Source organism: Luteimonas notoginsengisoli (assembly GCF_042648885.1).
In the GTDB taxonomy this organism is placed as follows: Bacteria; Pseudomonadota; Gammaproteobacteria; order Xanthomonadales; family Xanthomonadaceae; genus Luteimonas; species Luteimonas notoginsengisoli.
Map to the genome: position 1 here is coordinate 57,672 of NZ_JBHRYF010000008.1, position 56,853 is coordinate 114,524.

Genomic DNA, 56,853 nt, shown 5'->3' on the forward strand with positions numbered 1-56,853 from the left:
GGCATGTATCGCCCGCACGCGCAGCCGGCGATGGAATGGGCGGTGCGCCGCGGCCGTGCGCGCTACGCCGCGGCGATGTTCCCCAAGCAGGACGTGCGCGGCGCGGTGAAGCACCTCAAGCGCGGCGGCCTGCTGTGGTACGCGCCGGACCAGGACCCCAGCCGCGGCGACAGCGTCTACGTCCCGTTCTTCGGCCAGCCAGCGCACAGCCTCACCTCGACCCACCAGCTCGCGCGCATGTCGGGCGCCGCGGTGGTGCTCTACCAGCACGCACGCCGCGCCGACGGCAGCTACGTCCTGAAGCTCTGGCCGGCGTTCGACGGGTTCCCGTCGAAGGACGCGGCCGCCGACACCGCGCGCGTCATGGCCGGCATCGACACCATGGCCCGCGCCGCCCCCGCGCAGTACCTGTGGATCCATCGCCGCTTCAAGCGCCGCCCGGACGGCACCTCGCCCTACGCGTAGTGCGTGTCGCGGGAAATTTCCCCCTCTCGTGCAGCGAGATCATGGCCCGGATGCTCGACTGAGCGTGCCGCCGACTGCGCACCCGTGCGCGTACGGGCCCTGACGACCTACGCCTTATGGAGGAGGCGGCTTCAGCGTCGAGCTCTTGATCAGGTGGGCAGCACCAAGAGCTCGCGGCTGAAGCCGCTCCTACAAGAGTCCTGCGGACGCAGTTGCCTAGGCCGATGTCCTTGCTTGGGTCTCGCCTTTGCTTGCCGTGATTGCCTTGCTATTGCTGTTGCTCTTGCTTCGCCGTGGCCTTTGATCCTGATCTTCGGGGCCCCTCCGTAGCGGCGGAGCCGGCGGGCAAAACCCGCAGGGCGCCGCACAGGGATGTGCGGCGTTTTCCGCGAGGGCAGGATGCCCTCTCGGAAAATTCCCGTTGGCTCCGCGAACCCGGCGCAACGCGCCGGGCGCGCAGGCGGGGTGTGCTTTCTTTGCGCCAGGTGTCTTTGCACAAGCAAAGAAAGGTGGCTCGCGCCGTCACGGCGCGAAAGCCTTGATCTTGATGTGGCCCCAAAGGTGGGCCGCCAGGAAGCTCGTTACGCTCGCCTCCTCATCCGGCGCGTCGCGCCACCTTCTCCGCAAGCGGGAAAAAGGCCGGTTGATCGATCACGCACGCTGGAGAACGGCTGGTTGATCCCTGTCAGGCACGCGAGGAATGCTCCGCGGCTTCACTCCGCCGCAGCGACTTCGGCCGGCAGCTTCTCCCGCCGCGCCAGCAGGCTCCCCGCGAACAGCGCCGCCAACAGCAGCGTCAGCCCACCCCAGAACGTCGAATAGAACGCCAGGTGGGTGTTGAACGGAAACACCGTGACCGCCAGCGCCAACATCGCCGGACGCGCCCGGTCGCGCGCATCGGCGTCCGCGTAGCGCCAGGCGCGCCACGCCAGCGCCGCGCCCGACAGCCACAGCAGCAGGCCGAGCAGGCCGGTTTCGCTCAGGATCTCGAGCACGATCTGGTGCGCGTGGAACGCCGGACCCGAGCCCCAGGCGGGGATTTCGTCGGGCTCCGGATCGCAGGCCGGGAACGCCTCGCGGAAGCTGCGCGCGCCGACGCCGTTGACCGGATGCTCGCGCGCCATGCACAGCGCCGCACCCCAGATCCGGCCGCGCCCGGACAGCGCGTCGTCCAATCCGCTCTCGTCGGCGGTCAGCGCCTGCGATGTCCGTTCGACGCGCTCGCGCACCTGCGGCACGGTCAGCGTCAGCACCAGCAGCAGCACGGCGCCGAACGCGAACACGCCCGCGAGCTTCTTCCAGCCCAGCAGGCGCCAGCCGGAGAACACCAGCACCAGCGCGTAGGTGATCCACGACGCACGGGCGCCGCCTAACAGGATCACCATCCCGACCAGCGCGACGGCGATGATCCAGCCGACGCTGCCGAAGCGGCGCCCCGCCACATACAGCGCGAACGGCGACAGGCTCGCCAGCACGATGCCGAGTTTGAGGTTGCAGGGACCGAGGATGCCGCTCAGGCGATCGACCGCCGCGATCTCCTCGGCGCTGCACATCGGCCGGTGTTCGATCGCCTGCTTCAGCGCGTCCAGCCCCCAGAACAGCGGGCTGGTGCCCGACAGCGCCTGCAACAGCGCGTCCAGCGTCCAGACACCGGCGATGATCGCCAGGCCACCGAAGGTGATGCGCCGACCGCGCCGGTCGGCGACCGCGGAGGCGACCAGCCACAGGAACGGCAGGTAGCGCAGCGCGGTGGCCGTCTTGTAGAACGCATGCCGGGTGTCGACGGCATCGAATGCGGAGAACAGCTGCGGCAGCCAGTAGGCGAAGAACAGCGCGCTGGTCAGTGCCCACGCAGGGCCGCTGAGCAGTTCGGTGCCGCCGCGGAAGCGGGTGACCAGCAGCTTGATGATCGCCGCCAGCGCGCCGAGCACCAGTACGCCTTCGGCGATGCCCGGTGCAGGCCACAGCGCGACGAAGGCCAGCACCCAGTAAGGCGCCCAGTGCCAGCCGCTGCGCGGTACGCCAGGCGCCAGGTCTGCGTCAGCGACGGCGGCGTTGGTCATGCGCGCGGGTCCTGCGTGGATGGGTCATGGGCGAGTTCGTCGTAGACCGCAAGCGTGGACTGCTGCATGGCATGCAGCGAGTAGCGCGCGATCAAGGCCGGCATCGTAGCCTGAAGCGCCGCAGGCCGCGCACCTCGGCCGTCCAGCAGCGCGCGCGCGCACTCGTGCAGCGCGTCGACGTCGAACGGTGCCACGACGCCAGCCGGCTGCAGTTCGCGCAGGAGTTCGCCGACGCCCCCATGCGCCCAGCCCAGCACCGGGCGTCCGACCGACAGCGACTCGATCACGGTGCGGCCGAAGGCTTCGGGCTTGCGCGACAGCTGCAGCACCAGGTCGCTGGCGGCATAGGCGTTGGCGATGGCCGTGGTCGGTGGCGTGATCGCCACCGCATCGGCGATGCCCAAGGCGCTGGCCCGCGCCTCGAGCTCTCCGATGTAGGCCGCCCGCCCAGGCTCGCGCGCACCGGGCATCCACAGCCGCGCGTCGAGGCCGTCGGCGCGCAGCCGCGCGAGCAGCTCCAGCGCGTCGGCATGGCCCTTCAGGCGCGTGCCGCGGCCAGGCAGGAGCAGCAACGGTCCGTCGCCGCCAAGCTGCGCATGCTGCGCGGCGACACCGGCGCGCGCGGCGAGGTTCGGCCATGGCCCCAGCGGGAATGCCTCGGGGTCGATGCCGCGCGGGATCACCCGCAGCTTCGCGGCGTCGGTGCGCGGGTAGTGCTGCAGCACGTAGTCGCGCACCGTGCCGGACACGCAGACCACGCGTTCCCCGCGGGTCATGACCGCGCTGTAGCGCGAGGGCGAATTGAGTCCGTGCACGGTGGTCATGAAACGTGGCCGCGAGCCGGCAGGCAGGCCGCGCAGCGCGCGCCAGCCGATCCACGCCGGCAGCCGCGAACGCGCGTGCACGATGTCGGCCTGCGCGCGCGCCAGCAGCTCGCGCAGCGGGCGAACCTGGCGCAGCGTGGCCAGCGACTTGCGGCCGATGTCGAGTTCGATGTGTTCGGCGCCGCTCGCCCGCAGCTGCGGCACCAGCCGTCCGCCCGCGGACACGACGATGGCGCGATGCCCGGCGCGGACCAGGGCGTCGGCGATCTCGAGGGTGGAACGTTCGACCCCGCCGGACGCCATCGCCGGCAGCAGCTGCACGACGGTCAGCGCGCGGGGCATGTCCAGGCCGGTGGCGGCCGGCTCAGTCGACCAGGACGAAGTGCGCGCCGCAGTACGGGCAGTCGGATTCGCCGCCATCGGCGGCGATCGGCAGGTAGACGCGCGGATGCGAATTCCATAGCGCCATCGACGGCAGCGGGCAGCACAGCGGCAGGTCGGCGCGATGTACTTCGTAGCGCGTCTGGGCGTTGGCTTGCGCGGGGGTGGCGATGGCTGCGGTCATGGCGGGAGGAAGCCGGGCACGGGAGGCACGCAGTTTACCAAGCCGCGGCGAGCCGGGCCGCCGGGCCCTGCAGGCGCAGCATCAACCGCCCTCGCCTGGCATCAGGGGACGGGGCACGTGGGACCGCCAAGGCCGATAGATCGACGCGAACTCCGTCGCGCCGCTCCCACTGGACTGCCTCGCAGTCAGGCACGGCCCCGATCAGACCGGCAGGTCGAACAGCAGCACGTCGGCGATCGTGTCGCCCGCGACGCCTTCCAGGCTCAGTTCGCCCGACTCGTCGACGAAGCCGATCGCGTCGCCCGCCTCCAGCGCGCGGCCATCGACCTCGACGGCGCCCTGCGCCAGGTGCAGCCAGTAGCGCCGGCCCGGCTGCAGCGAGAACGCGGCGGCCTCGCCCTCGCCCAGGCGCATGCCGTGCAGCCAGGCCTGCTGGCGGATGGCGAGGCTGCCCTCGGCGCCGTCGGGCGAGACGAGCGTGGTCCAGCGCCCGCGGCGGGCCTGCGGATCGAAGGCCTGTTGCGCATGCGCCGGCGGCGCGTTGACCCGGTCGGGCTGGATCCAGATCTGCAGGAAATGCACCGGCGCGTCCTTCGACGCGTTGAACTCGCTGTGCTCGATGCCGTGGCCGGCGCTCATCCATTGCAGTTCGCCGGCGCGCAGCACGCCTTCACCGCCGTTGTCGTCGCGATGGGCGAGCGCGCCGTCGAGCACGTAGCTCAGGATCTCCATGTTGGCGTGGCCGTGCGGCGGGAAACCCTGGCCCGGCGCCACCCGGTCCTCGTTGATCACCCGCAGCGGACCCCAGCCCATCCACGACGGGTCGTGGAAATGGCCGAACGAAAACGTGTGGCGGCTGTCGAGCCAGCCGGTGGTGACCTGGCCGCGTTCGGCGGCGGCGCGCAGGACCTGCATGTGGATGTCCCCGTTGGAAGGTGAAAACGCAGCCGCCGCGCCGTTGCGGGCGCGGCGGCACGGCTAGCCGGTGGCTTTGGGCGCGCTCTACTGCGCGGTGTCGGGCTTGGGCACCATCGCCTCGGTGGTGATGCGCAGCTTCACCTCGTCGCTGACGTTGGGCACGTACATCGCCAGGTCGAAGTCGCTGCGCTTGATCGTCGCGCTGGCGTCGAAGCCGATCGCGGGGCGCTTGGCCATCGGGTGTTCGGCGGCCTTGTTCAGGGTCACGTCCAGCACCACTGGCTTGGTGATGCCCTTGATGGTGAGGTCGCCGGTGACCTTCAGCCGGCCGTCGCCGGCGGCTTCGACCCGGGTGCTCTTGAAGGTCGCCGCGGGAAACTTCGCGGCATCGAAGAAATCCGCGCTCTTGAGGTGCTGGTCGAAGTCGGCCACGAACGAGTCCAGGCCCGAGAGCGGCAAGGTCACCTCGACACTGGAAGCGGACACCTCGTCGGCGTCGTAGACCAGCGTGCCGGCGGCCTGGCCGAAGTTGAGCGACGGGTTGGAGAAGCCGAAATGGCTCCACTGCGCGATCACGTTGGTGTGGTTCGGATCGAGCTTGTAGCTCAGCGGCGCGGCGAAGGCGGAGGCGGCGAACAGCGAGAGGGTGGCGGCAAGGACGAGGCGCTTCATGGGGAGTCTCCTGGAGCGGGCCTGCGGGCCCGGGATGAATGGTGGGGTGGCGATTACTCGATCCGCGCGGCTTCGTCGAAGCCCAGCCGCGGCGAGCGGGCGAAGATGCTGGCGGGGTCGCCTTGGCCGAGGTTGACCAGGAAGTTGGACCTGATCGCGGTGCCCTTGAAGAACGCTTCGTCCACCTTGTCGGTGTCGAAGCCGGACATCGGGCCGGTATCCAGGCCGAGCGCGCGCGCGGCCAGGATCAGGTAGGCGCCCTGCAGGCTGGAGTTGCGCAGGGCCACCCGGTACATGCGCTCCTCCGGCGAGCCCTCGAACCAGGACTTGGCGTCGGTATGCGGGAACAGGTACGGCAGCTTGTCGTGGAAGCGCATGTCGTAGCCGACGATCACCACCACGGGGGCGGCCATGGTCTTGGCGAAGTTGCCCTCCGACAGCGCCGGGCCGAGCTTTTCCTTGGCCGCCTGCGACTTCACGAACACGAACCGTGCCGGGGTCGTGTTGGCCTCGGTGGGACCGAACTTCACCAGGTCGTAGAGCTGGTGCAGGGTCTGGTCGCTGATCTCGCCGCCGAAGGCGTTGTAGGTGCGGGCAGCGCGGAACAACTGGTCGAGGGCGGCATCGGGCAGGGCGGCAGTCATGGGGGTCCTTTGGGGGCGATTCGCCGGAAACAGGCGTGGATCGTGCGTCGAAGCCAGCAGTGTAGAGTTCCGCGGCGGCGGCCACAGCCTTGCAGCCGGAACGCATTGGGCTCATCAACAGAACAACAGGTCGATTTTTGATCGATTACCTACAGTCGTGGGCTATCAGCGACGGCCGCGCCGGCAACGCCCGGCAGGCCACGGCGCTGGCTTCCGCCCTGTCCGGAGACGGGTGCGGCAGCTGCCTCCTGTCGCCGCGCGCGCCCTGGCGCTGGCTGGCGCCGCGCCGCCTGCCCGGCAGCGCCGACGCCTTCGGCGACGACTTCGCCCGCTTGCTCGCGGCGCCGCCGCGCATCGCGGTCGGCTGCGGCCGCCAGGCGGCGCTGGCCACCCGACTGGTGCGCGAGCGCGGGAGCCGGGTCGTGCAGGTGCTGGATCCGCGCATCGATCCGGCGCACTGGGACCTGGTCGTCGCGCCGTTGCACGACGGCCTGTCAGGGACCAACGTCATCGCCACCCTGGGCAGCCTGCATCCGGTCGACGACGCCTGGCTGGCGCGCGCACGCGCGCAGTTCGCCGCGTTCCAATCGCTGCCGCGACCGCGGACCGCGCTTCTGGTCGGCGGCGGGAGCGCGCACGCGCGCTTCGACCTCGCCGCGTTCGAGGCGCTGGCCTCGCGGCTCGACGCCGCGATGGCGCGCGATGGCGGCTGCGTGCTCGCCACCGCATCTCGGCGCACGCCCGCCGACATCCGCCGCGCGCTGCGCGACCGGTACCACGGGGCCGCTGGCCTGGCGTGGTGCGACGAGGCCGACGGCCCCAATCCCTACCCCGGCCTGCTGGCCTGGGCCGACCGCATCGTCTGCACCCCGGACTCGGTGAACATGGTGTCCGAGGCCTGCGCCACCCGCGCGCCGGTGTTCGTGTTCGAACCCGGACGCGTACGGGGCCGCCCGCGCGGCTTCCTCGACGCGCTGCTGGCCAGCGGTCGCATCCGCGAGATGGACGCCGCGCTCGCGCCATTCGAAGTGGAGCCGCTGCGGGAGACCGCGCGCGTTGCGGCGGAGATTCGGCGGCGGTTCGGCTGATTCGTGGCCGTTGTTGCGGGGACGGCTTTGTGGAGCGGGACGGGAGTTCTTTCGCTGCGCTCGCGATGACGGATCAGATCGCAGTCTTTTGGGCGGCGATCCCGGATCGCGCGAGCACTGAAGCTCGCGGCTGAAGCCGCTCCTGCAGGACCGGCGTCAGCTTGAGCAGGCGCGCGCCGGCGCCGTCCTCCAGCAGCCACAGCGCCCCGTCCGGCCCCTGCTCGACCTCGCGGATCCTGCGGCCCATGTCGTATCGGGCGGCTTCGCGCGCCTGCGCGCCGTCGAACTGGATCCGCACCAGCGCCTGCGAGGCGAGGCCGCCGATGAAGCCGTGGCCGCGGAAGTACGGGAACATCGAACCGGAATAGATGACGAAGCCCGACGGCGCGATCACCGGCGTCCACCACGCTTCGGGCGCATTGAATTCCGGGCGCGTGTCGTGGTCGGGGATCGGACTGCCGTCGTAGTTGTCTCCGTTCGACACGATCGGCCAGCCGTAGTTGGTGCCGCGCTCGACCAGGTTCAGTTCGTCGCCGCCGGCCGGGCCCATCTCGTGTTCCCACAGCCGGCCGGCGTTGTCGAACGCCAGCCCCAGCACGTTGCGATGGCCGAGCGTCCAGACCTGCGCGGCGACGCCACCCTGGGCGGCGAAGGGGTTGTCGGCCGGCACGCCGCCGTCGGCGTCGAGCCGGACGATCTTGCCCAGGTTCGACTGCAGGTCCTGCGCAGGCGAACCCTGCTGGCGTTCGCCGGAGCTGATCCACAGCTTGCCGCCGCGGTCGAAGGCGATCCGGTGGCTGTAGTGCGCGCTGCCGCCAACCTTGGGCACCTGGCGCCAGACCACCTGCAGGCCGGACAGGCTGCCGCCGGTGCCGGCGTCGAGGGTCAGCGTCGCCCGCGCCACCGCCGCGCCGCGGGTGTCGCCCTCGCCGGCTTCGACGTAGCTCAGGTAGACCAGGTGGTTGCCGGCGAACTGTGGATGCAACACCACGTCGCCAAAGCCGCCCTGCCCGCCGTAGTCCACCGCCGGCACGCCGACGATCTCGCCCAGCTGGCGGCTGGCCGGATCGAACAGGCGCAGGCGGCCGGCCTTCTCGGTGACCAGCAGCCGGCCGTCGGGCAGGAAGGTCATCGCCTAGGGCTCGTCGAAGCGCGCGTACTCGGTCTTGACGAAGGGTTTAGCCGGCACTCGCAGGGCCGGCAGGCGGCCGCCGGTGGGTGGAGGGATGGCGGTCGCGGTCGCTGCCGTGCCCGCAGCGTTCGCCGGGCGCGGATCGATGGCCGTGCCGGTGGCGCCCGACATGCCCGCATGGCCGGAATGGACGGCCGTCGCCGGGCCGGTGGCCAGCGCATCGAGGCCATCGGCGGTCACCGCAGCGCGCTCGCAGCCGGCGGCGAACAGGGCAAACCCTGCGACGACGGAAAGGATGCGGCGCATGGCGATCCTCATGGTGGGAGGCGTGCGTGGTTTATACGCCGGCGTGGCGGTTATCGCGTGATGCCGAGGCGGCGGAACACACAGTGCTCGCGAGGGGGCGAAGCGCCCACTCTCCGACATTCCGCGACTCAATCGTCTAACGTTTTGTTGGCGGAGATCCAGATGGCTCGGTGCGGTTCGGTCGAAGAGCTCGCGGCTGAAGCCGCTCCTACCTATTCCGGTTGGCCACTGTCGCCCCCATGGCACCCTCGATCGCGGCGCAATCCCGCTCAGCGCGCATCGTGCAGGCTGCGCATCTCGCTGGTGTGCTCGCGCGGCGCGGCGCGGCGTTCGTCGAACACCAGGCCCGCGGCGTGGATCGCCCCGCGTACGGCCGCGCGCGCGGCGCCGACGGCCTCGTTTTCCACTACCCAGCGGCGGCGTCGGTCCAGCGTGCACTCAAGGCCGGCGGCGAGCAGGACGCCGTGGGCGTCGCGCAGCCCCGCCGCGATGTCGTCGCCCAGCGCGCCGCTCGCGGCGCACGCATCGATCAGCCCGGGCGTGTCGCGCGGCAGCAGCAGCGACGGCGCCTGCGCGGCGTCGCGCAGCACCAGGTACTGCAGGAGGAATTCGAGGTCGACCAGGCCGCCTTCGCCCTGCTTGAGGTCGAAGCCCGAGCCGTCGCTGCGGTCGAGTTCGGCGCGCATGCGCCGGCGCATCGCGTCGACGTCCTGGCGCAGCGCCGCACCGCCGCGCGGACGGCCCAGCGTGTCGTCGCGGATCGCGCGCCAGGCATCGCCCAGCGAAACATCGCCGGCGACGAAACGCGCGCGCACCAGGGCCTGGTGTTCCCACGTCCACGCGCGGTGGCGCTGGTAGTCGTCGTAGCTCGACAGCGTGGAGACCAGCAGGCCCTTGCCGCCGTCCGGGCGCAGGCGCACGTCGATGTCGTACAGCCGGCCGGCGGCGGTGACCGTGCCAAGAAGGGCGACGATCTTCTGCGCCAGCCGGGCGAACCAGCGCGGCGCGTCCAGCGGCCGCGCGTTACCGGCTTGCGCCGGGTCGGGCCTGGACTGCACGTCGTCGCCGGCGTCCACGCGCGGCGCGTCGTAGAGGAACACCAGGTCCAGGTCCGAGCCGAAGCCCAGCTCCTCACCGCCGAGGCTGCCGTAGCCGACGATGCCGAAGCGTGCGCCCGGCACCTCGCCGTGGGCGCGGCGCAATTCGCGCAGCGCCAGCTGCAGCACCACGGCAAGCACGGCGTCAGCCAGCCATGCCAGCTGACGGGCGCTGTCGCGCGCGTGCTGGCGACCATCGAGCGTGGCCAGGGCGATGCGGAAGCTCAGCGCCTGCCGGGTTTCGTTGAGCGCCATCAGCGCCGCCTCGGTGTCGTCGAGCGCCAGTGCCTGCGCGCACTGCGGCGCGAACGCGTCGCGCTCGGGCAGCGCGCCGGCGACGCGCGCATCGAGCAGTTCGTCGAGCAACAGCGGCAGCGCGGCCAGGCGTTCAGCGAGGAAGGCGCTGCGCACCACCGCGCCCACCAGGCGCGACAGCGCCGCCGGTTGCTCGTCGAGCAGGGCCAGGTAGCTGGCGCGGCGCAGGATGTTGTGCAGCAGCGCCAGCAGGCGCCGCAGCACCAGCTGCGAGTCGATCGCCGCGCCGGCGGCCTGCACCAGCACCGGCACCACGCGATCCAGACGCGCGCGGGCGCCGTCGGACAGGTCACGCACGCCTGGCGTGCGCACGAAATCGCGCAGCGCGGCATCGGCCGCCGCTGGATCGGCGTAGCCGGCATCGGCCAGCGCCGAGGCGTCGCCGCCTTCGGGCAAGGCCAGCCAGTAGGCGGCCAGCTCGCCGGCATCGGGCTTGCGCCGGCGCGGCGCCAACAGCGCGTCGAACTCGCTGGCCACCTGCGCGCGCACCGCGTCGAGCTGCGCGCGCAGCGCCGGCCAGTCGGCGTGTCCAAGCCCTGCGCCGACGCGCGAACGATCGTCCGCATCATCCGGCAGCACGTGGGTCTGCGCATCGCGCAGCATCTGCAGGCGATTTTCGAGCCGCCGCAGCTGTCGGTACGCGGACACCAGCCTGTCGCGGCTGTCGACCGACAGGTGGTTCGCCTCGCACAGCGCATCGAGCGCCCGCAGCAGGCTGCGGCCGCGCAGCGTCGCGTCGCGGCCGCCGTGGATCAGCTGCAGCGCCTGGGCGAGGAATTCGATCTCGCGGATGCCGCCCGGCCCGCGCTTGATGTCGTCGGCCAGGTCCTTGCGCGCGACCTCGGCCGCGATCGCGGCCTTCATCGCGCGCAGGCCGTCGAGCGCGCCGAAGTCGAGGTAGCGCCGATAGATGAATGGCCGGAGCGCGACCAGGAAATCCTCGCCCGCCGCCAGGTCACCGGCGACCGGGCGTGCCTTCTGCCACGCATAGCGCTCCCAGTCGCGGCCCTCGCGCTGGAAGTACTGCTCCATCGCCGCGAACGACAGTGCGACGCGGCCTGCATTGCCGAACGGCCGCAGCCGCAGGTCGACCCGGTGGCAGAAGCCGTCCGCGGTCACCTCGTCGAGCAGCTTCGCCAGCTGCTGCCCGAGCCGCGCGAAGTACGCCTCGGCGGCGAGCGGGCGCGGGCCATCGCTCTCGCCATCGGCGGCGTAGGCGTAGACGAGGTCGATGTCGGAACTGAAGTTCAGCTCGCCGCCGCCGAGCTTGCCGAGACCGAACACCACCAGCCGCTGCGGGTTGCCGTCGCGATCGCGGACTACGCCGTGGCGCGCGGCGAAGTCGTCTTCCAGCGCGGCCAGCGCCGCCTGCAGGCACTGCTCGGCCAGCGCGGTGCTGCCGGCGAGGATGGCCTCGACGTCGTCGAGCCCGAGCACGTCGCGCCACACCAGCCGCGTCGAGCCGGCCGCGCGATGGCGACGCAGCAGCGCCGGCCAGTCGCCGCGGTTGTCGGCGTCGAGCCGCAGCGGCGGCAGCGGGTCGGCGCCGTCGTCGGCTGCAAGCCGCGACAGCAGGTCCGGCTGGCGCACCACGGTGTGGATGGCGAAATCACTGGCGACCGCGACCCGCGCCAGCTTCGCGCGCAATCCCGGCGTGGCCAGCAGCGCGGGGGCGAACCGCGCCAGCGCCCGCTCGACGGTTGGGCTGTCAGGGGTCGCTGGCGGGAAGGCGTCGTCGTTCACATCGAGATTGTGGCATCGGCCATAAAAAAAGCCCGGAGCGGCGAACCGCTTCGGGCTTTTGCTCCCTCCCCCACGTCGGGTGCAGACCGATCGTGAAGGATTCGTTAGTGGCAATGCACGCTGCAGTGCAAAACAGGACCGACCGGTTCAGGAATCAGGCGGCCCGTGCCCAAGGCACCCTGGCCACCGCGCGTCCCAGCCGTCGCAAGACCGCCGCCGCCGCGGCCTCGCCCGACTCGCAGCCGCCTTCCATGAAGCCCTGGTTGTCCAGTGCGCAGTGCTCGCCGGCGAAGTGCAGGCCCCCGGTCGAGGCACCGATTGCGCCGCGCACGCCGGTCCAGTCGCCCGGGCGCAGGCAGGCATAGCTGCCCAGCGCCCACGGCTGCGTCGGCCAGTGCATGCGCGCCTGGCCGGCGCCGGCGCGCGCGTCCAGCGCGCCGGGGAACAGCCGGTCGAGGTCGGCGGCGGCCGTATCGGCCTGCGCCGCCGCCGTCCCTTCGCCGAGTGCGAGCCCATGGCGACCGCCGGTGAAGTTGGTCAGCACGCCGCCGCGTCCGGCCTGCCCGCGCGTGGTCTCCCAGGTGGTCTGGAAGGCCAGGTCGCTCATCGCCGCGCCGTTGGCGCCGTGCCTGCGCCACGCGCGATCGGCAAAACCGATCATCAGCTTGGCGTTGGTCCCGTAGGCGAGCGTTTCGATGGCGCGGCGCTGCGGCGGCGGCAGCGCCGCGTCGATGCGGACGCGGCGCAGCAGGGTGAAGGGCAGCGCCAGCACCACCTGGCGTGCGCGCACCTCTCGCGTCGCGCCGTCGCGGCTGAACGCGAGCACGTGGCCATCGGCGTCGGCGCGCACCGACTCGAGCACGCTTCCGGTCTCGATCGCATCGCCGAGCCGCGCGCCCAGTGCGTCGGTGATCCGCTGGTTGCCGCCGCGTACGTGGTAGCGCTCGTCGCTGGCGCCGAACACGGCGAAGCGCTCGCCGCCCGTGCCGATGAACGTCAACAGGTTGAGCGCCGACTGCTGGTCGGTCTCCAGTCCCATCTCGGTGGTGTAGGCCACGTCGAGCAGGCTGCGCAACCAGCCCGATACGTCGTTGCGGTCGAGCCACTGCGCGATCGACAGCGCGTCGAGCGCCTGCGCGCCCTGCGGCGCGTCGTGCAGGATGTCGCCGTCGCCCAGCGTGGCCAGGTCGCGTTCGATTGCCGCGGCCACCGGAACGAACGCGGCGACGAGTTCGCGTTCGCCGATTGGCCGGCCGTCGAAGTACCACGTATCCCGGTCCGGATCGTCGCCGGCAAGGTCGTCGAGCGGCAGTCCGAACTCGTCGGCCAGCGCGCGCATCCGCAGGTGGCCGCTGTCGATCAGTTCGCCGCCCAGTTCGATGACCTGCGTTTCTCCGGTGGCGGGCGTCAGCCGCGCCTGCGCGCTGTGGATGCGTCCGCCGATCCGGCCGCTGGCTTCGTACACCCGCACGCGCACGCCCTGCTGGCGAAGCCGCCAGGCGGCGGTGAGCCCGGCGATGCCGGCGCCGACGATCGCCACTTCCGCTTCGCTGCCGGCACCAGGCAGGGCCGTCAGCGTGCGGCAGCCGGCGAGCAGCACACCGGCGCCGGCGCCCTGCAGCAGCCGCCGACGTGCGTGGTCGATGCGCATCTCGCGTCCCCGATCGATGAACTCGTCCAGCGGCGCCGGGTCGTGCAACGAGGCGCGGGCGATCCGCGCGGCGCGCTGCAGCAGGTGGAACAGCGGCGTGCGGCCCATGGCGCGCTCCGGTGGGGGTCATGCCACCCAACGCCGTGCGGCCCCCGGCAAGGCCACGCGTAGCGCTGCACTGCGGTAGCGCTTTTCGCACCTTGCTGCGGGCGAAGCGCTCCGCCGCCGCTTGCGCAGCTACGCCGGTCGCGGCCCGCGCCGCAGGTCTCGCAGGATCTCGCGCGCCGCGTTGCGGCCGGGCAGCCCGGTCACGCCGCCGCCCGGATGGGTGCCCGAGCCGCACAGGTACAGCTGCCCCAGCGCACCGCGGTAGTTGCCCTGCCCCAGCAGCGGCCGCGCGCTGAACAGCTGGTCCAGTCCCAGCGAGCCATGGAAGATGTCGCCGCCGACCAGGCCGAAGGTGCGCTCAAGGTCCAGCGGCGTCAGCGCCTTGTAGCCCAGCACGCTGGCGCGGAAGTTCGGGGCGTAGCGGTCGACGGTGTCGATCATCAGGTTCGCCACCGTGTCGCGGTGCGCGTCCCAGCCGCCGTCGACCTCCGGGTGCACGTGCTGGCAGAACAGGCTGGCGACGTGTGCGCCAGGCGGCGCCAGGCGGCTGTCGACCAACGTGTCGTCGAGCGTCGAGGAGATCACAAGCTCCACGATCGGCGCGCGCGCCCAGCCCGGATTGTGTTCCTTCGACTTCGCATCGAAGTACGCCTGCTCGAAATAGCGCAGCGAGGGCCCGATCAGGATCCCGCTCTGGTGGTGCGGCTGCAGCCGGGTGCCCGGTGCGGCGCTGAAGTCCGGCAGTTGCGACAGCGCCACGTTCATGCGGAACGTGCCCGAACCGCAGCGGTAGCGCGCGATGCGCTGCGCGGTGTCTTCGTCGAGCACGCCGGGTTCGACCAGTTTGGTGTACAGCAGTTTGGGATTGAGGTTGGAGACGATGGTCCCGGCGCGGAACTCGCGCCCGTCGGCGAGCAGGACGCCAGTGGCCTTGCCGCCGTCGACGCGCAGGCGGGCGACCTCTGCATCGGTCTCGACCTTGACCCCGCGCGCGGCGCATTCCCTGGCCATGGCCTGCGTGATCGCGCCCATGCCACCGATCGCATGGCCCCAGACGCCGGTCTTGCCGTTGACCTCACCGAACACGTGGTGCAGCAGCACGTAGGCGCTGCCCGGCGTGTACGGGCTCGCGAAATTGCCGACCACCGAATCCCAGCCCAGTACCGCCTTCAGCGGTTCCGACTCGAACCATTGGTCAAGCATCTCGCCGGCCGACTTGGTGAACAGGTCGAGCAGGTCGCGGCGTCCGCGCATGTCGAGGTGCCGCAGCTGCCGGGCCGCCGACAGCGACGCCAGCCAGTCGGCGAGCACGAAGCGGTCGCTGACGTTGGGCGGCGTGCGCGTCATCAGCTCGCGCAGCACCACCACCACGCGGTCGAGCATCGCGTAGTAGGCCGGCAGTCGCTCGGCGTCGCGCGCCGACCACTGCGCGACTTCGGCCTGGGTGCGCTCGCCACCGAGGCGGAACGCGCGACCGTCGGGCAGTGGCAGGAAATTCGCGTACGGCCGCTCGACCACGCGCAGGCCGTGCTCGGCCAGGCGCAGGTCGGCGATGACCTTCGGGTTGAGCAGGCTGACGGTGTAGCTGGCGCTGGAGTTGCGGAAGCCGGGATGGAATTCCTCGGTCACCGCGGCGCCGCCGACGATGCCGCGGCGCTCCAGCACGCGCACGCCCAAGCCCGCGGCCGCGAGATAGGCCGCGCACACCAGGCCGTTGTGGCCGCCGCCGATGATGAGGACGTCGTCGTTGTCAGGGGCCACGCGGCGCTCCAGGGGTGTCGATGCAACGGGCGAAGCCATCGACGGCGCGGTGCGCATGCCCTCGTGCGGCTGGTCGGACGACATTCACCGCGGCAGCATCCGTTCCACCAGGTCGGCCAGGTTGGCGGCCGCCTGCGGGCGCCCCATCGATGCAGCGACCGCCGCGGCCTGCGGGAGCTTGATGGTCGACGCGAACAATCCGGACAGCAGTTTCGCCAGGGCCTCGGCGGTGAGTTCCCCCTCCGGCACGCACCAGCCCACGCCCGCCTCGGCGAGTGTCTCGGCGTTGCGGCGCTGCTCGTCGCGCGAGCCGCCGTGCGGGATCGGAACGAAGATCGCCGGGCGACCCACCGTCAGCAGGTCGGCCGCGGTCGTCGCGCCGGCGCGGGCGATGACCAGGTGCGCGGCGCGCAGCCGCGCGCCCATGTCGTCGAAGAACGGGCGAACGTCGGCCGCGATGCCGGCGTCGCGCAGGCGCGCGGCGATGGCGTCGGCGTCGTCGCCCTTGTACTGCAGCGCCAGCCGCACGCGGGTGCGCAGCTCCACCGGCAGCGCCAGCAGCGCCGGCGGCACCACCTCGCCAAAAACGCGCGCGCTCTGGCTGCCACCGACCACGAGCAGGTCGATCGGCGCGTCCGCGGACAGCCCCGGGTAGGCGCCCCGCGCGGCGAGGATCTCCGCGCGCACCGGGTTGCCGGTTTCGGTGATGCGCGCCGGGTCGATGCCGTCCGCGCCCGCCACGCTCGCGAAGGACGTCGCCAGCGCATCGGCGTAGGCCAGCAGCCGGCGATTGGCCATGCTCACGCGCGTGGCCTGCTCGTGCAGCAGCAGGGGCAGTTTCAGGCTCTTCGCCGCGACCGCGGGGGCGAAACTCGGGTAGCCACCGAAGCCGGCCAGCAGCGCAACGCCACGGCGCTTCATGTCGCGTCGCGCCTGCACGGTCGCGCGGGCAATGGTGAACGCCGCGGCAAGCTTGCCGACCACGCCGCCGGCCAGGCTGCGCGCGGGCAGCACGACATGCGGGATGCCTTCGAGTGCTCTGGCGTACTGCGCGCCGCGCCGCTCGGTGTAGATCACTACGTCGTGCCCGCGCCGCTGCAGTTCGCGCGCCAGCGCCTCGGCGGGAAACAGATGCCCGCCGGTGCCGCCGGCTGCCAGGCCGATGGTCGGGCGCGCGCCGGCGCCCTGGACTTGCGTTGCCGCCATCTTCGATCCATTCGCGGGAACAGGCGGCGACTATACGGCGTTCGCGCGCACGTTCGCCCCGCGCTCAGGCCGCGGCGAAAAACATCAGGTACACCAGCCGCCCGTTCTCGGGGCGGTCGCCGAAGGCCGGCCCCGCGGTGTGCCACAGCCACGGCCGCAGCAACACCAGCCGGTTGAAGCGCATCGGCACGCGCATGGTCATTTCCCACTTCGAATCGTCGGTACCGTCGCGATCGATGACGTCGCGGAACATCTCGTGGCGCGAGGTGTAGCCCATCGCCGCCAGTTCGGCATCGTCGTACGGGGCGCGCTCGGAGTTGGTCGGGATGTGGCGGAAGAACTCCGTGCCACCCCGGCAATCCTCGGGCCGGCTCAGGTAAAGGATCCCGGACCAGTGCGACGAATCGACGTGCACCTTCGCCCGGCCGACGTCGCCGGCCAAGGTGATCCGGAACTTCGCGTGCGACTGCGTCGGCGGCATCGGCTTGAGCGGTTCGCCGACCAGCTGCGACACCGCTTCGGTCAATCCACCGATCTCCATCCGCTCCACCGAGTTGCGGCCCGGAAACGCACCCTGCTGCTCCGGGTAGGTCAGCCCGAGCGCGGCTTCGCGCAGGCCCTTCGCGTCTGCGGGCCCGAGGAAGTCGTCGACGATGATCAGCGAAGTCGGCATGAGGTGAAGCGTAGTGGTACCCGGGGGACGCACTCAAGTCCCGGTGGCGGGTGTCGCTTGCCGGGCACGCCAAAGCCCTGCAGAGCACGCCGCATCGTTCGCGAACACGAAAACCCGCGACGCATCGGAATGTCGGATGGCCATCCGGCGAATCGGGAAGTTCGTTATGGAACCGCCCAACAGCCCGCGCTAGTCTGTCCATCCCACGCATCAACGGAGGATGCCTGTGCACCGCAGCAACCGGGACGCCAGCAACAGACCACCGCGCCAACCCATGCCGTTCAAACGGCCGATGCCCCTGCTCATCGCCTTCCTCAACCATGCATCTGCCATTGCCTGCGTGCTGGCGGTATCCGCCTGCGTCGCTTCCAACCCGCCGCATCCTGCCAAGGAGGCTCAAGCCATGAACGCCGCAGCAACAACTCCTTCCTCTCCAAGGCTCGACGCAGAACAGCTGTTGACCAGGCTGCTGGACCTGATTCGAAACAGCAGGAGCATCAAGGATTTCACGCCGGAAAAACTGCATGAAGTCACCGGGGTGACCATCGAGTTCGCGAATGACGGGAGTGAACGATATGGATTCGGAGGCCAGCTGACGCAGGACTGGAGTTACGGTTTCGGCGTGGACAAGTCGTTGTTTCAAGGGCCGCGTTTTGAACTCCGCTTCAATGAAACCGTCCCCGGTTCCAGTCCTCCAATGACCGACATCTGCCAAATCGACTTTGAAAAGTTCGCATCCGAACTGGAATCGATGGGTTTTACCCGGGAGCCCTACTACGATTCTGCGCCGCCCGCCCCTCCCGGCGAGGAACGGCTACCGCATGGCTCGCTGCTTTACTGGACGTTCTATCGCCCAGAACTTGGAGTCCAGGTCTATCCCCGGGGCGAAGCGAACGAGCCGCATGAAAAGACCAGCCATGGCTGCGTGCAGATGGTACTGATCACTTGACTGCAAGGAGCGCAGGATGCCAACCATCACCCCACGGGCCCAGGCGGTCATCTCCGCCTTCGGCAGCCGACCCGGTGTCACTCAGGACCACGTCAACAACCTCCAGGCCGTCATAACCGCATCGCCAGCACTGATCGACCAGATCAACAATGCAGTGGCGCAAGGACATCTCAAGCAGATCTTGCCGCTGACCAACCCCCACGCAGGCGGCGAGTATCACGGCCAGCACAAGGAAATGCACTTGCCGTTGGCCGGACTGGCGACGCCTCCCGCCGGGAAAGCGTTTGATGCAGGTGAAGTGACGTTCGTGCTTGGCCACGAACTGCAGCATGGCTTCAATCGTGCCGCCACGACGCAGGCTTACCTGGACTTCATGAAGGATGCCACGCAGGCGGCCAGAACGGATCACGATTACACCGACGAGATCGACAGGCTGCTCGCCGCCAATCGCCGTGACGAAGCCGGAGCGGAGATCGCCGGCTGGAACGCAGTTGTCAGTCTCGTCAAGACCACGAAACCGAATCCGACGTTGGGTGACATTTACAGCGCCCAATCGGGGAGGATGAGGGACTTCATCGATCAAGCCGGAACCTATCCGCACTACACCTATACCCTGAAACCCAACCTGACCCTGAACCCCGACCTCACGCTGAGCTTCACACCCGCCAATCTCGAAGCGATGGGAAAGAACTTCTTCGACAAAGCGCCGGTCGACAGCAGGCTCGGGCACCGCGGCAATTCCGACTACGCCAACCACTACGGCGCGTGGCCCGTCCAGCAAGCGGCGCAGCTTGAGCGCCAACACAATCCGAAGCCCCAGGTGAGGGTCGATCTGTCGCAGCTGCGGTTGTCCGAGAAGCTGCTTGAGGAGAATGGCATTAATCTCGGAACCAATCAGCAGCCGATACCGTACCTGGACACGGGCACCAATCCGCCGAAGGCCGGACTGTTCCAGCATACGGCTGTCTCGCACGTACACACCTCACCCGTGTCAACGCTGGCATGGGAAGCCGGGAGCGCGCGATCAGGTGCGACCGGAGTGAATCCTGGCGCGCCCAGCCCGACCGATCCCGACCACCCGAACCACGCCATGCTGCAGCAGATCCGCGAGGGCGTGCGCAGGATCGACGATGGCATCGGCAAGCCTTACGACGACGCGAGCGAGCGCATGAGTCGATGCCTTCTCGCGCAATGCAGGGAAGCCGGCCTGCGTCGCGTTGACCACGTGGTCATGGGCGTGGACGGCGCCAACGTGTTCGCGGTCGAGGGGCAATTGAGCGATCCCGCGCACCTGCGCACGCGTGTCGCCACGGGCCAGGCAATCGGCACGCCCGTGGAGCAGTCGGACGAACGGCTGCTTGCTGCCAGCCATGCCTCCACCCGAAAACAGGAATCCGCGCAGCAACGCGAACTGGCGAAAGTGCCCGGCGACCCTGGCCGGAGCAGTCCGGTCATGCAGATGTAGGGGCCTGCCGTCGCCGAAGACGCACGGTGCAAAGAAAAAGCCCCGCAGTGATGCGGGGCTTTCCTGGTACTTCGCGGAAGGCGTGGATCAGAAGCCCATGCCGCCCATGTCGCCCATGCCGCCGCCCGGCGGCATCGCCGGCTCTTCCTTCTTCGGCAGCTCGGCCACCATTGCTTCGGTGGTGATCATCAAGCCGGCGATCGAGGCCGCGTTCTGCAGCGCCGAACGGGTGACCTTGGTCGGGTCCAGGATGCCGAACTCGATCATGTCGCCGTATTCGCCGGTCGCGGCGTTGTAGCCGTAGTTGCCCTTGCCGTCCTTGACCTTGTTGAGCACGACGCTGGGCTCTTCGCCGCAGTTGGCGACGATCTCGCGCAGCGGCGCTTCCATCGCGCGCAGGGCGATGACGATGCCGTGGTTCTGGTCTTCGTTGGCACCCTTGAGCTCACCGATGGCCTGCAGCGCGCGCACCAGGGCCACGCCGCCGCCGGGGACCACGCCTTCTTCCACCGCCGCACGCGTGGCGTGCAGGGCGTCTTCGACGCGGGCCTTCTTTTCCTTCATCTCGATCTCGGTCGAGGCACCGACCTTGATCACCGCCACGCCGCCGGCCAGCTTGGCCACGCGCTCCTGCAGCTTCTCGCGGTCGTAGTCCGAAGAGGTCTCTTCGATCTGCGCCTTGATCTGCTTGATGCGGCCTTCGATGCCACCGGTCTCGCCGGCGCCGTCGATGATGGTGGTGTTTTCCTTCGAGACCTGGATCTTCTTGGCGCGGCCGAGGTCCTTGATCGTCGCCTTCTCGAGCGACAGGCCCACTTCCTCGCTGATCACGGTGCCGCCGGTGAGGATCGCCATGTCTTCCAGCATCGCCTTGCGACGGTCGCCGAAGCCCGGGGCCTTCACGGCGCAGACCTTGACGATGCCACGGATGGTGTTGACCACCAGGGTCGCCAGCGCCTCGCCCTCGACTTCCTCGGCGACGATCAGCAGCGGCTTGCCGGCCTTGGCCACGCCTTCGAGCACGGGCAGCAGGTCACGGACGTTGGAGATCTTCTTGTCGTGCAGCAGGATGAAGGGGTCATCCAGCTCGGCCGACATCGACTGCTGGTTGTTGATGAAGTACGGCGACAGGTAGCCGCGGTCGAACTGCATGCCCTCGACGACGTCGAGTTCGTTGTCCAGGCCCGAGCCCTCTTCAACGGTGATCACGCCTTCCTTGCCGACCTTCTTCATCGCGTCGGCGATGATGGTGCCGATGGATTCGTCGGAGTTGGCCGAGATCGTGCCGACCTGGGCGATCGCCTTGTCGTCTGCGGTGGGCTTGGACAGGTTCTTCAGCTCGGCGACGGCGGCCTTGACGGCCTGGTCGATGCCGCGCTTGAGGTCCATCGGGTTCATGCCGGCGGCGACCGCCTTGGAACCTTCGCGGATCAGCGCCTGCGCGAGCACGGTGGCGGTGGTGGTGCCGTCGCCGGCGTTGTCGGAAGTCTTGGACGCGACTTCCTTCACCATCTGCGCGCCCATGTTCTCGAACTTGTCGGCCAGCTCGATCTCCTTGGCGACGGACACGCCGTCCTTGGTGATCGTGGGGGCGCCGTAGCTCTTCTCGAGCACGACGTTGCGGCCCTTCGGGCCCAGGGTCGCCTTGACGGCGTTGGCGAGCACGTTGACGCCGCGCACCATCTTTGCGCGCGCGTCCTCACCGAAACGGATTTCTTTTGCGGACATGGATGTAACTCCGGGAATGGGGAATGGGGAATCTGGAATCGGAAGACCAGGGGCAGGGAGTCGGGGCTATGGGGCGGGATCGGGGCGTGCGTTGTGCCTTGCCGCTTCCCGATGCCCCATTCCGACTCCCGGCGGCGAACGCTTAGGCGAGCACCGCGAGAATGTCGTCTTCGCGCACGATCTTGTATTCGACGCCTTCGAGCTTGTAGGCGCTGCCCGAATACTGGCCGTAGATCACCTTGTCGCCGACCTTGACCTTGGCGGCGCGCAGCTGGCCGTTGTCCAGCGCCTTGCCTTCGCCCACGGCCACGACTTCGCCCTTGGTCGGCTTTTCCTTGGCGTTGTCGGGGATGACGATGCCGCCGGCGGTCACTTCATCGGCTTCGATCGGCTTGATGACCACGCGGTCATAGAGCGGCTTGAGATTCATTGAGTCCTCACAAGTGATTGATTGTTTTAGGGAAATACGCTGCAGTGGACGCGGATTCTAGCAGTCGCTCCAAGCGAGTGCCAAGACCGCGAACGAACAAAACCCGGGAGGCCCGGATGCCGCTGAGATGGGGCGGCGCGCCCCGCTTTCAAGGGCCGGCGACGAAATAGCCTGCGAAGGCTCCGCCGCAGGCCGTCGGCGCATAGGGTCGGCCCCGGATGGCGGCCACCGGCCGGGCGCCGGCACGATGGCCCGATTCTCCCGGAGCCCGCCATGACCCTCACCCGACCCGCCCACCTCCTGCTGGCCAGCGGCCTGCTGCTGGCCTGTGGCAGCGTCCACGCCGCGGTGTTCGTCAACGAGCTGCACTACGACAACGCGGGCAGCGACAGCGGTGAGCGGATCGAGATCGTCGCCACCGATGGCGAAAGCCTGTCGGGCTATCGCATCCATCTGTACAACGGCGGCAGCTCGCCCGGCAGTGCCAGCGTCTATGGCAGCACCGCGGTTCCGGCGGGCAGCGTCTCGAGCTGCGGCGGCAGCGTGCGGATCGCGACGGTCGCCTATCCCCGCGACGGGCTGCAGAACGGCGCCAACGACGCCGTCGCCCTGGTCGATGCGAACGGCCAGGTGGTGCAATTCCTCGGCTACGAGGGGAGCGTCACGGCCGGCAGCGGCCCCGCGGCCGGGATGACCAGCGACAGCCTGCCGCTGGCCGAGAGCAGCGGCACGCCGGCCGGCACTTCGCTGCAGCTGCGCGGCAGCGGCAGCGGCTACGACGACTTCAGCTGGGCCGCCTCGTCGGCGCACAGCTTCGGTGCCTGCAACGCCGGCCAGGCCTTCAGCGGCGGCGGCAACCCGGCGCCGATCCTGGTCTCGACCACGCCTGCGGACGGCGCCACCGGCTTCCCGGCCGCCGGCGACCTGGAAGTGGTCTTCAATGAAGTGGTGAGCGCGGCCAGCGGCGCGTTCGCGCTGGCCTGCGAGGTGTCCGGCACCGTGGCGCTGTCGCATGCGGCCTCAGCTGGCAGCTTCACCCTCGCCACGGGCACCGCGCTGCACGGCGGCGAACACTGCGTGCTGTCGATCGACGCGACCCGGATCAGCGACGACGGCGGCGCGCACCCGGGCACCGGCGTGTCGATCGGCTTCGACGTGGCCGACGGCGGCGGTGGTGGCGGAGACGACGATTACTACGCACACGTCAACGCGAGCAGCGCGCCGCAGCTGCGCTGCTCGCTGCACCAGACCATCCGCGGCCACACCGTCTATCCCTACAGCAGCAGCGGCACCAGCACCTGGACGATCCTGGAAATCGCCGACGAGGACCCCGCCAATGCCGGGCGCATCCTGGACGCCTACCGCAACCGCAGCTACGCCAAGGGCACCGACCGCGCCGGATCGGGCTCCGGACTGAAGTACAACCGTGAACACAGCTGGCCCAACTCGCTGGGCTTCAGCAGCTCGAGCGGCGACAAGGGACTGCCCAACGCGCCGTACACCGACACCCACATGCTCTATCTCACCGACGCGGCCTACAACAGCGATCGCGGCAACAAGCCCTACGCCGCGTGCCCGGCTTCGTCCAACTGCGGCGCGCGCGCCACCGAGGCCAACGATGGCAGCGGCGGCAGCAGCGGTGCCGGGGATTCCAACTGGGTGAAGGGACCCGACGGCAATGCCGGCTCGTTCGAGGTGTGGGACAGGCGCAAGGGCGACATGGCCCGCGCGGTGATGTACATGGCGATCCGCTACGAGGGCGGCGACGACATCCACAGCGGCCAGTCCGAACCCGATCTCGAGCTGACCGACGTCCGCAGCAAGATCGTCAAGACCTCGGGTTCACCGGCCTACATGGGCCTGCTCTCGACCCTGCTGGCCTGGCACCAGGCCGACCCGCCGGACGCCGCCGAACGCGAGCGAAACGAGGTGATCTACAGCTTCCAGGGCAACCGCAATCCATTCGTGGATCATCCCGAATGGGCGACGCAGGCGCTGTTCGAGTCGACGCCGCCGGCGACCTGCCAGTTGAACTGAACGCTGCGGTCAAGGCAGCACCGGCGTGGGGCCCTGCGGCAATCCGTACAATCGGGGCCCATGCCCCATGTCGTCCTCGCGTTCTGTACCTGCCCCGACGCCGCCACCGCCTCGCGCATCGCCGATGCGCTGGTCGGCGAGCGCCTGGCCGCGTGCGTCAGCGTGCTGCCGGGCGTGCAGTCGGTCTATCGCTGGCAGGGCGCGGTCGAACGCGCCGACGAGGTGCAGCTGCTGATCAAGACCGTCGCCGGGCGCATGCCGGCGCTGGCAGAACGGATCGTCGCGCTGCATCCCTTCGAACTCCCGGAAGTGGTCGCGGTCGAAGCCGCTGCCGGCCTGCCGGCCTACCTGGAATGGATCTCCGCCCAAGTCGCGCCGGACGCCGGCGGACAGGAGCCCTGAGCACGTGACCCCGCAGTCGTTCGCCTCCCGCTGGCCGCGCATTGCCGCCGCCGTCGCCCTGTGCCTTGCCTGCGCCGCCCCCGCGCTGGCCGCGATCGACGAGGACGACCTGCTGCCGGTCGACCAGGCGTTCGTGCTGAGCGCGAAGGCCACCTCGGCCAACCGTATCGCGCTGGAATGGAAGATCGCCGCCGGCTATTACCTGTACCGGCACCGGACCAAGGCCGTCGCGGCGGACGGCAGCCGGCTCGGCGCGCTGGACCTGCCGCGCGGCGAGGCCCATGACGACGAGTTCTTCGGCCGGGTCGAGACCTTCCGCAAGCGCCTGGCCGGCAGCGTGCCGGTGCACGCGGCCGACGGCGGCAAGGTGGCGTTGAAGGTGAGCTACCAGGGCTGCGCCGATGCCGGCGTGTGCTATCCGCCGCAAACGCGAACGCTGACCGTCGCGATGCCGGCTGGCGCTTCAACTGCAGGAGCGGCGCCAGCCGCGAGCTCTTCGGCCCCTTCGCAACAGGATCAAAAGCGCGCGGCTGAAGCCGCTCCTACGACGGCATCCGGCGGCGCTGGCGACTCCGGGTTCAACGCGCTGGGCCAATCGCTCGGCAAGCCGCGCGCCGCCGGGCTGGCCGGCGCAGCCGCCGGCCGCGATGCCTTGCCGCTGCCGCCCGAGCAGGCGTTCGGCTTCGACGCCATTGCCGACGGCGGCAAGGCGCTGCTGCTGCGCTTTACTCCGGCGCCGGGCTACTACCTGTATCGCGACAACACCACGCTGCGGCTGGCAGCCGACGGGGTCGCGCTGGACAAGCCGAGCTGGCCGCAGGGCAAGCTGCATCGCGACGAGCACTTCGGGCAGGTGGTGGTGTATTTCGACCAGGTCGAAGTGCCGGTGCCGTTGCGACGCGCCAACGCGCAGGCGCAGCGGGTCACGCTGACCGCGACGTTCCAGGGCTGCCAGGACGAAGGCATCTGCTATCCGCCGATGACTCGGACGGTGTCGATTGCGCTGCCGGCCGGGGTCGTGGCGGCCGCGGCGACTTCCGCAACCGCCGTCCCCGCCAGCGCCTCTGATCCGAAACCTGCCGCTGCAACGACAGGGTCCGCCGGGGACGGGTTCCCGCGCGAATCGAACGGGAACGTATCGCCCGCAGGCCCGGGCGCAGCCGCAATTCCCGCGGCAAGCGAACAAGCATCTGCAAGCGGCGCATCGTCGAGACCCGCCGACGGTTCGGACGACGTGGCCGAAGACAGCCGGCTCGCCGCCGGCCTCGCCGGCTCAGGCCGCTGGCTGACCCTGCTGTGGTTCTTCCTCGGAGGCCTGGGGCTGGCATTCACGCCGTGCGTGCTGCCGATGATCCCGATCCTGTCGGGACTGATCGCCGGCGCCGGCACGCGCATCGGCACGCGACGCGCGCTGTGGCTGTCGTTTATCTACGTGCTGGCCAATGCGCTGGTGTTCACCGCGGCCGGCGTCATCGCCGGGCTGGTCGGCGCCAACCTGCAGGCCGCGTTCCAGGTGCCGTGGGTGATCGTGCTGTTCGCGCTGCTGTTCGTGGCCCTGGCGCTGTCGTCGTTCGGGCTTTACGAGCTGCAGCTTCCGGCCGCGCTGCGGTCGAAGCTCGGCGGCTTCAGCGATCGCCAGCGCGGTGGTTCGCTGGCGGGCGTCGCCGCGATGGGCGCGCTGTCGGCGCTGATCGTCGGCCCCTGCGTGGCGCCGCCGCTGGCGGCCGCCGTGCTGTACATCAGCCAGAGCCACGATCCGGCATTCGGCGGGCTGGCGCTGTTCCTGCTGGCGACGGGCATGGGCCTGCCGCTGCTGGCGTTCGGCGCAGCGGCCGGGCGCGGGATGCCGACCAGCGGACCGTGGATGACCGGCGTGCAGCAGGTGTTCGGCTTCGTGTTCCTGGCCCTGGCGGCCTGGATGCTGTCCCGTGTGGTGCCCGGGCCGGTGACCCTGGCGCTGTTCGGGGTCATTGCGCTGGCCGCGGCGGCGTGGGCCTGGGGTGGTGCGCACAGCGACAGCGGGGGCCTGCGCTGGTTCGCGCGCTTCGCCGGGCTGCTGCTGGCGGTGGTCGGCACCGCGCAGCTGTTCGGCGCGCTTGCCGGCAGCCGCAATCCGCTGCAGCCGCTGGCCGGCTTCGGCGGACAGGCCGCGCAGGCCGAACTCGCCTTCCGGATGATCAAGTCCAGCGACGACCTCGACCGCGAACTGGCCGCCGCGCAGGCCGCGGGCACGCCGGTGATGTTCGACTTCTATGCCGACTGGTGCGTGTCGTGCAAGGAAATGGAGGCCTACACCTTCACCGATCCGTCGGTGCAGGCGGCGCTGGCCGACGTCGTGCTGCTCAAGGCCGACGTCACCGCCAACGACGCGATCGACCAGGGACTGATGCAGCGCTTCGGCATCATCGGCCCGCCGGCGACGCTGTTCTTCAACGGCTCGGCGGAAGAGCGCCGCGGACTGCGGCTGGTCGGCTTCGAGAAAGCCGCGCCCTTCGTCGAACGCGTCCGGCGCGCGACCGCGACGCCGTGATGGACGCACGGCCATGAAGTCCGGCGCGAAGATCGTGCTGGTGGCGCTGGCCGCCGGGGCGCTCGGGGTCGTCGCCAGCATCGCGATGAACGGCCCCGGCCCGCTGCTGGGCACCGAAGCCGGGCAGCGGGTGGTGCAGGAAGCCTATCGGGCCACCGCGCCGGCCCCGCCCGCGGGCGTGGCGGTGGCCCGCCGCGGGGACCGCATCCCGGCCTTCACCCTGCCCGGCATGGACGGCCAGCCGATCCCTGTTCCCGGCACCTGGGCCGGGCGGCCGCTGCTCATCAACGTGTGGGCCAGCTGGTGCGGCCCGTGCATCGAAGAGATGCCGGAACTGCAGCGATTCCACGCCCAACAGGACCGCAACGGCGTCCAGGTGGTAGGCATCGCCCTGGATGACACTGCTGCGGTCCAGGATTTCCTGCAGCGCATCTCCGTGGAGTACCCGATCCTGGTCGACGCGCCCGGGCCGGCGGATGCCGGCGTGCGCCTGGGAAACCCCAAGGGCGTGCTGCCCTACTCGGTCCTGGTGTCGGCCGACGGCGTGCTCCTGAAGCAGCGCATCGGACCCTTCGCGCACGGGGAAATCGACGGCTGGGTCAAACCCTGACCCCGCGTGCGTCCCGTGGGAGCGGCTTCAGCCGCGAGCTCCTGAACTTGCCCCACGGCCTCCTGCAAGCAAGAGCTCGCGGCTGAAGCCGCTCCCACAAGAGTTGGGGCGACGGCGGCTCTAGAGCCACAACTCAAACGCGCGCTTAAATGACGTTAAAGCGGGAAACTTCGGCGATCTGGACAGCATCGCCCGCATCGCGCAGACTGACCGCCCGTTTCGTCCCGCGCCCCCATGGCCAAGCTGCTGGTCCTGCACGGTCCCAACCTCAACCTGCTCGGTACGCGCGAGCCGGAGGTCTATGGCCGCACGACGCTGGACGAGATCGACGCCGACCTGCAGGCGCGGGCGCTGGAGAAGGGCTTCGAACTGGCCAGCTTCCAGTCCAACGCCGAGCACGCCCTGGTCGATCGCGTCCAGGCCGCGCGCGACGACGGGACCGACTTCATCCTGATCAACCCGGCCGGCTTTACCCACACCTCGGTCGCCCTGCGCGATGCGCTGGCGGCGGTGGCGATTCCGTTCATCGAGGTCCACCTGTCCAACCCCCACGCCCGCGAACCGTTCCGCCGCCAGAGCTATTTCAGCGACCTGGCCGTCGGCGTGGTCTGCGGCTTCGGCAGCCTCGGCTATGGCCTGGCGCTGATCGCCGCGACCCGGTACCTGCAAGACGCCGCCCGCGACGGCGGTCACGCGTGAACCGTCGCCGGCGGCACGCGCGCCGCTGACGCGGCCACCCCGAACACCTTCCGCCGCTGGCGGACAGCCACGACACACCACGAGAGGCCTCCATGGACCTGCGCAAGATCAAGAAACTCATCGACCTGCTCGAGGAATCCAACCTCGCCGAGATCGAGATCAAGGAAGGCGAGGAATCCGTGCGCCTGGCCCGCACCCCCTCCGGCACGCCGCAGCCGATGTACGCGCCTGCCCCGGTCTACGCCGAGGCCCCGCGCCCGCAGCAGGCCATGCCGATGCAGTCGCCGGTCGACGCCGCCACCGGGGGCCGTCCGGCCGAGGGCGGCCCCGCACTGCCCGAGGGCCATGTGGTGCGCGCGCCGATGGTCGGCACCTATTACGCCTCGCCCGCCCCCGACAAGCCGGCCTTCGTCAGCATCGGCCAGGCGGTCCAGGCCGGGGAAACGCTGGGCATTATCGAGGCGATGAAGATGTTCAATCCGATCGAGGCCGACGTCGCCGGCACCGTGCTCGCGATCCAGTGCGAGAGCGGGCAGCCGGTGGAGTTCGACCAGCCGCTGTTCGTGATCGGCTGAGGCGGCCACGATGCTGGACAAGGTCGTCATCGCCAACCGCGGCGAAATCGCGCTGCGCATCCTGCGCGCGTGCCACGCGATGGGCATCCGCACGGTCGCGGTGCATTCCACCGTCGACCGCAACCTCAAGCACGTCGCGATGGCCGACGAGTCGGTCTGCATCGGCCCGGCGCCCTCGACCGACAGCTATCTCAACATGGCGTCGATCATCGCCGCGGCCGAGGTCACCGACGCCCAGGCGATCCATCCGGGGTACGGCTTCCTCAGCGAGAACGCGGATTTCGCCGAACGCGTCGAGCAGTCGGGCTTCATCTTCATCGGGCCCAAGGCCGACACCATCCGCCTGATGGGCGACAAGGTCGAGGCGATCCGCGCGATGAAGGCCGCGGGCGTGCCCTGCGTGCCCGGCAGCGGCGGCCCGCTGGGTGACGATGCGGAAGAGAACCTTCGCATCGCCGGCGAGATCGGCTATCCGGTGATCGTCAAGGCCGCCGGCGGCGGCGGCGGCCGCGGCATGCGCGTGGTGCACACCGAAGCGGCGCTCAATACCGCGATCTCCACCACCAAGTCGGAAGCCAAGGCGGCGTTCGGCAACGACATGGTGTACATGGAGAAGTTCCTCGAGAATCCGCGCCACGTCGAGATCCAGGTGCTGGCCGACGGCCAGGGCAACGCGATCCACCTGGGCGAACGCGACTGCTCGATGCAGCGGCGCCACCAGAAGGTGGTGGAGGAAGCGCCGGCGCCCGGCATTACCGAGGAGCAGCGTGCAGAAATCGGCAAGGTCTGCACCGAGGCCTGCGTGCGCATCGGCTACCGGGGCGCCGGCACGTTCGAGTTCCTGTATGAGAACGGTCGCTTCTATTTCATCGAGATGAACACCCGGGTGCAGGTCGAGCATCCGGTGACCGAGATGGTCACCGGCATCGACCTGGTTCGCGAACAACTGATGGTCGCCGCGGGCCACAAGCTGAGGATCAGGCAGAGCGACGTGGTCCTGCGCGGCCATGCGATCGAATGCCGCATCAATGCCGAGGATCCCGAGACCTTCATGCCCTCGCCCGGCCTGATCCAGCATTTCCACGCCCCCGGCGGTCCCGGCGTGCGCGTGGATTCGCACATTTACGAAGGCTACCGCGTGCCGCCGAACTACGACTCGATGATCGGCAAGCTGATCGTCCACGGCGCCGACCGCGAACAGGCGATCTGCCGCATGCGCGTCGCGCTGTCGGAGATGGTCGTCGACGGCATCAAGACCAACATCCCGCTGCAGCAGCGCATCCTCGCCGATGGCGGCTTCGGCGCCGGTGGACAGAACATCCACTACCTCGAGAAGCGCCTGGCCGAGCGCAAGGACAAGGCGCTGTCGATCGGCTGACAGCGCGAGCCCTGTAGGAGCGGCGGAAGCCGCGAGCATCTGATTCTCGGGCCAGGATCAAGAGCTCGCGGCTTTCGCCGCTCCTACGAAAAGCACCGCAATCGGACGAGCCCACACCCATGCCCTTCCTCGAACTTACCGTCCCCTGCCGCGAATCCGAACAGCCGCGCTACGAGCACGCGCTGGAGGATGTCGGCGCGCTGGCGGTGACAATGCTCGACGCCGACGCGGATACCGACAACGAACACGCGATCCTCGAGCCCGGCGTCGGGCAGACGCCGCTGTGGGACGCGATCACGCTGACCGCGCTGTTCCCGCACGATGCTGATGCGCTGCTGCTGCTCGCGGCACTGGAGGCCTTCGACCCGGCGCTGGACTGGTCGCAGGCGGCGTTCCGCAACGTCGAGGACCAGGACTGGGAGCGCGCCTGGATGGACCAGTACGCGCCGCTGCGTTTCGGCACGCGCACCTGGATCGTGCCGTGGAACCACGACCTGCCGGCCGAAGCCGACGCCCCCGATGCCGCAGTGGTGCGGCTCGACCCGGGCCTGGCGTTCGGTTCCGGCACGCATCCGACCACGTCGCTGTGCCTGCAGTGGCTCGACGCGCTGGCTGCGCGCGGCGAGCTGCAGGGCCGCGAGGTGCTGGATTTCGGCTGTGGCAGCGGCATCCTCGCGCTCGCCGCGCTCAAGCTCGGCGCCGTGCGCGGGGTCGGCGTCGACAACGATCCGCAGGCGCTGCTGGCGACGCGCGACAACGCCGATCGCAACGGCGTCGGCGCGGCGCTTTCGGTGTTCCTGCCAGAGGACGAATCACCGGCGACCTATCCGGTGGTGGTCGCCAACATCCTGGCCTCCGCGCTCGACGCGCTGGCCGACACGCTGGCCGCGCGCGTGGCCCCGGGCGGGCGGATTGCGCTGTCAGGCATCCTCAACGGCCAGCAGGAGCCGCTGCTGCGACGCTACCGCGACTGGTTCGACGACCTGGCGGTGCAGACCGAAGGCGACTGGGTGCGCATCGACGGCGTGCGTCGCGCGAAGTAAGCGGGTGGGAACTCGGGGCTGAGCCGCTACCGCACAGGCGCGGGCCCTTGCGACTCGGGCCTGCCCCACCTACAAAAAGCGCGGGCCCATGATTGAATAGGCGGATGTTCATCAACTGCCCGTTCTGCAGGGCGCTGGTCGCCACCGATCCGGCGACCGACCTGCCGCCCGACCACTGTCCGCGCTGCGCGGCGAAGCTGCGCGGGCTCGACGCCGAGGCGTCCGGGCCCGCCACGTCGACGGCATTGCAGGCGGGCGAACCGGCGCCCGTGCCGCGACTGGATCCGGACTTCCTGCTCCAGGTTCCGTCGCCCGACATGTCGCTTCCTGAAGGCGGCAGCGGCGCGACGCCTTCAGAACTGTCTTCGCAAATCCACCAGATCGTCGCCCTGGAGGCGCCGGGCGCGGCATCGGACATCGCGCCCGCCATCGCACCCATCGCGACGATGCTCAAGCGCGGCGACGAGGCGACTTCGCCCAACGATGCAGACGAGACCGCGGGCAACGCGAGCGCCACTGCGCGGGAAGCGAAACCGACACCCCCATCGGCAGGCGCACCGGTACCGACTTTAGCCGCCTCGCCCGCCGAACCAGTCACGACGAACCTGGCCCCGGTTGCTGCACCGGTAGTGCAAGCGCTAGATCTCCCCACCGGGCACGCGGGCAGGAACGACGCGGCGGGTCCGCCCGCGGACGTTGGACTTGCGGCTGCGCAAGCGGGACCGGGAGCGCCCGCTCCCGCGCCCGCGGCGACCCTTGCCGCCGACCAGGCTGGCGCGACCGCCGTCGCCGCAACCGTTCCCGCCGCGGCCGTGCCAGGTTCGCCATCAGCCGTCCGAGCCTCGGCGCCCAGCTTCATGCATCGACAGGCGCGGCCCGGTGACACCGGGTTGCACTGGAAAACCCTGGCCGCGATCGCCGCGCTTTCGCTGCTGCTGGCGCTGCAGCTGCTGCTTGCGGACCGCGCGCAACTGGCCGCCGACGCGCGCTGGCGCCCACTGGTGGCAAACGTGTGCGGCGTGCTCGGCTGCGCGCTGCCGCCCTGGCGCGAACCGGCGGCGTTCACCGTGCTCGCACGCGAGGTGCGTCCGCATCCGTCCAACCCCGGGGCCCTGCGCGTCAGCGCGACGTTCCGCAACGACGCGCGCTGGCCGCAGCCCTGGCCACGGCTGCGGCTGACGCTGTCGGACGTGAACGGCAACGCCGTCGCTTCGCGCGACTTCAGCGCGCTCGACTACCTCGGCGCGGCGCCCGCGCAGGCCGAATTGCACAGCGGCCAGAGCGCGTCGATCGCCATGGACATCGTCGAACCCGAAACGCAAAGCGTCGCGTTCGACTTCGAACTGCACTGAACCCGGGCGAAGCGCCATGGGGGCCGGCCGGGCCCATCGCATTGGCACCCGCGACGGCCGCGCGCTAGACTCCCTGTCCCCGTCGCCCGTCGTCGGGCACGATCCGCCCGGGGACGCTTCTTGAACGCCGACCGTTCCGACAACGCCAACCGCAGCGGTGCCCGCGCGCCGCTGCGCGAGCACGTCGCGAACTCCGTGCGCCGCTACATCGGCGACCTCGACGGCTGCGGCGCCGACAACCTCTACGAGATCGCGCTGCGCGAACTCGAAATCCCGCTGTTCGTCGAAGTGCTCAACCATTGCGACGGCAACCAGAGCCGCGCCGCCGCGATGCTCGGCATCCACCGCGCCACGCTGCGCCGCAAGCTGCGCGAGTACGGATTGGCGTGATTCGCTGATTGGTGGTTGGCGATCGGTGGTCTTGCGAGCTTTTCCCGGCATCGGCCGATTGGCCGGGCAACCGTTCCGGGCTGAAGCCGCTGCCATGAGATCGGAATACGCCGGAAATCATCGGGGCATCAACGTCCAGTACAGCGCGTAGAACGCGATCCACGCGGCCCACCAGATCCTGTTCACCGTCGCAGCGCCAAAGCGCGGCGCCGCCCTTCGCGCAATGCCGCCCACAAGCAGCGCAACCGCCACGAACCGGGCACCGCGCGCGATGACGCTGCAGGCGATGAAGACCGGCAGGCCCAGCCCCGCCGACATCGCCTGCGCCGCGTACAGCTTGTAGGGCGCGCCGCTGAAGCCGCCGACCAGCAACGCCCAGCCGCCCAGGGCATGCAACTGCGCCCGCACGCGCGCGACCAGGCCCGGATCGATCGCCGGCAACCGCTCGAACAGCGCCAGCATTGCCGCCTCGTGCCCTGCGCCGAGCAGATACAGCAACACGCCGCCGGGCAGCGCGCCAGCCAGCGCGCATGCACACCCGCGCAGTGCGGCGCGCCGCGACGACAGCGCCAGCCGGCTGATCCACACGTCGGGCACGACGAAGAAAACGGTGGCCTCGGCCAGACCCCACAGCGCCGCGACGGCTTGCGCCCACCGCCCTTCCAGCGCCCGATCCGGCACCCGCTGTGGTCTCACGGCATCCTGCATGCGATGTGCGCCTCCGTCTTTCGCGCGAGCCGCGGACCAGATGCCCACGCAATCGCTTGGCGAAGAAGCCGATACCCGCTCTTCCCCGTGTCCCGTTACGCGGCCTTGCAGCCTCCCTGGCGGACGTGCGCAGCGGCGGCGCGTCCGGGCTCTCGTACAATACCGTCCCCGCCGCACCGCCTTCCGACATGCCCGCACATTCGTCCGCCGCGCCGGTGAAGATCACCCGCGCCCTGCTGTCCGTGTCCGACAAGACCGGCCTGGTCGATTTCGCCCGCGCCCTTGCGGCGCGCAATGTCGAGCTGCTCTCCACCGGAGGCACCGCCAAGGCGATCCGCGACGCCGGCCTGTCGGTGCGCGACGTCTCCGAGGCCACGGGCTTCCCGGAAATGATGGACGGCCGGGTCAAGACCCTGCATCCGGTGGTGCACGGTGGCCTGCTCGGCCGCGCCGGCATCGACGACGCGGTGATGGCGCAGCACGGCATCGCGCCGATCGACCTGCTGGTGCTCAACCTGTACCCGTTCGAGAAGGTCTCCGCCGATCCGGCCAGCACGATGGACAAGATCGTCGAGAACATCGATATCGGCGGCCCGGCGATGCTGCGTTCGGCGGCGAAGAACTTTGCCCGCGTCGCCGTCGCCACCGATCCGGCGCAGTACGCCGGCATCCTCGCCGAGCTCGACGACAGCGACGGCGCGCTGTCGGCGCAGACTCGCTTCGCGCTGTCGGTGGCCGCGTTCAACCGCGTCGCGCAGTACGACGCATGCATCAGCAACCATCTCTCGTCGATCGGCGACGACGGCAGCCGCGCCTTCTTCTCCGGCCAGAGCAACGGCAGCTTCATCAAGGTCGCCGACCTGCGCTACGGCGAGAATCCGCACCAGCGCGGCGCCTTCTATCGCGACCTGTATCCGGTGCCCGGCACGCTGGCCACGTTCGCCCAGCTGCAGGGCAAGGAGCTGAGTTACAACAACCTCGCCGACGCCGACGCGGCATGGGAATGCGTGCGCCAGTTCGACGCCCCGGCCTGCGTGATCGTCAAGCACGCCAATCCCTGCGGCGTGGCGACCGGCGCCGCCTGCGGCGATGCCTACGAACTGGCCTACGCCACCGATCCGACCTCCGCGTTCGGCGGCATCCTCGCGTTCAACACCACGCTGGATGCGGCGACGGCGAAGGCGATCCTGGACCGCCAGTTCGTCGAGGTCCTGATCGCGCCCGACTACGACGACGGCGCGCTCGCGTACGCGAGGAAGAAGGCCAACGTGCGCGTTCTGAAGATCCCGCACGGCGCCGGCCGCAACAACGTCGACGTCAAGCGCGTCGGCTCCGGCCTGCTGATGCAGGACAGCGACAACCGCGAGGTGTCCCGCGACGAACTCAGCACGGTCACGCGGCGCGCCCCCACCGCGGCCGAGCTCGACACGCTGCTGTTCGCCTGGCGCGTGGCGAAGTTCGTCAAGTCCAACGCGATCGTGTATGCCAAGGACCAGCGCACGATCGGCATCGGCGCCGGGCAGATGAGCCGGGTGATCAGCGCCAGGATCGCCGGGCTCAAGGCCGAGGAAGCCGGCCTGGTGGTGCCGGGATCGGTGATGGCATCGGACGCGTTCTTCCCGTTCCGCGACGGCATCGACGCCGCAGCCGCCGCCGGCATCCGCGCCGTGATCCAGCCTGGCGGGTCGATGCGCGACAGCGAGGTGATCGCCGCGGCGGACGAGCACGACATCGCGATGGTGTTCACCGGCGTGCGCCACTTCCGCCACTGATTGCGGCGACGCGTCGCGATCAGGCGGGCGGAACCGTGGGCCGCTCGGTCCAGATCGTGCGATCGATGCGGTCGCCGAGTTCCGGATACGCCGATGCGTCCAGCCGCGGCACCTTGCCCGCGCGCAGCTGCGCGTCGTAGTCGCGGGTGAGCTTCACCACCAGACCCGACAGCATCATGATGGCAACGAGGTTGATCAGGGCCATCAGCCCCATCGCGGCGTCCGCCGTGTCCCAGACCAGGCCGACGCGGGTCACCGCGCCCCAGCCGACCATGGCGATCGCGCCGGCCTTCATCAGCAACAGGCCCTTGCGTCCACCGCGGAGGAAAATGACCGCCGATTCGGCGTACGCGTAGTTGCCGACGATCGAGGTGAGCGCGAAGAAGAACAGCGACACCGCGATGAACGTTGGACCCCATGCGCCGAAATGCTGCGCCATCGCCGCCTGGGTGAGACGGATGCCGTCCTGCTCGCCACTGCCCAGCGCGCCCGACAGCAGGATCATCAGCGCGGTCGCGGTGCAAACCAGCAGCGTGTCGACGAACACCCCGAACGATTGCACCAGGCCCTGGCTGGCCGGATGGTGCGGCACCGGCATCGCCGCCGCGGCGATGTTGGGCGCACTGCCCATCCCGGCTTCGTTGGAAAACAGGCCACGCTTGACTCCGTTGAGCATCGCCGCGGCCAGTCCGCCGAGAATGCCGCCCGCAGCCGGTTCGAGCCCAAACGCGCTGTGCACGATCAACGACAGCATCGCCGGAACCTGCGCGGCGTTGCTGAAGACCACCCAGAGCGCGAGCGCCAGGTAGACCGCGGCCATCAGCGGCACCACCAGCACCGCGAAGCGCGCGATCGACCGCAGCCCGCCGAAAATGATCGTGCCCGCCAGTACCGCCAGCCCGATCGCGCTCCAGCGCCGGTCGATCGCGAACGCCTCCGCCATGGCCGCCGAAATCGAGTTCGCCTGCACCGCGCTGAAGACGAGACCGAATGCGACGAGCAGGAATATCGAGAACAGCACCCCCATCCAGTGCGCGCGCAGGCCGCGGGCCATGTAGAAGGCGGGGCCGCCGCGGTACTGGCCCGCGCCGTCGCGCACCTTGTACAGCTGTGCCAGGCTGCTTTCGGCATAGGCGGTCGCCATGCCGAAGAACGCCACCACCCACATCCAGAAGATCGCGCCGGCGCCGCCCGCGCCCAGCGCGATGGCAACGCCGACGAGGTTGCCGGTCCCGATGCGCGAGGCCAGGCTGGTGCACAGCGCCTCGAACGGGGAGATGCCGGCGCTGCCCTCGTGTCCGCCGGCGAACACCACGCGCAGCATCTGCGGGAAGCGCCGCAGCTGTATCAATCCCAGCCGCGCGCTGAAGTACAAGCCGACCAGCGGAAGCACGCCCACCAGCAGGTAGTTCCAGATCACGGCATTGATGCCGCCTACGGCCGCCTGCAGCATCGCCTCGATCGTCTGGATTGCCGTCATCGCGTGGCTGCTCCCGTCGCTGTGAGTCCCCGAGCCTAGCATCCGGTGTCGCGCGCCAGACGCGACCATGTCCGCCGCCCGGGCGCGCCGTTAGAATCCACGCCATCGCCCAGGTGGAAACGACTGCCTTGAAACTGCTCGTGATCGGCGCCGGAGGGCGCGAACATGCCCTGGCCTGGAAGCTCGCGCAGTCTCCGCGCGTGGCCGAGGTGATCGTCGCCCCCGGCAACGCCGGCACCGCGACCGAGGGCAAGTGCCGCAACGCCGACGTCGCGGCGACCGATCTCGACGCCCTGCTCGCGCTTGCGCGCGACGAAGGGGTCGCGCTCACCGTCGTCGGCCCCGAAGGTCCGCTGGTGGCCGGCGTGGTCGACCGCTTCCGCGCCGAGGGGCTGCGTATCTTCGGCCCCACCGCCGCGGCCGCGCAGCTCGAGGGCAGCAAGGCGTTCGCCAAGGATTTCCTGGCCCGCCACGGCATCCCCACCGCGCACTACGCGGTGCACACCAACGTGGAGGAGGCGCTCGAGTACGTCCGCGCGAAAGGCGCCCCGATCGTGATCAAGGCCGACGGCCTGGCGGCCGGCAAGGGCGTGATCGTGGCGATGACCCTGGCCGAGGCCGAGGCCGCGGTCGCCGACATGCTGGCCGGCAATGCATTCGGCGAAGCGGGCGCGCGGGTGGTGGTCGAGGAGTTCCTCGACGGCGAGGAAGCCAGCTTCATCTCGATCGTCGATGGCCGTTTCGCGCTGCCGATGGCGACCTCGCAGGACCACAAGCGCGTCGGCGACGGCGACACCGGCCCCAACACCGGCGGCATGGGCGCCTATTCGCCGGCGCCGGTGGTGACCGCCGAGGTCGAACAGCGGATCCTGCGCGAAGTCGTCGCACCGACCGTGCGCGGCATGGCCGCCGACGGTGCGCCGTTCACCGGCTTCCTGTACGCGGGCCTGATGATCGACAAGACCGGCGCGCCGAAGGTGATCGAGTTCAACGTGCGCTTCGGCGACCCGGAGACGCAGCCGGTCATGATGCGGCTGCGTTCGGATCTTCTCGACCACATCGAGGATGCGATCGACGGCCGCCTCGACCGCAGCCGCGCACTGTGGGATCCGCGTCCGTCGCTGGGGGTGGTGATGGCCGCCGCGGGCTATCCCGGCACGCCGAGCACCGGCAACATGATCAACGCCTGGGACGTCCCCGACGTCGAGGACACCAAGGTGTTCCACGCCGGCACCCGCCTCGAAGGCGACCGCGTCGTCACCGCTGGCGGCCGCGTGCTGTGCGTGTGCGCGCTGGGCGACACCGTGGCCGACGCGCAGAAGCGGGCGTACGCCGAAGTCGCCGGCATTTCCTGGCCGGGCGAGTTCCACCGCCACGACATCGGCTGGCGCGCGATCGAACGCGAACGGCAGCCTTAGGGGCGCTTCCCGGCGCCGCGGGAGCCGCGGGAGCCGCACGATAGTCCGTCTCCCGCGCACGCACTACGCGGGGGCGAAATGCGCGATCCGGGAGGGCGCATGCGCCGATGGCTCTGCTAGGCTCGCCCGGTCGTCACCGGAACTCTCGCATGTCGGGCCACAACCAGTTCGAGCTGCTCCGGCAGCGCCGCTTCCTGCCGTTCTTCGTGACCCAGTGCTTTGGCGCGTTCAACGACAACGTCTACCGGCAGGCGATCATCGGCATGCTGTTCTGGCTGGGCGTAAGCGCCGAGCAGAAGACGCTCTACGCCACGCTTGCGCCGGCGATCTTCATCCTTCCCTACTTCCTGTTCTCGGCGCTGGCCGGGCAGTTCACCGAACGTACCGAGAAGTCCACGCTGATCCGCATCACCACCGCGATGGAGATCGCGATCATGTCGCTGGCGGCGGTCGGCTTCGTGACCACCAGCATGACGGTGCTGCTGGTGGCGCTGTTCCTCACCGGGGTGCAGTCCACGCTGTTCGGGCCGGTGAAGTATTCGATCCTCCCGGCCGTGCTGCATCCGCGCGAGCTCACCGGCGGCAACGGGCTGGTCGAGATGGGGACGTCGATCTCGATCCTGCTGGGCATGATCCTCGGCGGATCGATCTTCGCGATGACCGGCGCCGGCGGGCCGTGGGTGGCGGGCGCGACGATCATCGCGCTGGCGATCGCCGGCAACGTCGCCAGTCGCGCGATCCCGGAAGCCGGCGCGGGCGCGCCGGGATTGAAGATCAACTGGAACCCGATCCCGGAATCGATCGCGGTGCTGCGGCTCGCGCGCAGGCAGCTGGCGGTGCGCAACGCGATCCTCGGCGTGTCGTGGTTCTGGTTCGTCGGCACGGTGCTGACCAGCCAGCTGCCGGCCTACGCCGAGGTTTACCTGGGCGGCTCGGCGACGCTGTACATCCTGGCGCTGGCGCTGTTCTCGATCGGCACCGGCGTGGGCTCGATGCTGTGCGAGAGGCTGTCTGCGCGCACCGTGGAAATCGGGCTGGTGCCGCTGGGCGCTTTCGGCATGACCGCGTTCCTGCTCGACCTGGCGCTGGCACGGACCGGGGTCGCGACGACGGCGGGACTGGACGTGGCCGGTTTCCTGCAGCAGCCGGGCGCCTGGCGCACGGTGGCGGACCTGGTCGGGATCGGCCTGTTCACCGGTCTGTTCGTGGTGCCGCTGTTCGCGCTGATCCAGTCGCGCACGCCGAAGTCGGAAATGTCGCGGGTGTTCGCCGCGCTGAACATCCAGAACTCGGGCTTCATCGTGCTGGCGTCGCTGTCGGCGCTGGCGGTGCAGCGCTGGCTGGATTGGTCGATCCCGCAGGTAATCCTGGCGCTGGCGATCGCCAACGCGCTGGTGGCGATCTGGATCTTCACGATCGTTCCCGAGTTCCTGATGCGCTTCCTGAGCTGGGTGCTGGTGCGCACGCTGTACCGGCTGCGCACGCGCGGCATCGACCATATTCCCGAGGAAGGCGCGGTGCTGGTGGTGTGCAACCACGTGAGCTACATGGACGCACTGATCCTGTCGGCCAGCATTCCGCGGCCGGTGCGCTTCGTGATGTATTACAGGATCTTCAACATCCCGGTGATGCGCTGGATCTTCCGCACCGGCAAGGCGATCCCGATCGCCGGCGCGCGCGAGAAGCCGGCGCTGATGGAGCAGGCCTTCGACGCGATCGACGCGGCGCTGGCGGAGGGAGAAATCGTCGGCATCTTCCCCGAAGGAAAACTGACCACCAGCGGCGAGATCGCGGCCTTCAAGTCCGGCGTCGAACGGATCCTCGCGCGTGCCGCCGCTGCCGGACGCCCGGTCCCGGTGGTGCCGATGGCCCTGCGCGGGATGTGGGCAAGCATGTGGAGCCATCGCGACGATCGCATGGGCCGCATGCGCACGCCGCGGCGATTCCGCGCACACGTCGAGGTGGTGGCGGGCGGGCCGGTGTCGGGCGAAGGCGTGACGGCTGAAATGCTCGAGGCCGAGGTGCGCGCGCTGCGCGGCAGCGAAGCCTAGGCTGTCCCGCGAGCGGCTTCAGCCGCTTGCACGAGGATTCCTCGCGGCGCGGCTCAGCTCACCCAGCCGGCAACCACGAACAGCGCCATCACCGCCGTCCACACCAGCAGGACGCGCCAGGCCAGGCTCATCGCGTCCTGCAGCTCGGGCAGTTCCGGCGCGACGGCGACCATCGCGCCACCGATCTGGACGCCGGACTCGGTTTCCTCGCTCGCTTCCTCGGCCAGTTCGATCCGGACGCAGGCGCGCGCGGCGGCCGCCAGGAACCCCGCGTCGAGCGCGAACGAAGCCCCGCCGTTCTCGCGCCACGCGGTGAACACCGCGTCGAAGTTGCCCACCAGCGCCATGGCCAGGGTCATCAGCTGCGCCACCGGCCAGTCGAGGAGCTTCAACAGGCCGCGCGCGCCGGAGAGCGTCCCGGCCGGCAGGAGATGGTTGCCGTCGCCTTCGGCGGCGATCGCGGCCAGGCGATACAGCAGCGCCCCGACCGGCCCGAGCACCAGGAACCAGAAGAGCACGCCGAACCAGCGCCGCTTGGCCGAGCGGAACACCGCACCGACCAGCGAGCTGCCGGACAGCGACACCGCTTCGCCGGCAGGCCACAGTCGCGCGGCGGCGGCATGGCGCGTGACCGGGTCGTCGGTCTGCACGATCGCATCGACATCGGCATCGAGATCGCGCGGCCCCCACGCATAGAACAGCACGACGATGCCGAACACGATCGACGGCAGGCCGAATACCGTGCCATCCAGCGCGAGCTGGAACAGCCCCACCAGCAACAGCGGCGGCACCAGTGCGAGGACGATGCCGTAGCGGCCGCGCCAGAAGCCGTCGCCGGGAAAGCGGCCGTCGATCCAGCGCAACCATTGTCCGAACCAGCCGAACTGGCGCACGGCCGCGGCCAGCGGTTGTGCCAGGTGCCCCAGTGCGAGGGCGACGACGACGGCGAGCAAGGTGGTGAACATCGCCGGAGTTTAATGCAGCCACGCGAGGGGGTGCATGGCCGCCAGGGGAGCGCTGGTGGCGGGTGGAATCGGGGTCGTGGTCGCCGTCCGCGATCACTGATCGCTGATCGGATTCGAAGACGAAGCATCAAACGATGCAGGCGAAGTGTGCCGCGCACCCGGCGCCTGCCGGGACGCCGCGGAAAATCGCGCGTGCAGGCGGTCTGGTGGTGAGTGCTTTCGCGAGACTGCGCGACTCCTATCCGCTGGGAAACGCTGATCCTGCATTCCCGTGGACGATTGATTCAGCGCCCTCTGCGCCCCGCCATGTCCGCATGCCAATGCGACACCAGCCACCGCGAGATCGAAATCGACGGCGAGAGCAACAAGCCGCCTTCCGGCGACGCGCCGCGCAACGCGGCATCGACCTCGTCGAAGGTGAACCAGCGCGCGTCCTCGAGTTCGTCGCCGACCACCGGCTCGTCGGGCTCGGCCTGGGCGATGAATCCGAGCATCAGCGACGACGGGAACGGCCATGGCTGCGAGGCGAGGTAGCGGCATTCGCGCACGCGCACGCCGCTTTCCTCGAACACTTCCCGCGCCACCGTCTGTTCCAGCGATTCGCCCGGCTCGACGAAACCGGCCAGCGTGGAATAGCGATGCGCTGGCCAGCCGGCATTGCGGCCGAGCAGCAGGCGCTCCCCGTCGGTGATGGCGACGATGACCGCCGGATCGGTGCGCGGATAGTGTTCGAGCTTGCAGCGCGGGCACCAGCCCAGCCAGCCGGCGCGACGGTCTTCCAGCGCGGTGCCGCAGACCCCGCAGTGGCGATGCCGTGCCTGCCAGTGCAGCACCGCACGCGCCTGGGCGAACGCAGTGGCTTCGACCGCAGGCCAGGTGGCGGCGGCGCGGCGCAGGTCGACCCAGTGCGCGATGTCGGCGACGACCGCGTCGGCGCGCATCGCGAACCAGGCTTCGTCGCCGCGCAGGCCGAGGAACAGCGCGGAGGCGCAGGGATCGCCGCCGGTCGCGGCGCAGGCAAGGTCGGCACCCTCCAGCCTGAGCGGGCCGCCCTCGGCATCGGCGGCGGCGCGGCCCTCCGCATCGACCACCACCACCCGCGACCGCGGCCAGCGGGCCGCCAGCCCGTCGGCGTGGTCACGCAGGTGCTCGGCGCGGTCGAGCGGAGATTCGAGGAAGGCGAACGCCGGCGAATGTGCGGCGATGGGCGATGTCATGCGCGCGGATCCTGTCATCGTGCGGAGGCGCATTCTCCCATTTCGTGCGCGAGGGCCGGGTGCGATTGATGTCAATCCGGAACCCTCGCCCGGCGCTGCGCCCTACCCCTTCCGCTGCGCGGCAGAGACCGGCTAATGCTCTGGGCGCGCTCGACCAGGCGCCGTTGCGCAACGGATTTGCCCGACGCTGAGGATGAAGGGATCCTGGCCACAAACACGATCTTGTGGGAGCGGCTTCAACCGCGAGCTTCCACGGCAGTGGGCATCGGCTGGCAGTTCGCGACGGAAATTCCCCGGCGAACACGCTGGTTGCCACGGGAAGGCATCCGGTCAGGGCTCGCGGCTGAAGCCGCTCCCACAACACGTGCCGCGATGCGCATGCGACGCGCGGGGGCCGCGATGTCGCTGCACGGAGGCGCGACCCGGCCACCATGTCCCGGCCTACACCGTGAAACTGCTCCCGCAGCCGCAGGTGGATTTGGCGTTGGGGTTGCGGATGGTGAACTGCGCGCCGTGCAGGCTTTCGACGTAGTCGACCGCCGCGCCCATCAGGTATTGCAGGCTGAGCGGGTCGACCAGCAGCACCACGCCGTCGGTATCGATGGCCAGGTCATCTTCGCCCTGCTGCTCGTCGAATTCGAAGCCGTACTGGAACCCCGAACAGCCGCCGCCCTGGATGTACACGCGCAGCTTCAGCGCCTGGTTGCCTTCTTCGGCGATAAGCTGCCGGACCTTGGCGGCAGCTGCGGGCGTGAAATCGAGCGGGCGCTGCAGCGACTGGTAACCCGGCGCGGCGTCGTGGACGGCGTTGTTTTCCATGGCCACAGGATGGGGGGCGCGGCCACGCGCTTCAAGCTCCGGGGTCGGAACGCCGCGTCGCATCGGCCCACGGGAACGACTGCTCGACCGCGCTGCCGCTCTTGGGCGCCAGCCGCACGATGACCCGCAGCGGCTGGTAGCCGGCTGGCAGCACCAGGTCGCCGCCGACTTCCTGGAAATACTTGAACGAATACGGGATTCCGGCCGCGCCGGGCTGCTGGCGCAGGTCGTCCCACGACAGCTCGTGGAGCTTGCCGTCGCGGGTGCCCTCGACCGACAGCGTCACCTGGCCGCTGCTGACCGAGCCGCGGTTGAGGTTCTGGGTCAGGGTGGTGGTGAAGTGCCAGGCCTGGCCGGACTGCGGCTGCAACTGCAGCGTGTGCACGGTCAGGCCGCGGCGCTGCCCGGTGGCGCCGACGAACCGCTCGTAGAAGGCCACGTCGGCGCGCAGGCCGGCGATCTCCTCGTCGCGCTCGGCCAGCGTGCCCTGCAGGTCGCGGTTGGCGTCGCGGCTGATCTGGTCGGAGCGCTTGAGGGTGGCGACCTGCTGTTCGAGCGCATCGACCCTGGCGCGCTGGCCGCGGGGCTGCACGACTTCGCCCACCGGGGCGAAGGTGGTCCACAGCCCCCACGCGCCGAACGCCAGCGCGGCGGCGAACACCACGCCCTGCCACAGCGGCCTGCCTGCAGGCGTCCCGCCGGAGGGCGTCGCAGGCATGGCGGTCGCGGGGGCTTCGGGCGGCTGCGGTTCCGGGGTCTGTTCGGTCTCGGCCATCGCCACGGTATAGCGACCGCTTAGCGCCGGCGTCAAGCCGCGGCCGGCTGCGCTAACCTGCGCCGGCGACCCGGCCTCCGCGCGGGTCCGTGCGAGGTGCAGCACCATGACCGAAGCCCACCTGTTCGCGATCGGCGTCCTGCTGGCCTGGCTGGCGGGGATCCGGGTCTATCTCACCGTGTTCGGCATCGGCCTGGCCGGCTTCTTCGGCTGGCTGGACCTGCCGCAGGCACTGGAAGCGACCTCCTCGCCGTGGGTGCTGGGCGTGTCGGGCGTCCTGGCGGCCGCGGAATTCTTCGCCGACAAGATCCCGGGCGTGGACAGTGGCTGGGACCTGCTGCACACGCTGCTGCGGGTGCCCGCCGGCGCCTTCCTCGCCGCGGCGACGCTGTCGCCCGACGGCGAGCTTGGTGCCGGGATGCTCGCGACCGGCGCCGGCGTGGCGCTGACCAGCCATCTGCTCAAGAGCGGAGCGCGGGCGATGATGAACACGTCCCCGGAACCGGTCAGCAACTGGACCGCGTCGTTCACCGAGGACGCGGCGGTCGTTGGCGGGCTGGCGCTGGCCTTCACGCATCCGTGGATCGCGCTGACGCTGGTGGTCGCGGTCAGCGTGTTGTTCGTCTTGCTGGTGTGGTGGGTCTGGCGAAAATTGTTCCGTCGCGCGCCGCGTCCGCAGGCCCGGTAGAGGCCGGGTAAGCGCCGCACCCTGGGGGCTGCCCTGTCCTGATCGAAGTGTGCGGTCCGTAGTAGGCTGTTAACCGACGCATGCGCATAATCGCCGCGTCCACAGGGGAGTCAGGTTGTGCCCGCGTCCACCAGAACCGCTGCCGCGAATGCATCCGGCGGCGCCCGGCAGGGTTCTGCCGTGGCGCCCCCCGGCACGTCACTGCGCGCGGAATTTCCGCCGCCGCATTACTGGCGCCGCTGGTGCGCCGACGCGCCCGAGGCCGTGCTGCCCGCGAGCGAGGAAACCCCCGTCGCGGAGGCCCCGCTGCCGCAGGTGCTGCCCCAGGGTGAAAGCGGCGACGCGCCGTACCGGGTGCTGATCGTCGAGGACGATCCCAGCCAGGCGCTGTTCGCCGAAACGGTGCTCGCCGGCACCGGCATGCAGGCGCGCGTGGTGGGGATCAGCAGCGAGGTGATGGCCGCGATGGATGCGTTCCGTCCCGACCTGGTCCTGACCGACCTGCACATGCCGGGCCTCAACGGCACCGAGATCACCACCCTGATCCGCGCGGACGCGCGCTTCGCGAACACGCCGATCGTGTTCCTGACCGGCGACCCGGACCCGGAAACCCAGTTCGAGGTGCTGCAGGTCGGCGCCGATGATTTCCTCACCAAGCCGGTGCGGCCGCGGCATCTGATCGCGGCGGTGGAAAGCCGCGTGCGTCGCGCGCGGACGCTCGAGCGCCAGCGCAGCGGCGAGGGCCGCCACCCGGTGACCGGGCTGTACACGCGCACCGCGATGCTGCAGCGGCTGGGCGCGGCGATTCCCGACCAGTCGCGCGGCGCGCTGTACTTCGTCGAGATCGAAAATACCACGGCGCTGCGCGACCGCTTCGGCTACGTGGCCCTCGAGGGCGCGCTGGCCGACACCGGGCGATATGTGGGGCAGCTGGCCGGCGAGCACCTGGTGTCACGCCTGAACGACAACACCTTCGTGGTCTATGCGGCCGACGTGGAGGGCGCTGCGCAGGATGCATTCGCACGCACGCTGCGCGATGGCGTCGGCCGCCACGAGCTCGCGATCGATGGCCAGAGGCTGCGCCTGCGCGCACTGGTCGGCTACGCCTCCCTGCAGGAAAACTTCCGCGACGCCAGCAGCGCGCTGGCGGCCGCCGAGCAGGCGCTGCGCGAGGCGCGTCGCCTGCCGGTCGGCGTCGCCGCCCATCGCCCGCCGGAAGCCGCGCTGGTGGAAGCCGATGCCGATCGCGTGGTGATGATCCACGATGCGCTGATGAACGACCGCTTCGAGCTGGCGTTCCAGCCGATCGTGGCGGTCGCCGGCGGCGAGGAAGCGCAATACCAGACGCTGCTGCGCCTGCGCGACCAGGAAGGCGGCGTGCATACCGCCGCCGAGGTGCTGCCGGCCGCGGAGGCGGTGGGCGTGTTGCACGAGATCGACCGCAAGGTGCTGGAGCTCGCGATCAAGGTGCTGGACCAGCGCGCCGGCGAGAACCGCCCGGTGCGTCTGTTCGTCAGCCAGTCGCCGCTTTCGCTGACCCGCGACGGCTACGCCGCGGCGCTGCTCGAAACCCTGTCGGGGACCCGGATCGACGGCCCGTCGCTGGTCATCGACGTGCGCCAGGACGAGGCGCTGGTGCATGCGGTCGCGCTGCAGGAATTCTGCAACGCGATGGTGCCGGCCGGCGTTCAGCTGTGCCTGAGCCAGTACAGCGCCGGCGCTGAATCCGATGCCCTGCTCGCGCGCATGCCGCTGGGCTTCATGCGTCTGGCCGCGCGCTATTCCAGCAGGCTGGGCGAAAGCGCGGTGCGCGACGAAATGCGCGCGGCGATCGAGCGCGCCCATCGGCTCGGGCTGCAGGTGATCGGCCAGCAGGTCGAGGACCCGCAGGCTGCGGCGACGCTGTGGATCAGCGGCGTCGACTACATCCAGGGCAACCTGGTGCAGCACGCGGCCGGCGGCCTCGATTTCGACTTCCAGAATTCGGTGCTGTGACCGTGGTCGTCAGCCGCTCGCGACCTTCCGCCACCATGCTGCGCTGGCTGACGCTCGGCGCGGCGGCCGGCGCCGCGCTGACTCTGGCGCTGGACGTACTGGGGCTGGACGGCCCCTGGCAGGGCTTCGCACTGGTGCTGGCGCTGCTGGCGGTGTTCGCCTCGATCGGCATGTTCATCTCCACGCGCCAGCGCGAGCGCGAGATCGAGGAGGCCGACATCCGCGCCCGCCGCGACGAGGCCGAGCTTGGCGAACTGCAGCGCGAGCTCGACCGCCACACCCAGCTCGAGCAGCAGCTGCGCCAAGCCAAGCAGGCCGCGGAATCGGCGGTGATGGCCAAGGGCGAGTTCCTCGCCACGATGAGCCACGAGATCCGCACTCCGCTCAACGGCATCGTGCCGATGCTGGACCTGCTGATGCACGCCCAGCTCGCGCCAGACCACGCCGAGATGGTGCGCACCGCCTACACCTCGTCGCAGCAGATGCTGCGGATCGTCGACGACATCCTCGACTACTCCAAGCTCGAGGCCGACAAGCTGGTGCTCGAGTCCACCGGCTTCAACCTGCGCGAACTGCTCGAGGCGGTGGTCCAGCTGATGGATCGGCCGGCGCAGAGCAAGGGCCTGCGGCTGTCGCTGAACATCGATCCGGGCGTGCGCCTGCCGGTGCGCGGCGACCCTGTGCGCCTGCGCCAGGTGCTGAGCAACCTGGTGAGCAACGCGGTGAAGTTCACCGAGCGCGGCTCGATCACGATCAACGTGCGCCGGATCGGCGAGACCACCGCCCAGCACCAGCTGCGCTTCGAGGTCCACGACACCGGAATCGGCATCGCGCCCGAAGCCCAGGGCCGGCTGTTCCAGGCTTTCAGCCAGGCCGACACGTCGACCACCCGCCTGTACGGCGGCACCGGCCTGGGGCTGGCGATTTCGCGCCGCATCGTCGAGCTGATGACCGGCCGCATCGGTGTCGAATCCGACCCCGGGCGCGGTGCCACGTTCTGGTTCGAGATCCCGCTGTTGAAAGTGCACGGCGACATGCCGTCGGCCGAGACCACCGCCACCAACGGCGGCCGCCTGCTGCTGCTCAGCGCCGACCCGCGCCTGCGCCTGCGGCTGTCGATGCTGCTGCCCAACTGGGGGCTGCGCGTCAGCTCGGTGGAAACCACCCAGGAGGCGCTCGACCGCCTGCGTACCGCCGCCAACCAGGGCAAGCCGTGGGCGTACTCGGTGGTGCTGGCCGACCTGGCCGGCATCCGCAACACCGCCGTGGCCCTGCATCGCAACATCAGCCGCAGCACGATCTACGGCAACCTGCGGCTGGTCTGCCTGTACGGCGAGGACCCGGTCGCCGACGAGCTGCAGCACAATGTCACCCTGCTCAGCCGGCAGGCGCCCGACGGCGACCTGCGCGCCGCGCTGACCAATACCCGCCCCGCCGCCACGCCCGACAACCTGCAGCGCGAAGCCGCCGCCACACCCGCAACCACCATGGTCACCAACAAAGACGCCGCCACGCTGCGCAAGGCCCGGGTTCTCCTGGTCGAGGACAACCCGGTCAACCTGATGGTGGGCCAGCGCCTGCTCGGCGTGCTCGGCATCACCTGCGACACCGCCAGCAACGGCGAGGCCGCGCTGATGCGGATGTCGGCCTCGCGCTACGACCTGGTGCTGATGGACTGCCAGATGCCGGTGATGGACGGCTATACCGCGACCCGGCGCTGGCGCGAGAGCGAAGCGCTCGCCGCCGACGGCCGCCATCTCCCGATCGTGGCGATGACCGCCAACGCGATGGCGGGCGATCGCCAGAAGTGCCTGGACGCCGGCATGGACGACTACCTGCCCAAGCCGGTCACGCGCAGCGAACTCGAACGCTGCCTGCATCACTGGTGGAATCCGCAGGTCGCGGCGCTCGACGCGCTGGAAGGCGCGGTGTCCGGTGTCGACGAACCCGCGTCGATGACGTTCGACGATGCCGGCGCCGAAGCCGCGGCGCACAGTGCCGCGCCCAGTGCCGAGGCCGAAGTGCCTGCCGCGCCGCCGGCGCCGTGGCAGGCGGCGATCCCCGCCGCAGTCGAGCCGAGCGTTTCCGCCGGCCCGCTGGCGACGCCGACGGCCGCGGCAAGCGACGCCGAGCCGGGCTTCGATCCGCCCATCGCCCCGACGGAACCCGCTCCGTCGCGGATCGCGCCGCCGCTGATCGACCAGGAGGTCCTGGACGAGCTGCGCTCGATGCTCGGGGGCGAAGTCGACCGGCTGATCGATGTGTTCCTCGAGGACACGCCGCGGCTCGTGTCCGCGCTGGAAGTCGCGGCCAGCAGCGGCCCCGACTACGTGGCCCTGCGCGACGCCGCGCACTCGCTCAAGTCATCCAGCGCCAACCTCGGCGCGATGTCGCTGTCGGCCGCCGCCAAGCGCATCGAGATGGGCGCGCGCCAGCAGTCGCTGGACCGTCCCGCGGTTGCGGTGGCGCTGGTCGCCAACGAGTTCCAGCGCGCCCGGCAACAGCTGCGCGCGAGCCAGCGTAGTGAAGCGGATTCGCTGTAGGCACCCGACACCCGCGGGAGCGGCTTCGGCCGCGAACTTCTTGGTGCGTGCCGGGAAACAAGCGCACGGCTGAAACCGCTGCGACGGGATATGCGCCAATTGGCACCGGCAGGCGGGACGGGCGCGTTGCGCGGCCGCCGCCGCACGCGGCAGGCCAAAGTCGATGGAAGAGCGGCTTCAGCCGTGAGCGGGCGTTTCCAGCGTTGGTGCCGGTTGTTGCCAACCTGCCCGCGGGCGCGCGGCGATCAGTCGTCGCCGTCGATCTTGGTCTGCAGGTAGTTTTGCTCGCCGATCCGCGCGATCAGCGCCAGCTGGGTTTCCAGCCAGTCGATGTGCTCTTCCTCGGACTTGAGGATGTCGGTGAACAGCCGGCGGCTGACGAAGTCCCCGACCTGCTCGCAGTGCGCGATCCCGGCCTTCAGCGGCGGCACGGCCTCCAGCTCGAGCGCCAGGTCGCACTCGAGGACTTCCTTCGGGTTCTCACCGATCTTGAGCTTGCCCAGCGCCTGGAAATTCGGCAGCCCGTCGAGGAAGAGGATCCGCTCGGCGAGCATGTCGGCATGCTTCATCTCGTCGATCGATTCCTCGTACTCGTGCTTGGCGAGCTCGTTCAGGCCCCAGTTCTTCAGCATCTTGGCGTGCAGGAAGTACTGGTTGATCGCGGTCAGCTCGTTGTAGAGCGCCTGGTTGAGGAACTTGATGACCTGTACATCGCCTTGCATGGCACGTCTCCGCGTCTCGTTCACCGTCCACTCTAGCGCCATCGCACCAGAGCTGACGAAACGCGAATCGTATGCATCCGGACCGGCGCGAACAATGCCGGGAGGGGGAGTCAGGCGGCGTGGCGGATGCCGGGGAAGTCCACGACGGTGTCGCGCTGGGGCTGCAGCTCGGCGCGGGCCTGTTCGAGCACGGCAGTGGCCGTGTCAACGCAACTGCCGCAGCAGGCGCCGCAGCCGGTGCGCATGGTGAGTTCGGCCATGCTGCCGCAGCCGGCCTGCGCGGCCTGGCGGATGTCGTGGTCAGTCACGCCATTGCAGATGCACACGTACATGGGCCGGGAGACGCTGCCATTGCGGAAACGACCGTCATTCTGGCCCTGAATGAGAATGATTGTCAATCATGAACGGCACACACCGTTCGGCTTTCAGGCGCCGCGTCCCGTTTGCCGGCGCAGGGCGGGCCGCAGGCGCGGCTCCTGTCGCGGCTGCGGAATGGCGCGATGCCCCGCGATCTGGCGGGCGAACGGAGCCAGATGGCGCAGCGCGCTGGCGTAGACGCCACGCTTGAAGGTGACCACGTGCTCGAGCGGATACCAGAAGTCGACCCAGCGCCAGTGGTCGAATTCGGGCTTGTCGGTCCCGTCCAGGCGCAGGTCGCCCTCGCTGCCGGTGAACTGGAGCAGGAACCAGACCTGCTTCTGGCCAATGCACACCAGCTTGTCGTTGCGGCGGATCGCGCGCTGCGGCAGGCGGTAACGCAGCCAGCCGGGCGTCGCGCCGAGCACGGCGACGTGGTCGGCACGCAAGCCGGTTTCTTCCTCCAGCTCGCGGTACATCGCCTCCAGCGGCGTCTCGTCGGTGTTCATCCCGCCCTGCGGGAACTGCCAGCCATCACGCCGCACGCGCCGCGCCCAGAAGACGCGACCGTCGGGGTGCATCAAAACGATGCCGACATTGGGCCGATAACCGTCCGGATCGATCACGATGCGGACTCCAGATTCACTGTGTCCGACTCTGCCACGGCCACGCCGGGCCGACAAGCCGCGGGGCTGTGAATTGACGCCGCGCGCGGGCCCGGCAATAATTCGCGGCTTCCCTCGTGAAGTCCGTCTCGGCCTTGGGCTGGTCCGGAAACGGGCCCATGGCCCGCAGGCAGACGATGGAAGTTGATCCTGGCTATGTAGCTCAGACGGTTAGAGCGCGAGACTCATAATCCCGAGGTCGGTGGTTCGATTCCACCCATAGCCACCAGATTCTTGCCGAAAAACAAAGTGTTGGACGTCAAAGCCCGCCATCGAAGCGGGCTTTTTTGTGGCAGAACGACTGGCATGCCTGAACCGAGGTCGCCGCTGGTGGCGACGGGGTTCCGAAGGCGTTTGCCCTTCGCCACGCCCCTGGCGATACAGATGCCTGGTCCTGACGGTCAGCTAATCGCAGGGGCCTTTGCGTGGCGCCGATCTACCAACGGCCTGCCGCCCGGCAGGCTCGCATCGATCGCGCGGATCTGCCCCGGCAGAGCGACCGCCGCAGATCCAGACGGGGGACGCATCGAATCGAGTCGCCCGTAGCGCGGTGAAGAAGCATCCGCGCGCAGCTGGGTCCTCGATCGGGCCGCATCAAGCGCTGACGCCGAAAAGCGCGCCCACGGCGGCCGTCGAGGCCATCGCCAGCGCGCCCCAGAACGATACCCGCAAGACCGACCGGGCAACGGGCGCGCCACCTGCACCCGCCGCCAGCCAACCCAGCAAGGCAAGACAGCACAGCGAACCTGCAGCGAGCCCCCAAGTCAGCGCCGAAGCAGGAAGGACCAGCACCAGAATCAATGGAAGCGCGGCGCCGGCCGCAAAGGTCCCCGCCGAGGCGAATGCCGCTTGCACCGGTCTGGCTGCCAGCGTGTCGGAAATGCCGAGCTCGTCCCTGCCGTGTGCGCCCAGCGCATCGTGCGCCATGAGCTGGGTGGCAACGCTCGACGCCAGCGGTCTGTCCAGCCCGCGCCGGATGTAGATCATCACCAGCTCTTCGTGTTCCTGTTCGGGGTTTGCCGCAAGCTCCTTGCTCTCCCGCGCCAGATCGGCTCGCTCGGTATCGGCTTGGGAGCTGACGGAGACGTATTCGCCGGCAGCCATCGACATGGCGCCGGCGACGAGTCCGGCTACGCCGGCCACCAGCATCCCCCGGGTCCCGGCACCCGCGGTCGCGACCCCCAGTACCAGGCTCGCGGTGGACACGATGCCATCGTTCGCTCCGAGGACGGCAGCGCGGAGCCACCCGGTTCTGTGGGACCGATGGCGTTCACTGTGCGTCATGTGCTTCTCCAGCAGGGAAATAACGGGCGCGTGGATACGCGCGGCTCATAGTCTTGGCGCACGAGCATTCCAGCGGCGGCACCTTAATCGCCCGGGCGACTGGACGGACGCCTACCTTTGATTCCGCCATCGGGCATGCCGTCGCGGCACGCGGTCCGGTTGGCATGGCGCCGAAGCTTGAACGCGAGAGGCCGGCCTGACGTGTTGGCAGCAACAGCGCAAAACCTACGCCGAATGGCGCAGTGTTTGACGCCGAAAGCACCAAGAACGCCTTATGCACTGCCTGTTTAGGGGTTAGGGCCACCGCGTCCGCAATTTTGACCGTCCACTTGGCTGAAACCTGGTCGCAGCGCCGGCGCAGTCCGCTTAGACTCAGTCGAGCCGCCCTCAATAGCCGAGTTTTTCAACGGAATAGGTCGGAAGCAGTCGCCGACCTCGCTGCAGGCGGCGTCATTCCGGTGGGGCTACGCCGGGCTGTCCGAGTACCTTCAGCAACGTAGATCACAGGCCACAAGGCGCAACCCAACGCCGCGAGATTTCGGGCGAACCGCAATAGTCTCGACGCCCGCTATCCTCCGAGTCTGCATCGCACCCGAGCGCTACCGGCACTGATGAAAACGCTGATTTCCGTACTTCTGTCCGTCGCCCTCGCGGGCCTGTCCATGCCCTCCCCGGCTTCCGAAGCGCCGGGGCCGCACGATCGCGCGGAGGCAGTGCGCATCATCGCCGACCTGCGCAAGGTGGTGGCCGACAACGGCCTCGAGCGGCTGGAATCGGTGCGGATCGGCGGCATCGACCAGTGGGTATCGATACGCGGCAGCGACCGTCGCAACCCCGTGCTGCTGATGCTGCACGGTGGACCGGGATGGGTGGCGATGCCGACCAGCTGGTACTTCCAGCGCGGCTGGGAGGAGTACTTCACCGTGGTCCAGTGGGATCAGCGCGGCGCCGGGAAGACCTACGTGGCCAATGATCCGGACACCCTGGCGCCGACGATGACGCGCGAGCGCATGGTCGCCGACGCCGAGGCAATGGTCGCCTGGCTGCGCAAGGAGTTCGGCAAGGACAAGATCTTCGTGCTCGGCCATTCGTGGGGCAGCTACCTCGGACTCGAGCTGGCGCAACGCCGGCCCGAGTGGCTGCACGCCTACATCGGCATCGGCCAGGTCACCGACGCGCCCGAGAGCGAGCGGCGCGGCTGGGCCTGGACATTGCAGCAGGCGCAACGCGACGCGAACACGCAGGCCGTTGCCGAACTGGAGGCGCTCGCTCCTTATGCGCAGGGCGCAGATCCGGTGCCGCTGGAGAGCCTGTTCAAGCAGCGCAAATGGCTGAACCACTACGGCGGCATGGTGTACAACCGCAGGGGCGGCGATGCCGAAGGCGCGGCGGTGACACTGTCGCCCGAGTACTCCGACCTCGACGTCGCCGGAATGTGGAAAGGCAACGACTTCTCGATGCAGCACCTGCTGGCCGACGTGCTGACGCTGGACATGTCGACGGTACGCGAACTTGACGTTCCGCTGTTCCTGTTCCTGGGGCGCCACGACCACAATGTGTCCTCTGCGCTGGCCGCCGAATGGTTCGCGACGGTGAAGGCGCCCCGGAAGCGGCTGGTCTGGTTCGAGCAGTCGGCCCATGAAGTCATGATCGAAGAGCCGGGCAAGACGCTGGTCACGCTGGTGCGCGATGTCCGCCCCATCGCCGAACGTGCGGGCGACGTCAGCCCGGATGGCATGTAGCCTCGAGACCTTGCCCAGGCCGATGCCCTTCGGGAGCCTGACATTGCCCGGCCGGACCTGCCTGGCTGCGCCAGGGCATCTACCACGAAGATCTGCTCGCATCGGGCGCCGGGCGTCGCGTTGCGCGCGGGCGTTGGGACCGAGGTCGGCCACCGCGGCGTCGAGCGCGTCCTGCCGGCGGCCGAAGATGAAGACGGTGGCGCCTTCCTCGATGAAACGCTTTGCCGCCGCGCGGCCGATGCCGGTGGCGCCGCCGGTGATCACGGCGGTCTTTCCGTTGAGTCTGCTCATGTCATTGGAACCTCGATGCAGGCGTGTGGTTGGGGGTGTTGTGGAACGGTGATTCGCACTGGGGGCGAATCAGGACCTGCCGTGATCGCCGCGCACCGCTCAGGCCTCTTTCCGGATCAGGTCCTGGAAAATCAGCGGCCCCCAGACGCGTCCGCGCGCCTGCACCAGCGTGCCGCCTTCTTCGAGTTTCCCGAGATTGACGGGCGCGAAGCCCAGTCGCCTTGCAAGCTCCGCGACCTGCGCTGTGGCAGCTTCGTTGTCGCCCGACAGGAACACGACCCGGTGGCCGCCCGCGACCTTGGGATCGGTGGTCAGCGTGGCCGCAAGCAGATGATTGAAGCCCTTGACGACCTTCGCGCCGGGGAAAGCCCTGGCGGCGAAGGCGGTGGACGGCAGGCCGTCCAGATCTTCGACCGGCGCATTCGAATTCATCGCGTCGATGATCGTTTTTCCCTCCCAGTTCGGGAGAACCTTGGCGATCTCCGGGTGCCCCTCGTACAGGACCGCCAGGATGATCACGTCCGCCTTGAGTGCCTCCTGCAGCGTCTTGGGGACGACCGTGGGGCCGATGGCCCGTGCCTGGGGCAACAGCGCTTCGGGTGATCGACGGCTGGCGACGGCGACTTCGATGTTGTGGCGGGCGAAGGCGCGGGCGAGGGCCTGGCCGATGGCGCCGAAGCCGATGATTGCGTAGTTCATGAGCGTGTCCTTTTCGGTGGGGGATGAAGGGGGCAGACCCGTGCGGGCCTGCCACCCCACCGATCTGGGCCGCTTGACGCATCAAAACAATTGGCGAAACATCGCTAGATACCATCTAGTTTTTGGATACGAATGCTCGACAACGTCACCATCAACCAGCTGCGTGCGTTCGTGGCGGTGTGCGACCAGGGGAGCTTCTCGGCCGCGGCGCGGAAGCTCAGCCGCGCGCAGTCGGCCATCAGCCACGCGGTCAAGGCGCTGGAAAGCGCGTTCGATGTCGAGCTGTTCGAGCGCAACACGCGCAAGGCGCAGCTCAGCGCGGCGGGGCGCAGCCTGTTGCCGGACGCGCGGGCGGTGATCTCGCGCCTCGAGGAAATGAAGAACCGCGCCGGCGCGATCGCCCGCGCGGGCGTGCCGCAGGTGTCGGTGGCGGTCGATGCCTACTTCCCGCGCGCCCGCCTGGTCGACTGCCTGCGCACGCTGCAGGCGGAGTTCCCCACCGCGGCGATCAGCCTGCGCATCACCACCATGCAGGGCGGCGAGGCCCTGGTGCTCGAACGGGCATGCGCCCTGGCCATCACGATCGAGAACGTACCGGAGGTGAACCCTGATGCGATCGAGCGCAGCTGGCTGTGCGAGGCCGACATGGTGACGGCATGCGCCCCGTCGCACCTGCTGGCTTCAGTACCGGGCCCTATCCCCATGGACGAGTTCGGCCTGCACATCCAGGTCGTCGTCACGGACAACCAGCCCGGCGCGGAAAAAATCCAGCAGGGCGTCGCCGGCAAGCGGCAGTGGCTAGTCAATGACCTCAGCGCCAAGCGCGACCTGCTCAAGGCCGGTCTCGGCTGGGGACACATGCCGCGTCACCTCGTCGCCGAAGACCTGGAGAACGGGCAGCTGGTTGAGCTGAAGCGTCGCGCCTGGCACATCCGTTCGTTGACCTTCGTGGTCTCGCAGCGGCGTGGCTACGACCTCTCGCCAAGCGAATCCCGCCTGGTCGAGATTCTTGGCGAACCCTAGCGTCAAACCGAATGCAGGGATGCCGCTTTGCCCGCCCAGCAAGGTGGACGTGACGGTGGCGTTCCGTAGCGAGTGCGCCCTGGGCCGCGCTTCACCAGCTTCAAGCAGCGGCGAGCAGCAGTCGCGTCGCGGAGACACTCCAATCGCGCTGCGAGCTTGCCTTCCCGGCACATCGCTGCCGGTGCACGTGGTTGATCTGGCAACGTTGCGCGAACATCATGAGCTTTGGCAGGACAGTCGGCTCGCGCGCTTCGACGGCACCCATCGCCAGCCACGCACGGACCATCACCCCCGCGGATTTGCGGGTATTTCTTTTTCCGGACCCGCCGCCCGCCGACGACGTCCCCGCAACCGGCATCCCATGGACATCTTCAAGAGCTTCACCATCGAGGCCGCGCACCGGCTGCCGAACGTGCCGCCCGGACACAAGTGCGCGCGGCTGCACGGGCATTCGTTCGTGGTCGAGCTGCACGTGTCGGGTGAGCCGGGCGCAGACAGCGGCTGGGTGATGGATTTTGGCGACATCAAGGCCGCCTTCAGGCCGCTGTACGAGCAGCTCGACCACCATTACCTCAACGAGATCGGGGGCTTGGAGAATCCGACCAGCGAGCGGCTGGCGACCTGGATCTGGGAACGACTGCAGCCAGCCCTGCCCCAGCTGAGCGAGGTGGTCGTGCGCGAGACCTGCACCTCCGGCTGTCGCTACCGCGGGCCTTAAGGCCGGTCCGGCCCGGTCTCAGCCCTCCGTACCGCCCGAGGCGGCGATTCCACGGCTGCCGCGCGGAACCCGCGTCGTTGGTCGGCCTGCCGCTGCCGCAGG

47 protein-coding genes, 1 tRNA gene and 2 pseudogenes (1 of these 50 cut by a window edge) are annotated in these 56,853 nt (G+C 69.6%); 24 read left to right on the forward strand and 26 right to left on the reverse strand.

All coding sequences use genetic code 11. The annotated features are described in order from the left end of the window. On the forward strand, nt 1–465 hold the 3' portion of the coding sequence (gene lpxL, locus ACFOM9_RS08195; protein ID WP_386708789.1) for an LpxL/LpxP family Kdo(2)-lipid IV(A) lauroyl/palmitoleoyl acyltransferase. The gene continues 450 nt to the left of window position 1, outside the view; the window shows 465 of its 915 coding nt (coding positions 451–915); its start codon lies off the left edge, out of view; it ends in the stop codon at nt 463–465. 713 nt (nt 466–1,178) lie between these two features. On the opposite strand, the gene ACFOM9_RS08200 is transcribed toward lpxL, so the two are convergent. The 6 genes from ACFOM9_RS08200 to ACFOM9_RS08225 form a co-directional block, all read right to left on the reverse strand. Next, nucleotides 1,179–2,528 (reverse strand): O-antigen ligase family protein, encoded by a 1,350-nt coding sequence (locus ACFOM9_RS08200; protein WP_386708792.1) that lies wholly within the window; start codon nt 2,526–2,528, stop codon nt 1,179–1,181. Further along, on the reverse strand, nt 2,525–3,694 hold the full coding sequence (locus ACFOM9_RS08205; protein ID WP_386708795.1) for a glycosyltransferase: 1,170 nt from the start codon (nt 3,692–3,694) through the stop codon (nt 2,525–2,527). The genes ACFOM9_RS08200 and ACFOM9_RS08205 overlap by 4 nt, the downstream gene beginning before the upstream one ends. A gap of 22 nt (nt 3,695–3,716) precedes the next feature. Continuing rightward, complete coding sequence (locus ACFOM9_RS08210) at nt 3,717–3,917, reverse strand: zinc-finger domain-containing protein (protein ID WP_386708798.1); 201 nt, start codon at nt 3,915–3,917, stop codon at nt 3,717–3,719. 201 nt (nt 3,918–4,118) lie between these two features. Beyond that, nucleotides 4,119–4,832 carry a pirin family protein gene (locus ACFOM9_RS08215; protein ID WP_386708801.1) on the reverse strand — a complete coding sequence of 238 codons (714 nt, stop codon included), beginning with the start codon at nt 4,830–4,832 and terminating at the stop codon, nt 4,119–4,121. 87 nt (nt 4,833–4,919) lie between these two features. Further along, nucleotides 4,920–5,507, reverse strand: coding sequence for a YceI family protein (locus ACFOM9_RS08220; protein ID WP_386708804.1), 588 nt, complete (start codon nt 5,505–5,507; stop codon nt 4,920–4,922). A gap of 53 nt (nt 5,508–5,560) precedes the next feature. Continuing rightward, nucleotides 5,561–6,151: a malonic semialdehyde reductase gene (locus ACFOM9_RS08225; RefSeq protein WP_386708807.1), complete on the reverse strand. Its 591-nt coding sequence runs from the start codon at nt 6,149–6,151 to the stop codon at nt 5,561–5,563. Between the two features lie 137 nt (nt 6,152–6,288). Here ACFOM9_RS08225 and ACFOM9_RS08230 point away from each other — a divergent pair, with 137 nt between their 5' ends. After that, nucleotides 6,289–7,239, forward strand: a complete 951-nt coding sequence (locus tag ACFOM9_RS08230) for a mitochondrial fission ELM1 family protein (protein WP_386708809.1) — start codon at nt 6,289–6,291, stop codon at nt 7,237–7,239. Between the two features lie 151 nt (nt 7,240–7,390). On the opposite strand, the pseudogene ACFOM9_RS08235 reads toward ACFOM9_RS08230, so the two are convergent. The 6 genes and pseudogenes from ACFOM9_RS08235 to ACFOM9_RS08260 form a co-directional block, all read right to left on the reverse strand. Further along, nucleotides 7,391–8,542: pseudogene (locus tag ACFOM9_RS08235) on the reverse strand (PQQ-dependent sugar dehydrogenase); the annotation flags it as partial. A gap of 404 nt (nt 8,543–8,946) precedes the next feature. After that, nucleotides 8,947–11,832 (reverse strand): bifunctional [glutamate--ammonia ligase]-adenylyl-L-tyrosine phosphorylase/[glutamate--ammonia-ligase] adenylyltransferase, encoded by a 2,886-nt coding sequence (glnE, locus tag ACFOM9_RS08240; protein WP_386708812.1) that lies wholly within the window; start codon nt 11,830–11,832, stop codon nt 8,947–8,949. Nucleotides 11,833–11,986: 154 nt separating this feature from the next. Continuing rightward, nucleotides 11,987–13,591: a flavin monoamine oxidase family protein gene (locus ACFOM9_RS08245; protein WP_386708815.1), complete on the reverse strand. Its 1,605-nt coding sequence runs from the start codon at nt 13,589–13,591 to the stop codon at nt 11,987–11,989. Nucleotides 13,592–13,720: 129 nt separating this feature from the next. Then, nucleotides 13,721–15,391, reverse strand: coding sequence for a phytoene desaturase family protein (locus ACFOM9_RS08250; RefSeq protein ID WP_386710946.1), 1,671 nt, complete (start codon nt 15,389–15,391; stop codon nt 13,721–13,723). 45 nt (nt 15,392–15,436) lie between these two features. Beyond that, nucleotides 15,437–16,558 carry a UDP-N-acetylglucosamine--N-acetylmuramyl-(pentapeptide) pyrophosphoryl-undecaprenol N-acetylglucosamine transferase gene (locus ACFOM9_RS08255; protein WP_386708818.1) on the reverse strand — a complete coding sequence of 374 codons (1,122 nt, stop codon included), beginning with the start codon at nt 16,556–16,558 and terminating at the stop codon, nt 15,437–15,439. A gap of 64 nt (nt 16,559–16,622) precedes the next feature. Then, nucleotides 16,623–17,231 (reverse strand): DUF6445 family protein, encoded by a 609-nt coding sequence (locus tag ACFOM9_RS08260; RefSeq protein WP_386708821.1) that lies wholly within the window; start codon nt 17,229–17,231, stop codon nt 16,623–16,625. Nucleotides 17,232–17,523: 292 nt separating this feature from the next. On the opposite strand from ACFOM9_RS08260, the gene ACFOM9_RS08265 reads away from it, so the two are divergent. Then, nucleotides 17,524–18,180 (forward strand): hypothetical protein, encoded by a 657-nt coding sequence (locus ACFOM9_RS08265; RefSeq protein WP_156899777.1) that lies wholly within the window; start codon nt 17,524–17,526, stop codon nt 18,178–18,180. A 16-nt stretch (nt 18,181–18,196) separates the two neighbouring features. Further along, on the forward strand, nt 18,197–19,645 hold the full coding sequence (locus tag ACFOM9_RS08270; protein ID WP_386708825.1) for an XVIPCD domain-containing protein: 1,449 nt from the start codon (nt 18,197–18,199) through the stop codon (nt 19,643–19,645). Nucleotides 19,646–19,732: 87 nt separating this feature from the next. Here the strand turns inward: ACFOM9_RS08270 and groL are convergent, their stop codons facing one another. Then, on the reverse strand, nt 19,733–21,373 hold the full coding sequence (gene groL / locus ACFOM9_RS08275; RefSeq protein WP_386708828.1) for a chaperonin GroEL: 1,641 nt from the start codon (nt 21,371–21,373) through the stop codon (nt 19,733–19,735). 142 nt (nt 21,374–21,515) lie between these two features. Beyond that, complete coding sequence (groES, locus tag ACFOM9_RS08280) at nt 21,516–21,803, reverse strand: co-chaperone GroES (RefSeq protein WP_386708831.1); 288 nt, start codon at nt 21,801–21,803, stop codon at nt 21,516–21,518. A gap of 273 nt (nt 21,804–22,076) precedes the next feature. Between groES and ACFOM9_RS08285 the strand changes: the two genes are divergently transcribed. The 10 genes from ACFOM9_RS08285 (at nt 22,077) to fis (ending at nt 32,819) form a co-directional block, all read left to right on the forward strand. Then, nucleotides 22,077–23,840 (forward strand): endonuclease, encoded by a 1,764-nt coding sequence (locus ACFOM9_RS08285; protein WP_386708834.1) that lies wholly within the window; start codon nt 22,077–22,079, stop codon nt 23,838–23,840. A gap of 60 nt (nt 23,841–23,900) precedes the next feature. After that, complete coding sequence (gene cutA / locus ACFOM9_RS08290) at nt 23,901–24,242, forward strand: divalent-cation tolerance protein CutA (protein ID WP_386708837.1); 342 nt, start codon at nt 23,901–23,903, stop codon at nt 24,240–24,242. 4 nt (nt 24,243–24,246) lie between these two features. Next, nucleotides 24,247–26,772 carry a protein-disulfide reductase DsbD gene (gene dsbD, locus ACFOM9_RS08295; protein WP_386708840.1) on the forward strand — a complete coding sequence of 842 codons (2,526 nt, stop codon included), beginning with the start codon at nt 24,247–24,249 and terminating at the stop codon, nt 26,770–26,772. Nucleotides 26,773–26,785: 13 nt separating this feature from the next. Next, complete coding sequence (locus ACFOM9_RS08300) at nt 26,786–27,382, forward strand: TlpA family protein disulfide reductase (RefSeq protein WP_386708843.1); 597 nt, start codon at nt 26,786–26,788, stop codon at nt 27,380–27,382. Between the two features lie 234 nt (nt 27,383–27,616). Next, nucleotides 27,617–28,081, forward strand: a complete 465-nt coding sequence (gene aroQ, locus ACFOM9_RS08305; RefSeq protein WP_386708846.1) for a type II 3-dehydroquinate dehydratase — start codon at nt 27,617–27,619, stop codon at nt 28,079–28,081. 92 nt (nt 28,082–28,173) lie between these two features. After that, the gene (gene accB / locus ACFOM9_RS08310) at nt 28,174–28,656 is read left to right on the forward strand and encodes an acetyl-CoA carboxylase biotin carboxyl carrier protein (RefSeq protein WP_386708849.1); all 483 of its coding nucleotides are present in this window, start codon (nt 28,174–28,176) and stop codon (nt 28,654–28,656) included. 10 nt (nt 28,657–28,666) lie between these two features. Then, a complete protein-coding gene (gene accC / locus ACFOM9_RS08315) occupies nt 28,667–30,034 on the forward strand; it encodes an acetyl-CoA carboxylase biotin carboxylase subunit (RefSeq protein WP_386708852.1) in 1,368 nt (455 codons plus the stop codon). Nucleotides 30,035–30,153: 119 nt separating this feature from the next. Next, nucleotides 30,154–31,077, forward strand: coding sequence for a 50S ribosomal protein L11 methyltransferase (gene prmA / locus ACFOM9_RS08320; protein WP_386708855.1), 924 nt, complete (start codon nt 30,154–30,156; stop codon nt 31,075–31,077). Between the two features lie 104 nt (nt 31,078–31,181). Beyond that, nucleotides 31,182–32,429: a DUF3426 domain-containing protein gene (locus tag ACFOM9_RS08325; protein ID WP_386708858.1), complete on the forward strand. Its 1,248-nt coding sequence runs from the start codon at nt 31,182–31,184 to the stop codon at nt 32,427–32,429. Nucleotides 32,430–32,549: 120 nt separating this feature from the next. After that, entirely contained in the window at nt 32,550–32,819 is a 270-nt protein-coding gene (fis, locus tag ACFOM9_RS08330) for a DNA-binding transcriptional regulator Fis (protein ID WP_386708861.1), read from the forward strand. Between the two features lie 117 nt (nt 32,820–32,936). Here fis and ACFOM9_RS08335 read toward each other — a convergent pair whose 3' ends face one another. Further along, nucleotides 32,937–33,527 (reverse strand): YqaA family protein, encoded by a 591-nt coding sequence (locus tag ACFOM9_RS08335; protein ID WP_386708864.1) that lies wholly within the window; start codon nt 33,525–33,527, stop codon nt 32,937–32,939. 188 nt (nt 33,528–33,715) lie between these two features. Here ACFOM9_RS08335 and purH point away from each other — a divergent pair, with 188 nt between their 5' ends. Then, a complete protein-coding gene (gene purH, locus ACFOM9_RS08340; RefSeq protein WP_386708867.1) occupies nt 33,716–35,299 on the forward strand; it encodes a bifunctional phosphoribosylaminoimidazolecarboxamide formyltransferase/IMP cyclohydrolase in 1,584 nt (527 codons plus the stop codon). 19 nt (nt 35,300–35,318) lie between these two features. Here the strand turns inward: purH and ACFOM9_RS08345 are convergent, their stop codons facing one another. Then, nucleotides 35,319–36,779, reverse strand: a complete 1,461-nt coding sequence (locus ACFOM9_RS08345) for an alanine/glycine:cation symporter family protein (RefSeq protein ID WP_386708870.1) — start codon at nt 36,777–36,779, stop codon at nt 35,319–35,321. A 128-nt stretch (nt 36,780–36,907) separates the two neighbouring features. Here ACFOM9_RS08345 and purD point away from each other — a divergent pair, with 128 nt between their 5' ends. Together purD and ACFOM9_RS08355 are read left to right on the forward strand one after the other, a co-directional pair. Continuing rightward, nucleotides 36,908–38,197: a phosphoribosylamine--glycine ligase gene (gene purD / locus ACFOM9_RS08350; RefSeq protein ID WP_386708872.1), complete on the forward strand. Its 1,290-nt coding sequence runs from the start codon at nt 36,908–36,910 to the stop codon at nt 38,195–38,197. 149 nt (nt 38,198–38,346) lie between these two features. Further along, nucleotides 38,347–40,248: an MFS transporter gene (locus tag ACFOM9_RS08355; RefSeq protein WP_386708875.1), complete on the forward strand. Its 1,902-nt coding sequence runs from the start codon at nt 38,347–38,349 to the stop codon at nt 40,246–40,248. Between the two features lie 53 nt (nt 40,249–40,301). Here the strand turns inward: ACFOM9_RS08355 and ACFOM9_RS08360 are convergent, their stop codons facing one another. The 4 genes from ACFOM9_RS08360 to ACFOM9_RS08375 form a co-directional block, all read right to left on the reverse strand. Then, nucleotides 40,302–41,213, reverse strand: coding sequence for a hypothetical protein (locus ACFOM9_RS08360; RefSeq protein ID WP_386708878.1), 912 nt, complete (start codon nt 41,211–41,213; stop codon nt 40,302–40,304). A 284-nt stretch (nt 41,214–41,497) separates the two neighbouring features. After that, nucleotides 41,498–42,430, reverse strand: a complete 933-nt coding sequence (gene nudC, locus ACFOM9_RS08365; protein WP_386708881.1) for an NAD(+) diphosphatase — start codon at nt 42,428–42,430, stop codon at nt 41,498–41,500. Between the two features lie 441 nt (nt 42,431–42,871). Further along, complete coding sequence (erpA, locus tag ACFOM9_RS08370; protein ID WP_386708884.1) at nt 42,872–43,249, reverse strand: iron-sulfur cluster insertion protein ErpA; 378 nt, start codon at nt 43,247–43,249, stop codon at nt 42,872–42,874. Nucleotides 43,250–43,280: 31 nt separating this feature from the next. After that, on the reverse strand, nt 43,281–44,024 hold the full coding sequence (locus ACFOM9_RS08375; protein ID WP_386708887.1) for a DUF6776 family protein: 744 nt from the start codon (nt 44,022–44,024) through the stop codon (nt 43,281–43,283). Between the two features lie 106 nt (nt 44,025–44,130). Here ACFOM9_RS08375 and ACFOM9_RS08380 point away from each other — a divergent pair, with 106 nt between their 5' ends. From ACFOM9_RS08380 to ACFOM9_RS08390, 3 genes are all read left to right on the forward strand, one after another. After that, nucleotides 44,131–44,712, forward strand: coding sequence for a DUF4126 domain-containing protein (locus tag ACFOM9_RS08380; RefSeq protein WP_386708890.1), 582 nt, complete (start codon nt 44,131–44,133; stop codon nt 44,710–44,712). Nucleotides 44,713–44,892: 180 nt separating this feature from the next. Continuing rightward, a complete protein-coding gene (locus ACFOM9_RS08385) occupies nt 44,893–46,707 on the forward strand; it encodes an EAL domain-containing protein (protein WP_386708893.1) in 1,815 nt (604 codons plus the stop codon). Next, complete coding sequence (locus tag ACFOM9_RS08390) at nt 46,704–49,250, forward strand: hybrid sensor histidine kinase/response regulator (protein ID WP_386708896.1); 2,547 nt, start codon at nt 46,704–46,706, stop codon at nt 49,248–49,250. The genes ACFOM9_RS08385 and ACFOM9_RS08390 overlap by 4 nt, the downstream gene beginning before the upstream one ends. Before the next feature lie 245 nt (nt 49,251–49,495). On the opposite strand, the gene bfr is transcribed toward ACFOM9_RS08390, so the two are convergent. From bfr to ACFOM9_RS08405, 3 genes are all read right to left on the reverse strand, one after another. Next, nucleotides 49,496–49,972 (reverse strand): bacterioferritin, encoded by a 477-nt coding sequence (bfr, locus tag ACFOM9_RS08395; RefSeq protein WP_386708899.1) that lies wholly within the window; start codon nt 49,970–49,972, stop codon nt 49,496–49,498. Nucleotides 49,973–50,082: 110 nt separating this feature from the next. Further along, a complete protein-coding gene (locus ACFOM9_RS08400) occupies nt 50,083–50,304 on the reverse strand; it encodes a (2Fe-2S)-binding protein (RefSeq protein WP_386708902.1) in 222 nt (73 codons plus the stop codon). 93 nt (nt 50,305–50,397) lie between these two features. Next, nucleotides 50,398–50,955: an RNA pyrophosphohydrolase gene (locus ACFOM9_RS08405; protein ID WP_386708905.1), complete on the reverse strand. Its 558-nt coding sequence runs from the start codon at nt 50,953–50,955 to the stop codon at nt 50,398–50,400. Nucleotides 50,956–51,146: 191 nt separating this feature from the next. Between ACFOM9_RS08405 and ACFOM9_RS08410 the strand changes: the two genes are divergently transcribed. Next, nucleotides 51,147–51,223, forward strand: a tRNA-Met gene (locus ACFOM9_RS08410). 365 nt (nt 51,224–51,588) lie between these two features. Here ACFOM9_RS08410 and ACFOM9_RS08415 read toward each other — a convergent pair. Further along, complete coding sequence (locus ACFOM9_RS08415; RefSeq protein WP_386710949.1) at nt 51,589–52,290, reverse strand: VIT1/CCC1 transporter family protein; 702 nt, start codon at nt 52,288–52,290, stop codon at nt 51,589–51,591. A gap of 701 nt (nt 52,291–52,991) precedes the next feature. Between ACFOM9_RS08415 and ACFOM9_RS08420 the strand changes: the two genes are divergently transcribed. Beyond that, the gene (locus tag ACFOM9_RS08420; RefSeq protein ID WP_386708908.1) at nt 52,992–54,020 is read left to right on the forward strand and encodes an alpha/beta fold hydrolase; all 1,029 of its coding nucleotides are present in this window, start codon (nt 52,992–52,994) and stop codon (nt 54,018–54,020) included. A 123-nt stretch (nt 54,021–54,143) separates the two neighbouring features. On the opposite strand, the pseudogene ACFOM9_RS08425 reads toward ACFOM9_RS08420, so the two are convergent. After that, a pseudogene (locus tag ACFOM9_RS08425) lies at nt 54,144–54,311 on the reverse strand (SDR family NAD(P)-dependent oxidoreductase); the annotation flags it as partial. 99 nt (nt 54,312–54,410) lie between these two features. After that, complete coding sequence (locus tag ACFOM9_RS08430) at nt 54,411–55,010, reverse strand: NADPH-dependent F420 reductase (RefSeq protein WP_386708910.1); 600 nt, start codon at nt 55,008–55,010, stop codon at nt 54,411–54,413. Between the two features lie 132 nt (nt 55,011–55,142). Between ACFOM9_RS08430 and ACFOM9_RS08435 the strand changes: the two genes are divergently transcribed. Together ACFOM9_RS08435 and queD are read left to right on the forward strand one after the other, a co-directional pair. Next, nucleotides 55,143–56,033, forward strand: coding sequence for a LysR family transcriptional regulator (locus ACFOM9_RS08435; protein ID WP_386708913.1), 891 nt, complete (start codon nt 55,143–55,145; stop codon nt 56,031–56,033). A 361-nt stretch (nt 56,034–56,394) separates the two neighbouring features. Next, complete coding sequence (queD, locus tag ACFOM9_RS08440) at nt 56,395–56,751, forward strand: 6-carboxytetrahydropterin synthase QueD (RefSeq protein ID WP_386708916.1); 357 nt, start codon at nt 56,395–56,397, stop codon at nt 56,749–56,751. The last annotated feature ends 102 nt before the right edge of the window (nt 56,752–56,853 follow it).

Bases quoted from the DNA above. Each gene is read 5' to 3' on its own strand.
- ACFOM9_RS08200 (WP_386708792.1), bottom strand. From the start codon at position 2,528: ATGACCAACGCCGCCGTCGCTGACGCAGACCTGGCGCCTGGCGTACCG.
- ACFOM9_RS08205 (WP_386708795.1), bottom strand. From the start codon at position 3,694: ATGCCCCGCGCGCTGACCGTCGTGCAGCTGCTGCCGGCGATGGCGTCC.
- ACFOM9_RS08210 (WP_386708798.1), bottom strand. From the start codon at position 3,917: ATGACCGCAGCCATCGCCACCCCCGCGCAAGCCAACGCCCAGACGCGC.
- ACFOM9_RS08215 (WP_386708801.1), bottom strand. From the start codon at position 4,832: ATGCAGGTCCTGCGCGCCGCCGCCGAACGCGGCCAGGTCACCACCGGC.
- ACFOM9_RS08220 (WP_386708804.1), bottom strand. From the start codon at position 5,507: ATGAAGCGCCTCGTCCTTGCCGCCACCCTCTCGCTGTTCGCCGCCTCC.
- ACFOM9_RS08225 (WP_386708807.1), bottom strand. From the start codon at position 6,151: ATGACTGCCGCCCTGCCCGATGCCGCCCTCGACCAGTTGTTCCGCGCT.
- ACFOM9_RS08245 (WP_386708815.1), bottom strand. From the start codon at position 13,591: ATGGGCCGCACGCCGCTGTTCCACCTGCTGCAGCGCGCCGCGCGGATC.
- ACFOM9_RS08250 (WP_386710946.1), bottom strand. From the start codon at position 15,391: ATGGCTTCGCCCGTTGCATCGACACCCCTGGAGCGCCGCGTGGCCCCT.
- ACFOM9_RS08255 (WP_386708818.1), bottom strand. From the start codon at position 16,558: ATGGCGGCAACGCAAGTCCAGGGCGCCGGCGCGCGCCCGACCATCGGC.
- ACFOM9_RS08260 (WP_386708821.1), bottom strand. From the start codon at position 17,231: ATGCCGACTTCGCTGATCATCGTCGACGACTTCCTCGGGCCCGCAGAC.
- ACFOM9_RS08265 (WP_156899777.1), top strand. From the start codon at position 17,524: ATGCCCCTGCTCATCGCCTTCCTCAACCATGCATCTGCCATTGCCTGC.
- ACFOM9_RS08270 (WP_386708825.1), top strand. From the start codon at position 18,197: ATGCCAACCATCACCCCACGGGCCCAGGCGGTCATCTCCGCCTTCGGC.
- groL (WP_386708828.1), bottom strand. From the start codon at position 21,373: ATGTCCGCAAAAGAAATCCGTTTCGGTGAGGACGCGCGCGCAAAGATG.
- groES (WP_386708831.1), bottom strand. From the start codon at position 21,803: ATGAATCTCAAGCCGCTCTATGACCGCGTGGTCATCAAGCCGATCGAA.
- ACFOM9_RS08285 (WP_386708834.1), top strand. From the start codon at position 22,077: ATGACCCTCACCCGACCCGCCCACCTCCTGCTGGCCAGCGGCCTGCTG.
- cutA (WP_386708837.1), top strand. From the start codon at position 23,901: ATGCCCCATGTCGTCCTCGCGTTCTGTACCTGCCCCGACGCCGCCACC.
- ACFOM9_RS08300 (WP_386708843.1), top strand. From the start codon at position 26,786: ATGAAGTCCGGCGCGAAGATCGTGCTGGTGGCGCTGGCCGCCGGGGCG.
- aroQ (WP_386708846.1), top strand. From the start codon at position 27,617: ATGGCCAAGCTGCTGGTCCTGCACGGTCCCAACCTCAACCTGCTCGGT.
- accB (WP_386708849.1), top strand. From the start codon at position 28,174: ATGGACCTGCGCAAGATCAAGAAACTCATCGACCTGCTCGAGGAATCC.
- accC (WP_386708852.1), top strand. From the start codon at position 28,667: ATGCTGGACAAGGTCGTCATCGCCAACCGCGGCGAAATCGCGCTGCGC.
- prmA (WP_386708855.1), top strand. From the start codon at position 30,154: ATGCCCTTCCTCGAACTTACCGTCCCCTGCCGCGAATCCGAACAGCCG.
- ACFOM9_RS08325 (WP_386708858.1), top strand. From the start codon at position 31,182: ATGTTCATCAACTGCCCGTTCTGCAGGGCGCTGGTCGCCACCGATCCG.
- ACFOM9_RS08335 (WP_386708864.1), bottom strand. From the start codon at position 33,527: ATGCAGGATGCCGTGAGACCACAGCGGGTGCCGGATCGGGCGCTGGAA.
- purH (WP_386708867.1), top strand. From the start codon at position 33,716: ATGCCCGCACATTCGTCCGCCGCGCCGGTGAAGATCACCCGCGCCCTG.
- ACFOM9_RS08345 (WP_386708870.1), bottom strand. From the start codon at position 36,779: ATGACGGCAATCCAGACGATCGAGGCGATGCTGCAGGCGGCCGTAGGC.
- ACFOM9_RS08355 (WP_386708875.1), top strand. From the start codon at position 38,347: ATGTCGGGCCACAACCAGTTCGAGCTGCTCCGGCAGCGCCGCTTCCTG.
- ACFOM9_RS08360 (WP_386708878.1), bottom strand. From the start codon at position 41,213: ATGTTCACCACCTTGCTCGCCGTCGTCGTCGCCCTCGCACTGGGGCAC.
- nudC (WP_386708881.1), bottom strand. From the start codon at position 42,430: ATGACATCGCCCATCGCCGCACATTCGCCGGCGTTCGCCTTCCTCGAA.
- erpA (WP_386708884.1), bottom strand. From the start codon at position 43,249: ATGGAAAACAACGCCGTCCACGACGCCGCGCCGGGTTACCAGTCGCTG.
- ACFOM9_RS08375 (WP_386708887.1), bottom strand. From the start codon at position 44,024: ATGGCCGAGACCGAACAGACCCCGGAACCGCAGCCGCCCGAAGCCCCC.
- ACFOM9_RS08380 (WP_386708890.1), top strand. From the start codon at position 44,131: ATGACCGAAGCCCACCTGTTCGCGATCGGCGTCCTGCTGGCCTGGCTG.
- bfr (WP_386708899.1), bottom strand. From the start codon at position 49,972: ATGCAAGGCGATGTACAGGTCATCAAGTTCCTCAACCAGGCGCTCTAC.
- ACFOM9_RS08400 (WP_386708902.1), bottom strand. From the start codon at position 50,304: ATGTACGTGTGCATCTGCAATGGCGTGACTGACCACGACATCCGCCAG.
- ACFOM9_RS08430 (WP_386708910.1), bottom strand. From the start codon at position 55,010: ATGAACTACGCAATCATCGGCTTCGGCGCCATCGGCCAGGCCCTCGCC.
- ACFOM9_RS08435 (WP_386708913.1), top strand. From the start codon at position 55,143: ATGCTCGACAACGTCACCATCAACCAGCTGCGTGCGTTCGTGGCGGTG.
- queD (WP_386708916.1), top strand. From the start codon at position 56,395: ATGGACATCTTCAAGAGCTTCACCATCGAGGCCGCGCACCGGCTGCCG.